This window comes from Streptomyces sp. NPDC048254, from assembly GCF_043201895.1.
GTDB lineage: Bacteria > Actinomycetota > Actinomycetes > Streptomycetales > Streptomycetaceae > Streptomyces.
In genome coordinates this window covers 112591-170261 of sequence record NZ_JBICZJ010000003.1, presented here as the reverse complement: position 1 = coordinate 170261, position 57671 = coordinate 112591, and the positions used below count along the sequence as shown (strand labels likewise).

The following is a 57671-nucleotide window of genomic DNA, read 5'->3' as shown; positions in this document are numbered from 1 at the left end:
CGATCAGCATGCCGATGCCGGAGTTGAAGCCGACCGAGACCAGCTGGGTGCGGAAGGCCTGGGCGAAGGACAGCTCGTCGACGTAGCGGTTCCAGTCGACCCACTTGGACTGGCGGACGGAGGTGCCGTTCACCGTGTCGTTGATGGTGAAGTTGTTCTCCTTCAGGGCGCTGTAGTTGGCCGTGTTGGTGATGAAGCCGGCCACGTCGTCGACGGTCGCGCCCTCACTGGTGGCCGCCTGCTTGAACAGGGTGGCCGACGGTGCGAAGTTGTCGTCCCAGCCGAGCCAGCCGTGGTGGCCGGCGTCGAGGTAGTTGTAGACGTTCGGGATGGCGCCGAGCTTGGCGAGCGCGTAGCCGACGCCCTTCACGTAGTTGCCGTTGGCGAGCATGGTGTTGCAGTTGGCGGTGGCGGTGGCGCGGCTGCCGGTGTTGGTGACCAGGTTGGGCAGCGAGTCGATCTCGATGGTGGTGACGATCCGCAGCGAGGCGTACTTGGGGTCGGCGAGGATCGTCGCGATCGGGTCGATGAACTGCGTCTTGTACTTGTCGATCTCCGTCGGCCCGAGTTCGCCGTTGGAGGCGAGGGCCGCGCAGTCCCGTCCGGGCAGGTCGTAGACGACCAGTTGGACGACCTCTTCGCCGCTGCCCTTCTGGGCGAGGGCGGCGTCCAGGTGGGCGCGCAGACCCATGCCCCCGTTCACGCCCGCGATGGCGGCGATGCGGTCCAGCCAGACGCCGGTGGGCTGGTTGGAGATCCGGCTGCCACCGGTCTCGGCGGCGGCCTTCGCGGACCACTCGGGGTTCACGTAGACCTTGGCACCGGAGTACGGATTGTCGACGCGGGTGCCGGAACCGCCCCCGTTGTCTCCGCCGCCACCGCCGCTGCCGTCGTCGACGTTGCAGGTGACGCCGTCGAGGGTGAAGGCGGTCGGGAGGGCGTTGGTGCCGCTGTAGGACCCGTTGAAGCCGAAGCTGACCGAACCTCCGGTGGCCAGCGTGCCGTTGTAGGTCTCGTTGGCCGCGGTGACGGCGGTGCCGCTCTGGGTGATCTTGCTGTTCCAGTAGCTGGTCACCTTCTGGTTCCCGGCGTACGACCACTTCACCGCCCAACTCGACTTCGCCGCCGAGTTGTTGGTGACGGTGACGGCGGCGGTGAAGCCGGCGCCCCAGTCGTTCTGGATCTTGTAGTCGACGGTGCAGGGGATCGCGGCGATCGCCGCCGCCGAGGACGGGGTCACGGCGACCGCCGGCCCGGACACCCCGGCGACGAGCGCCAGGGCGGCGAGTACCGCTGTTCTGGTACGACTCATGAGTGCGGGTTTCCTTCTTCTTCGGTGGATGGGCTAGGAGTTGATGGCCTGGAGGTGGTCGCGCAGCCCGGCGCCGTACGCCGTCGGCGTACCGCTGTAGTCGGAGATCAGGGACGGGCCCGAGGAGCAGTCCCACGTGTTCCAGGTCCAGCCCAGATAGGACAGGCCGCGGTCGTCGAACCACTTCATGACCTGGTCGACGAAGCCGTGCGAGCAGGTGTTCTCGCCGATCTCCCCGGCGACCAGCGGCACCTGGGCCGCGACCGGGGCGAGGGTGGAGTTCCAGCAGCTCTCACTGGCACAGGTGTTGAAGTTGTAGACGTGGTAGGCGGCGACGAGATTGCCGGCCGGATCGGTGGGCTTGTAGGCCGGCCACTGGCCGAGGTCGTTGGAGTACGCAAGGCCGCCGATCATGATGACGTTCCTGGCCCCGGCGCCGCGGATGCTGTCCACAAGGTCCTGCATGCCGGCGACCTCGTACCCGATCCCCGGGCAGGTGCCGCCGTCCCGCCAGCACTGCCAGGCCTGGGTGGTGGTGGAGGTCGCCCGGTCCGGGTACGGCTCGTTGAACAGGTCGAACACGGCCGCCGGGTCGTCCTTGAAGGTGCCGGCCACCGAGGACCAGAAGGACGGGGTGTACTGCGCGTCCGGCATCGGCTTCTGGCAGGTGGCGTGCACGTCGGAGCAGCCCGCGGAGTTACCGGTGTACTGCCCGTAGGACCAGTGGAGTTCGAGGATCGGCGTCATGCCGAACGACTCGACGCGGGCCACCAGGTCCTTGACCGCGTTGATGTAATTGGCGCCCGCGTACTCGGGCTTGATGTTGGACAGGCCCAGCCAGCACTCCTCGTTGAGCGGGATGCGGACCGCGTCGGCCTTCCAGTCGGCGATCGCCTTGATCGCCGCGTCGTCCACCGGGCCGTCCCAGATCCCGTAGCCCTGCACGCACATGAACTCGCCGCCGGAGCGGTTCACGCCGAGAAGGCGGTGGGCCGTGCCGCCGGCGTCCACGAGCTTGGTGCCGGAGACATGCAGGGCGGGCGCCGTGCCGGTGCCGGGTGGCTCGGTCGGGGTAGGGGTCGGGGTCGGAGTGGGCTCCGAATCGACGTTGCACGTGGTGCCGTTGAGCCTGAACGCCGCCGGCACGGCGTTGCTCCCCGACCAGGAGCCGAGGAACCCGGCGCTGACACTGGCGCCGGTGGCCAGCGGGCCGTTCCAGCTCTCGTTCGCGGCGGTGACCGTCGTACCGGACTGGGACCACTTGGCGCTCCAGCCCTGGGTGACCCTCTGGCCGTTGGCGAAGTCGAAGCCGAGGCTCCAACCGCTCATGGCCGCCATGTTGTTGGTGAGGGTCACGGAGGCCTGGAAGCCGGTGTCCCACTGGCTGGTGACCGTGTACTGCACCGTGCACGCCGGCGTTGCTCCGGACGCCGACACCACCGGCACCAGCGCGGACCCTACAAGGGCGACCGCACCGGCGACGGCTAAAAGAACTGAACGCGGAGGGTGTCGCATGAGCGACTCCTTGCAGCTCGGGCGCGTCCTGACGGACGCGTCGACTGAACGGAATCGCTCCCACTGGTGCGAAGGAAGGTAGCGCCAAGTGACAGCAAAGAACAGGGGAGTTGCTTGACTTTTCCTCAGCGCGTCCGTCGAATCTTTTCGACTCTTCAACGGCCTTGACCGCACCATGCCACGTCTCCACTATGGGAGCGCTCCCACTGGTTCAAGCCTTGACTTCTTTCCGAGCCGCAAGCGCAAGGAGGAACCAGCACATGCATCCCGCACACCCCCCGGGCCCCGGGCGGAGACGCAGAGCCGTACGACGGTTGTGGACGGCCGTCGTCGCCGCCCTCGCCCTGCCGCTGTCCATGCTCGCCACCGGAACGACTCCCGCCCATGCGGCGACGGTCCAGTGCAGCGTCGACTACAGGACCAACGACTGGGGCACCGGCTTCACCGCCGACCTGACCCTCACCAACCGCGGGACCGACGCGATCAACGGCTGGACGCTGACGTACGCGTACACGGGCAACCAGAAGCTGACGAACGGCTGGAACGGCACCTGGTCCCAGTCCGGCACCTCGGTCACCGTGCAGAACGCGTCGTACAACGGCACCGTCGCGGCGGGCGCGGCGGTGTCGACGGGCGCCCAGTTCTCGTACACCGGCAGCAACACGGCGCCGACCGGCTTCGCGGTCAACGGCACGACCTGCGCCGGCGCGCACCAGCCGCCGGTCGCCGTGCTGACCAGCCCGAGCGCGGGCGCGGTCTACACGCAGGGCGACGCGGTACCGCTGGCGGCGACCGCGGCGGCGGCCGACGGCGCGACGATCAGCAAGGTGGAGTTCTACGACGACACCACGCTGCTGGGGACGGACACCTCGTCGCCGTACTCGCTCTCGGCCACCGGTCTGACCGTGGGCGGCCATTCGCTGGTGGCGAAGGCGTACGACAGCCTGGGCGCGTCCGCGTCCTCGACCCCGGTCGGCATCACGGTCGCCTCCGGTCCCGCCGTGGTCGCCTCGCCCACCCAGCTGGGCATCCAGCAGGGCGCGACCGGCACTTTCGGGGTGAGCCTGTCGAAGCAGCCGACCGCCAACGTGACGGTGTCGGTGGCCCGGACGGCCGGGAACACCGGAGTGTCGGTGAGCGCCGGATCGTCGCTGACCTTCACCCCGTCCAACTGGAGCACCGCGCAGAACGTGACCGTCGCCGCGGACTCCGCGGGCACCGGCACGGCGACCTTCACCGCGTCCGCGACCGGCTACGCCGGCGCCACGGTCACCGTGACGGAACTGGCCGCGTCGAAGACGTACGACGCGCGCTTCCTGGACCTCTACGGGAAGATCACCAACCCGGCGAACGGCTACTTCTCCCCCGAGGGCATCCCGTACCACTCGGTCGAGACGCTGATCGTCGAGGCGCCGGACCAGGGTCACGAGACCACGTCGGAGGCCTACAGCTACCTTCTCTGGCTGCAGGCCATGTACGGCAAGGTCACCGGTGACTGGTCCAAGTTCAACGGCGCGTGGGCCCTCATGGAGAAGTACATGATCCCGGCCCACGCCGACCAGCCGACCAACTCCTTCTACAACGCGTCCAAGCCGGCCACGTACGCCCCGGAGCTGGACACGCCGAACGAGTACCCGGCGAAGCTGGACACCTCGGTGCCGGTGGGCTCGGACCCGATCGCGGCCGAACTGAAGACCGCGTACGGCACGGACGACGTGTACGGCATGCACTGGCTGGAGGACGTCGACAACGTCTACGGCTACGGCGACACCCCCGGCGGCGGCTGTGAGGCGGGCCCGACGGCCGACGGGCCGTCGTACATCAACACCTTCCAGCGCGGCGCGCAGGAGTCGGTGTGGGAGACGGTCCCGCAGCCGACCTGCGACGCCTTCAAGTACGGCGGCACGAACGGGTACCTGGACCTGTTCACCGGCGACTCGTCCTACGCCAAGCAGTGGAAGTACACGGACGCCCCGGACGCCGACGCGCGTGCGGTGCAGGCCGCGTACTGGGCGGACGTGTGGGCGAAGGCGCAGGGCAAGGGCGCCGATGTCTCCGCCACCGTCGGCAAGGCGGCGAAGATGGGCGACTATCTGCGCTACGCCATGTACGACAAGTACTTCAAGAAGATCGGCAACTGCGTGGGCCCGTCCACCTGCGCGGCCGGCACCGGCAAGGACGCCTCGGACTATCTGCTGTCCTGGTACTACGCGTGGGGCGGGGCGACCGACACGAGTGCGGGCTGGGCGTGGCGGATCGGGTCCAGCCACGTGCACGGGGGCTATCAGAACCCCTTGGCCGCCTATGCGTTGAGTTCGTACGCCGACCTGAGGCCCAAGTCGGCGACCGGAGCGGCCGATTGGGGTACGTCCCTGACCCGGCAGCTGGAGTTCTACCGCTGGCTGCAGTCCTCCGAGGGCGCCATCGCGGGCGGTGCGACGAACAGCTGGCAGGGCAGGTACGCGAGTCCGCCGGCCGGCACGTCGACCTTCTACGGCATGTACTACGACTGGGAGCCGGTCTACCACGACCCGCCGTCCAACCAGTGGTTCGGCTTCCAGGCCTGGTCGATGGAGCGGGTCGCCGAGTACTACCAGCAGACCGGGAACGCCACGGCCAAGGCGGTCCTCGACAAGTGGGTGGCGTGGGCGCTGTCCAAGACCACGATCAACCCGGACGGCACCTACCAGATCCCCTCGACGCTCCAGTGGTCGGGCCAGCCCGACACCTGGAACGCCTCAAGTCCCGGCTCCAACAGCGGACTTCACGTCACCGTCGCCGACTACACGAACGACGTGGGCGTGGCGGCCGCGTACGCCAAGACGTTGACCTACTACGCCGCCAAGTCCGGTAACACGACGGCGAAGTCGACGGCCAAGGCGCTGCTCGACGGCATGTGGGCCCACTACCAGGACGGCCTGGGGATCGCGGTGCCGGAGACGCGGGCCGACTACAACCGCTTCGACGACAGCGTGTACGTGCCGAGCGGGTGGTCCGGGAAGATGCCGAACGGCGACGCGGTCAACTCGTCGTCGACGTTCGCCTCGCTGCGGTCCTTCTACCAGGACGACCCGGCGTGGTCGAAGATCGAGAGCTATCTGGCGGGCGGGGCCGCGCCGTCGTTCACGTATCACCGGTTCTGGGCCCAGGCGGACATCGCTCTGGCCATGGGGTCGTATGCGGAGCTGCTGGAGTAGCAGTTCGGCTGCGGGTTCCTCGTGGCTGGTCGCGCAGTTCCCCGCGCCCCTTTGGGCGCGACAGCTAGGTCGGCCGGGCGGCCCCCACCCGCACTGGGGGTCGCCCGGCTCTTCTCACAACTGCGGAAGGACACTCATGCGAAGAACCCGCATCCTCACCGCCGTCCTGGCCCTCGCCGCCGGATTGCTCGCGGGCACCCCGCCCGCGCTCGCCGCCCACGAGACCGCGCAGGTCACGCTCACCGCCGACACGTACACCTGGCACAACGCCCGGATCGACGGCGGTGGTTTCGTCCCCGGGATCGTCTTCAACCGCAGCGAGAAGAACCTCGCCTACGCCCGTACCGACATCGGCGGCGCCTACCGCTGGCAGGAGTCGACGAAGACCTGGACGCCGTTGCTGGACTCGGTCGGCTGGGACGAGTGGGGTCACACGGGCGTGGTCAGCCTGGCCTCGGACTCGGTCGATCCGAGCAAGGTGTACGCGGCCGTCGGGACGTACACCAACAGCTGGGACCCGACGAACGGGGCCGTGCTGCGCTCCGCCGACCGGGGCGCCAGCTGGCAGAAGACGGATCTGCCCTTCAAGCTGGGCGGCAACATGCCCGGCCGGGGCATGGGCGAGCGGCTGGCGATCGACCCGAACAAGGACAGCGTGCTGTATCTGGGCGCGCCCAGCGGCAAGGGGCTGTGGCGGTCGACGGACTCCGGGGTGACCTGGGCGCAGGTGACCAGCTTCCCCAACGTCGGTAACTACGTGCAGGATCCGACCGACACCAGCGGCTACGCCTCCGACAACCAGGGCATCACCTGGGTCACCTTCGACGAGTCGACCGGTACGGCCGGCACGGCGACGAAGACGGTCTACGTCGGGGTCGCCGACCTGCAGAACTCGGTGTACCGCTCGACGGACGCGGGCGCCACCTGGACCCGGCTCGCCGGGCAGCCGACGGGGTATCTGGCGCACAAGGGTGTGCTGGACGCCGTCAACGGTTATCTGTATCTCTCCTACAGCGACAAGGGCGGCCCGTACGACGGCGGCAAGGGCCAGTTGTGGCGGTACGCGACCGCGACCGGCACCTGGACGAACGTCAGCCCAGTGGCGGAGGCCGACACGTACTACGGCTTCTCGGGACTGACGGTCGACCGTCAGCACCCCGGCACGGTGATGGCGACGGCGTACAGCTCCTGGTGGCCGGACACCCAGCTCTTCCGCTCCACGGACAGCGGCGCGACCTGGACGAAGGCGTGGGACTACACGTCGTACCCCAACCGCTCGAACCGCTACACGATGGACGTCTCGTCCAGCCCCTGGCTCACCTTCGGCGCGAACCCGTCACCGCCCGAACAGACCCCGAAACTGGGCTGGATGACGGAGGCGCTGGAGATCGACCCGTTCAACTCGAACCGGATGATGTACGGGACGGGAGCGACGCTCTACGGCACCGAGAACCTGGGCACCTGGGACTCCGGCGGCCAGTTCACCATCAAGCCGATGGTGCAGGGCCTGGAGGAGACGGCGGTCGACGACCTGGCCGCGCCCCCGTCCGGCGGGGCCCAGCTCTTCAGCGCGCTGGGTGACATCGGCGGCTTCCGCCACACGGACCTGACCAAGGTCCCCTCGCTGATGTACACGTCCCCCACCTTCACGACCACGACGAGCCTGGACTTCGCGGAGACGAACCCCAACACCGTGGTCAGGGTGGGCAATCTCGACTCCGGCCCGCACATCGCGTTCTCGACGGACAACGGGGCCAACTGGTTCGCCGGGACGGATCCTTCGGGGGTGAGCGGCGGCGGTACGGTCGCCGCGGCCGCCGACGGCGGCCGGTTCGTCTGGAGCCCGGCGGGCATCGGCGTCCAGTACACGACGGGCTTCGGCTCGTCCTGGTCGGCGTCGAGCGGGATCCCGGCCGGGGCGGCCGTCGAGTCGGACCGCGTCGACCCGAAGACCTTCTACGGTTTCAAGTCCGGGAGGTTCTACGTGAGTACGGACGGCGGCGCCACCTTCACTGCATCCGCGGCGACCGGCCTCCCGAGCGGGGACAGCGTGCGTTTCAAGGCGCTGCCCGGGACGGAGGGCGATGTGTGGCTGGCCGGCGGCGCCACGGACGGCGCGTACGGCCTGTGGCACTCCACGGACGGCGGCGCGGGTTTCACCAAGCTCTCCCACGTCGACCAGGCCGACACGATCGGCTTCGGCAAGGCCGCGACCGGCGCCTCGTACCAGACCCTCTACACCAGCGCGAGGATCGGCGGAGTACGCGGCATCTTCCGCTCCACGGACCAGGGCACGACCTGGACGCGTATCAACGACGACGCCCACCAGTGGGGTTGGACGGGCGCGGCCATCTCGGGCGATCCGCGGGTGTACGGCCGGGTGTACGTCTCCACGAACGGCCGGGGTGTGATCTACGGCGACACGGCCGGAGGCGGTGACGACGGCGGAGGCGGCACGGATCCCACTCCGACCGGCACCTGCACGGTCGCCTACAGCATCACCAACCAGTGGACGGGCGGCTTCCAGGCGGACGTCCGGCTCACCAACACCGGCTCGGCGTCCTGGACCAGCTGGTCGCTGGCCTGGTCCTTCCCCAACGGACAGACCGTCGGCCAGCTCTGGAACGCCGACTGGGCCCAGTCCGGCGCGAGCGTGACAGCCAGGAACGTCAGCTGGAACGGCACGGTCGCGGCCGGCTCCTCGGTGTCCTTCGGCTTCACGGGTACGTGGACGGGGACGAACGCGAAACCGTCGTCCTTCAGGCTGGGCGACCAGACCTGCACGGTCGCCTGACCGGCCGAGAGCGCGTGCCGCACCGGGCACGCGCTCTCTGCGACCGCTCGGCGGGTGGGTCAGCGGACGATCAGCCGGTGCGGTCCCGCCGGGACCAGTTCGCCGATGACCGGGGCGCCCGGGACCTCGCCGGCGACGAGGAGGCCGCCGGAGGTCTGGGCGTCGGCGAGGAGGAGCCGGGTCAGGTCGTCGGCGTCGCCGAAGTCGGTGTGCGGGGTGACCCATGCGAGGTTGCGGCGGGTGCCGCCGCTGATGTGCCCGGAGCGGGCGGCCTCCAGGGCGCCGTCGAGGAACGGCACCGCGGCGGAGTCGACGACGGCGGTCACGTCCGACGCTCGGGCGAGCTTGTACAGGTGGCCCAGCAGGCCGAAACCGGTGACGTCGGTGGCGCAGACCGCCCCCGCGGCCACCGCGGCGCGGGCCGCGTCGCGGTTGAGCGCCACCATCGTCTCGATCGCCTGCGGGAAGACCTCGCCGGTCGTCTTGTGCAGGTTGTTGAGGACTCCCAGGCCCAGCGGCTTGGTCAGTGACAGCGGCGTCCCCGGCCGTCCCGCGTCGTTGCGCAGGAGATGGTCCGGATCGACGGTGCCGGTCACCGCCATGCCGTACTTGGGTTCCGGGTCGTCCACGCTGTGGCCGCCCGCCACTACGCAGCCCGCCGCCGCGGCGATGTCCATTCCGCCGCGCAGTACTTCTCGTGCCAGATCGAACGGCAGCACGTCACGGGGCCAGCACAGGAGGTTGACCGCCACGAGCGGGGTGCCGCCCATGGCGTAGACGTCGGAGAGCGCGTTGGCGGCGGCGATGCGGCCCCAGTCGTAGGGATCGTCGACCACCGGTGTGAAGAAGTCCGCCGTGGCGACGGCGGCGGTCGCGCCGACGTCGCCCGGCAGCCGGATGACCGCCGCGTCGTCGCCGGCTTCGAGGCCCACGAGCAGGTCGTCCGTGGCGACGCCGGGCATCCCCGTGGCCGTCAGTCCGGCGACGATCTCCTCGAGTTCGCCGGGGGGAATCTTGCAGGCGCAGCCGCCGCCGTGGGCGTACTGCGTGAGCCGTACGGTCCCCTGCCTTTGTGGCTCGTGGATGCCGGTTCGTGTGCCTGCCATGGCTGCATCAATCCTCGCGGGTGAAGGGGAGCGCCGTGTGGCGCGTTGACTTGCCCGGGAATGCGACGGTTCGATGACCTGCGGGGAGGCGTAAGGGTGCCTGGTGGCCCTCCCGGTCTTCAAAACCGAGGTGTCCGAGCAACTCGGGCAGGCGGGTTCGATTCCCGTCCGTCTCCGCCGGTCAGCCCGTGCCGCCCGCGTCACCGGCCGTCCAGGCCTGTGGCGGGGCAGCGGCGCAGCGCGGTGTCCACCCGTACGGTGTGGCCGTGCCGGTCCAGGTATTCCAGCAGCGGGACGGCGACCCGGCGCGTGGTGTCCAGCGCCCGGCGTGCCTGGCTGGTGGTGAACGGCTGCTCCAGCCGGGCGAGGACGGCCGCGGCCCGTACGTCCGCGTCCGGCAGCAGCACGATCCCCTGGCCGATCCGCAACAGGGTCCCCGCGGCCTCGGCGGCCGCCAGCAGCTTGGGTGTGAGGCCGAGTCGGTGCAGCCGCTCGGCGTCCGGGGCGTGGAACGGCGCACGGGCGAGGTCCGCGCGTACGGCTGCCACCGCGGCCTCGATCGCGGGCGGCAGCGTGGGGCCGCCGTGGCTGCCGTAGAGCCGGCCGTCGCTGTACCGCAGGCCGGGCGACTGGGTCCGGAGCGCGTCGACGAGGCCGCGCTCCGGCAGTCCGAGCGCCTGGCGGGCCGCCTCCAGGGGCATGCCCGGTTCCAGGGGGTTGCGGGCGGCGTGCTCCTCGACCGCCTCGGCCAGGCGCTCGCGCAGCGCCGCCCAGTGCGCCGGGTCCGCCAGCCACTCCCCGGCGACCGGCTCCGCGGGCGGCTCCACACCCATGGCGAGCAGCTCCGAGCGGCGGATCAGACCGCGTCGGCGCAGTTCCCCGGCCCCGTCGGCGCGTCCCGGCGCCGCCGCCAGTTCCCGGGCCCGGGCCGCCGCCGCACCGCGCCGGGTCAGCCGCGGCGGGCGGACGTCGAGCACGGTGATGCCCGCCGGGACGCGGTGCAGCCCGGGGTCGCGCAGCAACGCGCCGTCGCCGACGCGCAACGGCAGCGGTGCGGCCAGCCGCAGGCGCGCGGTGTCCGTGCCGAGCGGGCGGACCGTCACCGGCACCGCCGCGGAGCCCGCGTGCAGGGTGAGGTCGCGCGGCAGATCACGGGCCGCGTCGCCGCGCAGCCGTACGTCCACGGTGTCGGTGGTCAGCCAGCGGTCCGGGGTGAGCAGCGCGTCCCCGCGGCGCAGCTCCCCGGCGCCCGGTCCGGTCACGTTGACCGCCACCCGCGCGACCGCCCCGGCCTCCTGGCACGGCTCCTTGAGGCATTCCAGCCCGCGTACCCGCAGCGTCCGCCCGTCGCGGGCGAGCCGGAGCCGGTCGCCGACGCGCACGGTCCCCGCGCCGAGGGTGCCGGTGACGACCGTGCCGTGGCCGCGCACCGTGAACGCCCGGTCCACCCACAGCCGTACGTCCCCGGCGAGGTCCGGGGCGGGCAGGCCGCCGGTCATCCGGACCAGGGCGGCGCGCAGCGCGTCGAGGCCGGTACCCGTCACCGCGCTGACGGCCACGCCCGGTACGTCGCCGAGGGACGAGCGGGCGATCCGGGCGAGCGCCTCGGCGCGGGCCGCGTCCGGTCCGGCCAGGTCGCAGCGGGTGACGGCGAGGACGCCGTGCCGTACCCCGAGCGCGTCCAGGACGGACAGGTGCTCCTCGGACTGCGGTTGCCAGCCCTGGTCGGCGGCGACGACGAAGAGGACGGCGGGGACCGGGCCGACCCCGGCCAGCATGTTGCCCACGAGGCGTTCGTGCCCCGGCACGTCCACGAAGGCCACGTCGCCCGCGCCGGGCAGCCGCGTCCACACGAAACCCAGGTCCAGTGTCATGCCCCGGCGCCGTTCCTCCGCCCAGCGGTCGGGCTCCATCCCCGTCAGGGCGCGCAGCAGCGCGGACTTGCCGTGGTCGACGTGGCCCGCGGTGGCGACGACGTGCACGGGTCAGCTCCCTGTTCCCGGTCCGGCCGCCCCGGGCGGGACCTCGGCCAGGCGCACCGCCCGCGCCAGCAGGGCGTCGGCCTCCGGCGGCACCGCCCGCAGGTCCAGCAGACAGCGGCCGTCCTCGACGCGGGCCATGACGGCGGGGTCGGTCGCGCGCAGCGGGGCCGCGTAGGCGGCGGGCAGCGAGACGGCGGCGCTCGGCAGCGTCACGCCCGGCGCGCCGCCGCCGCCGACCACCGCCTCGGTGTCGACGGCACGGCTGTCGAAACCGTCCGAGCGCAGGCCCGCGGCGAGGTCCCGGGCGCGTTCGCGCACCCGTACGGGGTCGGCGCGCAGCGCGGTGACGGTCGGCGGGACGGGGCCGCGCACGGTCGCCTCCAGGGCGGCCAGGGTCAGCTTGTCCACGCGCAGGGCACGGGCCAGCGGGTGCCGGGCCAGCCGCCGCACCAGTTCCGCGTCGCCCAGGACGAGTCCGCACTGCGGTCCGCCGAGCAGCTTGTCGCCGCTGGCGGTGACCAGGGACGCCCCGGCCCGCAGCCAGCTCGTCGCGTCGGGCTCCCCGGGCAGTGCGGGCTCCGGGGTGAGCAGGCCCGAGCCGATGTCGGCCACCACGGGCACGCCCAGCGGGGCCAGTTCGGCGACGGACGCCTCCCGGGTGAAGCCGGTGACGCGGAAGTTGGACGGGTGGACCTTCAGGACGAAGCCGGTGTCCGGGCCCACGGCCGCGGCGTAGTCGGCGGGTGTGGTGCGGTTGGTGGTGCCGACCTCGCGCAGCCGGGCGCCGGTGGAGACCAGCAGGTCGGGCAGGCGGAAGCCGTCCCCGATCTCCACCATCTCGCCCCGGCTGACGACGATCTCCCGTCCCTGGGCGAGCGCGGTCGCGGCCAGGACGAGCGCCGCCGCGCCGTTGTTGACCACATGGGCGGCCTCGGCGGCCGGCACGGCGCGCAGCAGGGCGTCGAGCGCGGCCCGCCCCCGCCGGGAACGGGTCCCGGTGGCGAGGTCGAGTTCGACGTCCGTGGTGCCGGACGCGGCCAGCACTGCGTCCCGGGCCGCCTGCGAGAGTGCGGCCCGGCCCAGGTTGGTGTGGAGCAGTACGCCGGTGGCGTTGACGACCGGGCGCAGGGCGCAGGCGGTGGCGGGGAGGGCGGCCACGGCACGGTCGGCGATCTCGTCGGCGGGTACCTCGCCCGCCCGGGCCCGGGCCTGCACTCCCGCGACCACGTCCTTGACCAGCTCCCGTCCCAGCCGCCGCGCCGCCGCGGTCAGCCGGGGATCGGCCAGCAGCACATCGGTGCGCGGCAGCCGCCGCCGCTCGTCGACGGGCGGGCCGGCGTCCGCCGCGCCGGCGTGGTCGCGCGCCATCTCGTGCTCCTCCGCTCCGGCCCTGCCGACGGCAACCCGGCCAGGCTAGGCCGACGGCCGCTCCCGGAGCCCGCGCCGCACCGTGCGAACCCTGACGCCGGGTGTGAACCGTGCCGAGGTCACGTACCGCCCTCGGCCTCGCGCCGGGCGTCGAGGCGTTCGCGCTGCGGCTTCACCACGTACGCCGGGTCCTTCGTGGACGCCACGCCCGCCTCGAAGGTCCCGAACCGCTGGAACCCGCTGCCCGCCAGGAGCGCGAGACCGCCGAGCGCGGCGGCGACCCGGCTGCGGCGGGCGAAGGTGAGGGCGGCGCATGCCCCGCCGATGGTCAGGTACTCCGACGCCTTGCGCATCCGGTGGGCGGCGCCGAGCGTGAACGTCGAGGTCTCGAACTGCGGCTTGCGGTCGATGAGGTGGGCCGCCACGATCTCGGTCGCGGCCCCGAGGACAGCCAGTCGGCGGGCCGGGCCCGCCTCGGCCGGCGGGGCACAGATCATCGCCAGACCGGCGCCGCTCGCCGCGGCGGACCCCGTGAAGACGAACGGCAGCTCCTTGTGGGCCTCGTGCCAGGCCGGCACCGCCGTCTGGGAGAGCAGAACGGCCGTGTACGAGGCGAGCGCGGGGGCGAGCGCGGCAGCGGAGACGCCGCCGAGCCGGGCCGCCCACTGCACGGCGGTGGTGAGCCCGGTCCGGTCCAGCCAGGTCTTCGGCACGAGTTCGGCGATGCCGGCCAGGGAGCAGCCGGGGCCGTACGACATCAGGATCCAGGTGCCCATCGACATCGGGGAACTCGGCTTCGCCACCCGCATCATGTGGTGGAAGCGCAGCGGCCGGCCGAGGTCGCCGATGAGGAGGTAGCTGCTGGCGAGCAGCGCCCCGAAGCCGCCGACGCGGCAGGACCTGCGCATCTCGGGCCGCCCGGTCAGGTCGGCACCGACGGCCAGCAGGGCGGCGCCGGCCGAGAGTCCGCCGGTGAGGAGGTAGGCGGGGACCTTCCACTCCCAGACCGGCGGCTTCAGCACCGGGCGTCCGTAGTAGGACCGGAATTCCGCGCGCGGGACCATCGGCTCCTCGCCACCGCCGCCCCCGCGGTGCTTCCCGCCCCCGCCGCGCCCGGTCATCGACGGCCTCCCCTGGCGAAGACCGCGGCGGACGCGGCCACCATCATCCCGGCCGCAACTGCCGCGTGCTTCCACATGGATCCCAGGTCACGGGTGGTGACGACCGGGTCCGGCGGCAGCCCGTAGACCTCCGGCTCGTCGAGGAGCAGGAAGAACGCGCCGTCGCCGCCGACCCCGTCGTCGGGGTCGCGGCCGTACAGCCGGGCCTCGGGCACGCCCGCGTCGTGGAGCTGTTCCAGGCGGGCGTCGGCGCGCTCGCGCAGTTCGTCGAGGACGCCGAACTGGATGGAGTCGGTCGGGCAGGCCTTGGCGCAGGCCGGTTCCAGACCGCCCTTGAGCCGGTCGTAGCACATGGTGCACTTCCAGGCCCGGCCGTCGTCGGGGCGGCGGTCGATGACGCCGTAGGGGCAGGCGGAGACGCAGTAGCCGCAGCCGTTGCAGATGTCGGGCTGGACGACGACGGTGCCGAACTCGGTGCGGAAGAGCGCCCCGGTGGGGCACACGTCCAGGCATGCGGCATGGGTGCAGTGCTTGCACACGTCCGACGACATCAGCCAGCGGAAGTCGGTGCGGGTCTCCGCGCCGCTCCCGGCGCCGGGCAGGTCGAAGCTGGGGAAGCCCAGGTCGACGGGTTCCGTGCCGAGTTCGGCGCCGGCCCGGTGGCCCGCGTCGTGCAGGGCTTCCTCGACCACCTCGCGGGTGGTCTCCGTCCCGGACGGTCCGGTGGGCAGGCCGACCAGACCGGAGTCCTGGTCACCGAGCCGCAGGTCCTGCTCGATGAAGGCGACGTGCCGCCAGGTGCTCGCGCCGAGCGAGCCGGTGTTGTCGTAGGACATGCCGAGCAGGTCGAAGCCGTCCGCCGGGACGTCGTTCCACTCCTTGCAGGCCACCTCGCAGGCCTTGCAGCCGATGCAGACGGAGGTGTCGGTGAAGAAGCCGACCCGGGGCGGGTGGTCCTCGGGGTGGCCGGCGTCCCCGGCCGGGTCCGCCAGCGGGCCGAAGAAGCTGTTCTCGTGCTCGCTCATCAGGGTTCCTCCGGCCCTTCAGTGGTGGCCGGACGGCCGTCGTCAGGCGGCCCGTCCGTCCGGTGGCCGTGGGCCGTCACCTCGCTGGTGCCGGTCCTCGTGGTGATCCCCGCCCGGCGCCGGTAGTCCTCGACGTAGGCGAGGAGCGCGGGGCCACGCGGGCGCCGCCCGGGCCGGATGTCGCAGGTGAGCACCTTGCTCTCCTGGATCAGCACGTTGGCGTCGGCCACCACGCCGATCAGGTCGTTGACGACGTCGCCGGTGGTGATGCCGCGGCTGCCCCAGTGGTACGGCATCCAGATCTGGTGGACCGTGTGGCCGTCGAGCCGCAGCGGGGCCAGCCGGTCGGTGACGACCACCTTGGCCTCCACCGCGGTCCGGCTGGTGATCACGTGCGCCCAGCCCATGTGGTGCAGTCCGCGCTCGGCGGCGAGTTCCGGTGACACCTCCACCGTCAGTCCGGGCTGGAGCTCCGCGAGATAGGGGAGCTGACGGCTCATCGCGCCGGCCGTGTGGTGCTCGGTGTACCGGGAGGCGGTGAACACGTACGGGAACACGTCGGTGTGGGGCTCGGGAGGCGAGGGGTTGTACGGGTTGTCGGTGCGCGCGTAGGTCAGCCGGGTCGGGTTGGACTGCTGGGTGTAGAGCGGGTTGCGCACCGGGGACTCTTCGGGTTCGTAGTGGGTGGGCAGCGGCCCGTCGACCAGGCCGGTCGGTGCGAACAGCGCCGCCTTCCCGTCGCCCATCATGATGAACGCGTCGTCCCCGGTCAGCGCGTCCGTACCGGTCGCCTCCGGCGGCGGCTGGTAGTGCGGTGGCTTGTGCCGCTGGAAGTCGGGAACGTCGTGGCCGGTCCACTCACCGCGGTCCCCGTCCCACCAGACGAGGGCCTTGCGCGCGCTCCACGGCCGGCCGTCGGGGTCCGCGGACGCCCGGTTGTAGAGGACCCTGCGGTTGAGCGGCCACACGAACCCCCACTGGTTGTCGGTGATCGGGTGCTCGAACCGCGAGGTGCGGCGCCGGGCCTGGTTCGTCTCGTTCGCGAAGACGCCGCTGTAGATCCAGCAGCCGCACGCGGTGGTCCCGTCGTCCTTGAGCTCCTCGTAGGAGTTGACGGTGCGTCCGGTGGTGAGGTCGATGCCGTTGATGTGGCGCAGGACGTCCTCGGCGGACGGTTCGTCCCCCTGTTCCATCGCGTAGTCCCAGGCCAGATCGAGGACCGGCCGGTCGCGTTCGTCCTGCGAGCCCGCCAGCTTCTCCCGGACGATCCGCCCGAGGTGGTAGAAGAACCACAGGTCGGAGCGGCGGTCGCCGATCGGTTCGAGCGCCTGGTCGCGCCACTGGACCATGCGCTGGGTCTGGGTGAACGTGCCGCTCTTCTCGACGTGCGAGGCGGCGGGGAAGAAGAACACCTCGGTCTTGCAGGTCTCGGTGGAGATCTCGCCCGTCTCGATCTCGGGCGCGTCCTTCCACACCGTCGCGCTCTCGATCATCGCGAGGTCGCGGACGACCAGCCACTCCAGGTTGGCGATGCCGAGCCGCTGGAGCCGTCCGTGGGCCGACCCCACCGCCGGGTTCTGCCCGACCAGGAAGAAGCCGTACACCGTGCCGGCGATCATGTCCATCGCGGAGCGGTAGGTGCCGTGGTCGCCGTTGATCCGCGGCAGCCAGTCGTAGCGGAAGTCGTTCTCGGGGGTGGCCGCGTCACCCCAGTACTCCTTGAGCATGGAGACCATGTACGTCCTGGCGTTCGCGAAGTACCCCTTGCGCATCACATGGCGTACGTCGTCCACGAACCTGGTCAGGCTGGTGTGGGTGACGTTGGGCATCGGCAGGTAGCCGGGCAGCAGGTTGTACAGGGTCGGGATGTCCGTGGAGCCCTGGATGCTGGCGTGGCCGCGCAGCGCCAGGATGCTCCCGCCGGGCCGCCCCATGTTGCCCAGGAGGAGCTGGACGATGGCGCCGGCCCGGATGTACTGGGCGCCGACGGAGTGCTGTGTCCAGCCCACGCTGTAGACGAGCGAGGTGGTCCGCTCCCGGCCGGAGTTCTCGGTCCAGGCGCGGCACACGTCGAGGAACTGCCGCCGGGTGATGCCGCAGACCCGCTCCACCATCTCCGGGGTGTACCGGGAGAAGTGCCGCTTGAGGATCTGGAGCACGCAGCGTGGGTGCCGCATCGTCGGGTCCGTCGCGATCCGGCCGGCGGTGCCGGGCAGGGCTTCGTGACCGCCGGCCGACTGCGCGGGGGTGGCGGAGATGAGTGTGCTGCCCTGCCTGCCGTCGCCCTTGCCGCCGACGCACTCGTACGCCCAGCTGCTGCTGTCGTACTTGCCGGTCTCCGGGTTGTAGCCGCTGAACAGGCCGTCCAGGTCCTCGGTGTCCTGGAAGTCCTCGCGCACCAGGAACGTGGCGTTGGTGTAGGCCCGCACGTACTCCTCGAAGTGCAGGTCGTTGGCGAGGATGTAGTTGACGACGCCGCCGAGGAAGGCGATGTCACTGCCCACCCTGATCCGCACGTGCTGGTCGGCGTGCGCGCTGGTGCGGGTGAACCGGGGGTCGATGTGGACCACCCGGGCACCGAGCTTCCTGGCCTCGATGACCCACTGGAAGGCGACCGGATGGGCCTCGGCCATGTTGGAGCCCATGATGATGACGCAGTCGGCGTCCGTCAGGCTCTCCGGGGTGTCCGTGGCACCGCCACGGCCGAACGAGGTTCCCAGACCGGGAACCGTGGCGGAGTGTCAAATGCGCGCCTGGTTCTCGATCTGCAGGGCGCCCAGGGCCGTGAACAGCTTCTTGATGAGGTAGTTCTCCTCGTTGTCCAGCGCCGCGCCGCCCAGGCTGGCGAAGCCCATGGTGCGGCGGAGCGGGTTGCCCTGCTCGTCGGTGTCCTGCCAGCCCCGGCGACGGGCGTCGAGGACCCGGTCGGCCACCATGTCGAGGGCGGTCTCCAGGTCCAGGTCCTGCCATTCGGTGGCGTACGGGGCCCGGTAGCGCACCTTGTCCTCGCGCTGCGGTCCGGTGACCAGCTGCTTGCTGGAGGAGCCCTTGGGGCACAGGCGGCCGCGGGAGACCGGGCTGTCCGGGTTGCCCTCGATCTGGGTGACCTGCTCGTCCCGGACGTAGACGTTCTGGGCGCAGCCGACGGCACAGTAGGGGCACACCGAGTGCACGACCCGGTCGGCGTCCTCGGTGTGGGGCTTGAGGGTCCTCGACCGCTTCGACTGGACCGCCCTGCCCCGGCCCAGCCGGTCGGCTCCGGTGATCTGCCGGTACACCGGCCACAGGTCCGCCCACCGTTTCACGCCCATCCGCCCGCTCCTTCGCGTCAGGGCCCCCGGCCTCGTCTCCACGCTACCCGCGGGGCGGGCCGCGGCAAGTTCAGGGCGCCACGGGCCGGGACCCGGCCTGACCTGCGGTGGCGAGCGAGCGTACGGCGTCGGCCAGCATCCCGGCCGCCCGGTCCACGTCCGCCGCTGTCGTCCAGCGGCCCGGCGACAGCCGTACGGCGGCCAGCGCCCGGGTGTCGTCCAGGCCCATCGCGCGCAGTACCGGCGACGGCGTGTGCGTCCCGCTGTGGCACGCCGAGCCGGTGGAGGCGGCGAGGTACGGCACGGCGGCGAGGAGTTCGTGGCCCGTGGTGCCGTCGACGCTGACGTTCAGGGTGCCCGGCAGGCGACGGGCGCTTCCGTTCAGGCGCACCCGGCCGGGGAGCGCCTCGGTGAGCGCGCGGTGCAGGCGGTCGCGGAGTGCCTCGACGCGCCGGGCACCGCCGTCGGCGAGTTCGGCGGCGGCGAGCTCGGCGGCGGCACCCAGTGCCACGGCGAGGGCGACGTTCTCGGTGCCGGCGCGGAGCCCGCCCTCCTGGCCGCCGCCGTAGACCAGGGGTTCGAGGCGGACGCCGGCCCGTACGCGCAGCGCGGCGACGCCCTTCGGGGCGTACATCTTGTGGCCCACGACGGTCAGCAGGTCGGCGCCGAGCGTGCGTACGTCCACCGGGATCTTGCCGGCGGCCTGGGCGGCGTCGCAGTGGAACAGCGCGCCGTGGTCGTGGGCGAGCCGGGCCAGTTCGGCGACCGGCTGCAGGGTGCCGGTCTCGTTGTTGGCGGCCATGACGGAGACCACCGCGGTGCGCTCGTCCAGCGTCGCGGCCAGGTCGGCGGGGTCGACCAGGCCCTCCCCGTCGACGGGCAGGTACGTCACGTCCACGCCGTGCAGCCGGTGCAGGGCGCGGCAGGTCTCCAGCACGGCCGGGTGCTCGGTGACCTGCGTGATCACTCGCCGTCTGCCGGCGGCGGAGGCGAGGACGGCGCCGCGCAGCGCGAGGTTGTTCGCCTCGGACCCGGAGCCGGTGAGCACCATCTCCCACGGCTCGGCTCCGACGAGTGCGGCGATCTGTCCTCGGGCCCGGGTCAGCGCGGTGCGCGGTGCCTGCGCGTAGGCGTGTGCGCTGGACGGGTTGCCGAAGCCGTCGGCCAGGAAGGGCAGCATCGCCTTCACCACCCGGGGGTCGACGGGGGTGGTGGCGTTGTGGTCCAGGTAGATCGGAGCGTCGTCCTGGCCGTGCGGCTCCGGCGTGTTCTTCATGGTCCTTGCGCCTTCGTTCGACTGAGGCTGTGACGTTCCGTGGGTGTCACATGAAGTTTCGGGTGTGCAGTGCGGACAGTTCCGCCGCCTCGTCGTCGGGGAACCCCAGGCGGGCCAGGCGGTGGCGGCGTCCTTCGCCCATCTCCTTCTGCAGGTGCCGCACCGCCTGCCAGCCGCGGGCGATGTCCCGCGGCGCCCAGGAGCCCGCGGCGAGCAGCACCAGGGAGTCGAAGACGTCCTGGTTGAGTCCCGCGGTGCCGGTCAGCGCGTCGTGCCGCCGCTCCACCGCGGCACGCAGCCGGCCGTGCAGCAGCGGGTCGACCGTGGCCCGGTGCTCCAGATGCCCGACACCGAACGCCACGTGCCGTGCCTCGTCCTGGCGGACCAGGTGGCTGATGCGGCGGGTGACCGGGTCGGGGGCGTGCCGCTCCAGGAAGGACAGGAGGTTGAGGAAACTGCCCTCCCCGAGCACGGACAGCAGGAAGGACGCGATGGAGAAGTCCGGTTCGGTCAGCAGGGTCGCCAGGGACGCCCGGCCGCCCACCGAGGAGGTACCCATCTCGCCGCCGCGCAGCAGCGCCCGCCGGGTGAAGACCTCCACATGTCTGGCCTCGTCGGCCGCCTGCACCGCGAGCAGCTGGAGCACCTCGCGGAAGTGCGGATGGACCTGGACCAGCAGCCGCCCCGGCACCACCAGGGCGGCCTGCTCGTTCTCCACCAGGTAGGTCATCACCTGGACGACGGCGGTCTCGATCTCGTCGGGCAGGGTGAAGTCCTCGTCCCAGTCCACCGCGCGGTAGGGGTCCCACTGCGAGGCGACCGCCTGCCGGTACAGACGGGGCGCGAGGTCGGTCCACGCGACGTCCCTGTCGACGACGGCGAAGGGCACGTCCGGTCCGCCCGCCTCCACCAGCGCTCCGCGCGCGGCGAGGCCCCAGTGCAGGGGCGCCCGGTCCGCGATCCCTCCGGCCGACTCCCCTCCGGCGCGTTCCGCCCCGTGCAGGCGGGCGCCCGCGACGGGGCCCGCCCGCAGCCGCGCGACCACCGGCGCTTCCCGCGGGTCCGCGGCCGCCAGCTCGTGCCCCTCATGGCGGCACCAGACGGCCAGATGGGGCAGGAGCGCCGGGTCCGTCCCGAGCACCTCGACCAGGGTTCCGGGCGGTGCCTGCCGCAGGGCGCGGCTCAGCAGCAGCCGCGCGCCCTGCTCGAAGCCGAGTGTGCCGAGGTCGGCCGAGACCGCGCCGGCGGCTGTCACGGCCGGTAGCCGGCCGCGGTGATCCGGCCGCTCGCGTCGTAGAAGCCGGTGGCGTCGACGGCCGCGGTCAGCTGCCCGAAACCGGTCTCCCGGCCGGGCAGCCACCGGGTGAGCCCTTCCAGGTCCAGGAGTCGGCGCACCTCGGGATCGCTGTACGACATGGAGAGCAGCAGCGCGGTGAACCGGTCGCCGAGCTCCTTGTCCAGGGACGGTCCGGCCGCCAGCACGCAGTGGTCGTAGGGCTCGGTGCGCGACAGCAGCCGGGTGCCACCGGGCGGCAGGGTGCCCTCCTGCCCGAACAGCAGATGGCCGGCGTCGATCATGCAGGCGGCGTCCGCCTTCCCCGCCACCAGCGCGCGGGCCGCCTCCCGTTCGCCGCCGATGTGGTCGCCGTGCAGGCCCACCCCGGTGTCATGGCGGCGCACCTCGAAGTCGGTGCCCGCGACCAGGCCGAGATCGGCCAGGTGGTGCAGCGGGATCAGGGTCGACTGGGGCGAGTCGACCGCGCCGACGGCGACCGTCCGGCCTTTCAGATCGGCCGTCGAGCGGATCTCGCCGTCCGCCCGGACCACCACCACGGAGGTCAGGTCGCGGTCGGTGTCCCGCATCACGAGCGGCGTCACCTCCGCGCCCGCGGCGGCGGCCAGCCGGCGGGTGCGCAGCCAGGCCAGCGGTGAGTGCCAGGCCGCGTCGATCCGCCCGTCGACCAGGTCCTGTGCCTGCCGCTCGTAGTGGGCGTAGAGCACGAAGTCGAAGGGCAGACCCTGCGCGAGGAGCCAGGACCGGAAGCCGGACCAGAGGGTGACGACCTTCGGATCGTAGGCGACGGCGCCGAGGACCAGCTCCGGCATCAGGCCTCCTCGAAGAGCGGGAGGCCCAGTTCCACGCGGCCGCAGAAGTCGTGCAGCGCCTCGGTGGTGGGTGCCATCACCCGGGCCGCGAGGGCGTCCCGGAACCGTCGCTCCACGCCCCTCTCGCGGCGGAAGGCGGCGCCGCCGCACAGGCGCATCGCGCCGTCCGCCACCTCGGCGGCGGTCTCCGCGGCGAGGGCCTTGATCTGCAGGACCCGCAGCGTCGCCTCGGGGCGTCCGGTCTCCGTCGCGGTGAGAGTCTCCTCCAGCAGGGCGCGCAGCGCGTCGGCACGCAGTCGCAGCCCCGCGAACTGGTTGCGGGTCATCGGCTGCTGGGCCAGCGTCCGGTCCAGGTGCGCCAGGCGGGTGTTGCGAAGGTGCTCGGCGGTGAGGCCGAGCAGTGCTTCGGTCACGCCGAGCGAGAAGGCCGCGCTCAGCACGAGGAAGCACGGCAGCACCACTTCGAGAGCGGTGTTCAGCCCCTCTCCGTCGGCGGCCAGCAGCGCGGACCGGGGCACGGACACGGCCGTCGCCGACACGGGGCTGGACGCGTTGCCGCGCAGGCCGAACCCGTCGTAGTCGCCCTGTACTTCGAGTCCGGCGCTGCCCGCGGGCACCAGCCACAGCGACATCGGTCCGTCCGCCCGCAGCGGCCTGCTGGACCAGACGTAGCTGTCGGCCTCGCCGGCCGCGGTGACCCAGGACTTCTGCGCGTCCAGGCGCACCGCGTCGGCGCCCTGGGGCTCGGCGGTGCTCACCGGGGCCCAGAAGTGGCTGCGGGAGCCGCGCTCGGAGAAGGCCAGGGTGGTCAGATGGCGGCCGGCGGCGATCTCGCGCCGGACGTCGTCGGGGGCGTGCCGGTCGAGGACGGTGACGGCCGAGTAGTGCATGAGCAGCACCATGGCCGTCGACCCGCACGCACCCGCGAGCCGTTCGATCACCTGGGCGGCCTCACGCAGTGCCGCGCCCGCTCCGCCGTTCTCCCGCGCGCTGAGCAGCCCCAGCAGCCCGGCCTCGCCCAGCGCCCGGATCCCCTCCCGCGGGAAGCGGCCGGCCCGGTCCACCTCGTCGGCGAGCGGCCCGACGAGGTCACGGACCAACGCGTCGAACGCGTCGGATCGGAGGTTCGGGGATTCGGTCATGATCGTCTGCACGATTTCACACCTTGATGTGGAGTGGTTACTAAATGTCCAATTCCTCGGGCCAGTCAAGCATTCCGTCCGGTGCACGCGACGGAGCGCGCGCCGAGTGACCGACCGCAACCGGTGCGATGCGCCGACACGCACGTCACCGACCGCGGGCGCGTGCCGCCGCCGGCACGCGCCCGCCGCCGCTCAGGGTGTGTAGACCGTCGGGCGAGGTGCCGTTCCCATCCCGTCGCCGATGAAGAAGCTCGGGTGCGGTGGTTGGTTGTAGGCGGTGTTCTGCCAGGCCAGGGCCGTGCGGTACTGGGTGTCGTGGAGGAGGGTGGTGATCTTCGTACTGGTCTCGTACGGGGTGGAGTAGATCCGCAGGGCCGTGTTGTCCGTAGTCGGCCAGACCACCTCCTCGCGCCAGTCGCCGAGGATGTCCCCGGACAGGGCCGGGGTCGCCTTGGTGCTGTTGTCGGAGTGGACGCCGGCGCCGGTCAAAAGGCGGGTGTCGGATGTCGTGCCGTACTTGTCGATGCGGGTGTCGTCCAGGAGTTCGCGGACCGGGTCACCGTCCCACCAGGCCAGGAAGTTGATGCTGGAGGGCTTGCGGCTCGCGACCACCGTGCCCTTCGGGTCGCGCACCCCGTCCGCGCGTGACGACCAGGACTCGGCGCCCGCGCTGCCCGCCCAGATGTCGCCGGAGACACCCCGGCCGTTGTCGCCGTTGGCGGGCGTGGACCAGATGATCTCGCCGGTTCCGGCATCCGCCATCCAGGAGGCGGGCTTGGAGCTGTCCTCGTCGACCTTGAACTCCTCCAGGCCGGGCCGGGACGGGTCGAGGTCGCCGACGTGCAGGGCGTCGCCATGGCCGTTCTTCGTCGTCCACAGGCCGTTGCCGTTGTCGTCGACGGCCATCGAGCCGTAGACGATCTCGTCCCTGCCGTCCCCGTCGACGTCCGCGACGGACAACTGGTGGTTGCCCTGGGCGTCGTAGCCCTTGCCGGTGTTGGCGGAGGAGTTGGTGTCGAAGGTCCAGCGGCGGGTGAAGGCGCCGTTCCGCCAGTCCCAGGCGGCGATCACCGTGCGGGTGTAGTAGCCGCGCGCCATGATCAGGGAGGGGCGGGAGCCGTCCAGGTACGCCGTGCCGGCGAGGAAGCGGTCGACGCGGTTGCCGTAGGAGTCGCCCCACGACGACACGGTGCCGCGGGCCGGGACGTAGTCGACCGTGCTCATCGCCTTGCCGGTCCGGCCGTCGAACATGGTCAGGTACTCGGGGCCGGACAGCACGTAGCCGCTCGAATTGCGGTAGTCCGCAGGCGAGTTGCCGATGACCGTGCCCGTGCCGTCGACCGTGCCGTCCGCCGTCTTCATGGCGATCTCGGCCCTGCCGTCGCCGTCGTAGTCGTACACCTGGAACTGGGTGTAGTGGGCGCCGGAGCGGATGTTGCGGCCGAGGTCGACGCGCCACAGGCGGGTGCCGTCGAGCTTGACGCCGTCGAGGATCGTGTCACCGGTGTAGCCGGACTGGGAGTTGTCCTTGGCGTTCGTCGGCTGCCATTTGAGGACGAAGTCCAGTTGGCCGTCGCCGTCGAGGTCGCCGACGGAGGCGTCGTTCGCCTCGTAGGTGTACGACACCCCGTCGGGGCTGGTGCCGCCCGCGGGCGGGGTGATCGGGACGTCCTTGTAGCCGGTGCGGAACTGGACCGCGTGGACCGAGTCGGCCTGTTCGACGCCGTTCACGATCGCGCGGACCGTGTAGTCGGCCTGGGCCGGGGCGTCGGCGTGGAAGTAGTTCGTGGAGCCGGTGACAGGGGCGGAGTTGACCTTCGTACCGGCGCGGTAGACGTTGAAGGAGACGTTGTCGGGGTCGGTGCCCAGCCAGCGCCAGCTGACCAGGTTGCCGGCGTCGGTGTGGACACTGACCACGCCCCGGTCGAGGGCCTCGACCTGGCGGGCGGTGGCCGCCTGGGCGCTGCCCTCGGTGAGGGCGGTCAGGCCGGCGCCGACCAGGGCGGCCGTGGTGGTGAGCGCCGCCAGGACGGCGGAACGGCGTCTGCGATGCGGGTGCTGCACGGGACATGCCTTCCGGGAGACGGACGGGTTCCTCCGTCAGTCGGCGCCGTCCGCCCCGGAGTTGCCGTGTCTTTCGGCCAGTTCGAGGGCGATGGGCTTCAGCCGCGGGCCGGTTTCCCGAACGCCCGGACGCCGAAGCGGGGGTCGGGGCGGCGGCGGTCCTGGCCGGGCAGGGCCGCCAGTCGCTCGGCGAACTCCTCGGCGCGGGGGTCGCCGGGCGGCAGCACCGTGAACCAGCCGCGCCGCAGGTCGGCGATGGTGGAGCGGGGGGTGCGGCCCTGGCCGTGACCGAGGAAGCCGGCCTGTCCGGCGGGTGCCAGTCCGCTTTCCGAGGCGTGCGCCGTGACGACGGCGGCCGCGTCCGGGGCCGGGCGGCGCGGGCGCGGTGCGAGGATCGCGTCGATGTCGCTGCCGACGTCGTGCGCGGCGGCCTTGTCGACGGTGGTGACGTACACCCCGCCGGGCCGCAGCACCCGTGCGCACTCGGCGACGACGGCGCGGACCTCGGCGGTGTCCGCTATGAGGTGGAGCAGCCAGACCGTGGTCACCGCGTCGAACGTGGCGTCCGGGAAGGGGAGTCGGCGGCTGTCGGCCAGCAGGACCGACCCCGGCAGCCGGGCCGCCGCCAGCCGCGCCATGCCGTGGGCGCGGTCCGCCCCGGTCACCTGGAGCGCGGGACGGGCGGCGGCGAGGCGGCGGGTGACGATGCCGGTGCCGCAGGCGAGGTCCAGGAGACGCCCGGGGCGCCCGGGGCGGTCGGGGATCAGCCCGAGGACGGCGCCGGCGGCCGCCTCGGCGCGCGCTTCGCCGCCGCGCGTCGCGTCGTAGGCCCCGGCTTCCTGGTCGTAGTCGAGCACATGGCTCAGTGTGCGCCGTGGCCTGGGGCGATGTCCTCCACTCTGCGGGCGAGTTCGAAGTCCAGGCCGGTGACGGCACCGCCCACGCTGTGGGTGTTCACGGTGAGGGTGACCGTGTGGTAGCCGAGGGAGAGGTCGGAGTGGTGGTCGAGCTCGTCCTGGATCCGGGCGATGTGCACGACGAGTGCGGCGGCGGCGAAGTGCGAGTCGAGACGGTAGACGCGGGCGAGCCGGTCGCCGTCCACCGCCCAGCCCGGCAGCTCGGCCAGCCGGTCCTCGATCTCCTGCTGCGCCAGCGGTTCGACGGCCATGTTGCGGCTTCCTTCCCTGAGATGCCCGGAGGCGTACGTGGGTTCAGCCTGCCACGACCGGGCCTTCCGGGCGCGTTCGCACCGCGGTGCGCGTCGCCTCGCGGCCGGCGCCCTCGACGGGAGCCGCCGGCCCGGCCCGGCCGGCCGGCCCTCTCTGGATACGGCCACCCGCCCCCTCCTCGGCCACCGTCACCCGTGGGCCTCTCGGCTACGGTCGTCCGCATGACCACTGTCGCCGCCGGCCCCGCCGCCTCCCCGCCCGCCCCCGACGGGAAGGGGGTCGGCCCGCTGCTGCGCGCCTGGCGGGAGCGGCGGCGGGTCAGCCAGCTGGAGCTGGCCCTGCGCGCCGACTCCTCGGCCCGGCACATCAGCTTCGTCGAGACCGGCCGCTCGCGGCCCAGCGAGGAGATGGTGCTGCGGCTGGCCGAGCACCTGGACGTGCCGGTGCGGGAGCGCAACGCGCTGCTGCTGGCGGCCGGTTACGCCCCGCACTACCCGGAGACCCCGCTGGACGACCCGGCGCTGGACGCGCTGCGCGACGGCATGGAGCGGCTCATCCAGGGCTACGAGCCGTATCCGGCGCTGGTCGTGGACGCCACGTACACCGTGGTCGCCGCCAACCGGGGCATCTCGATGCTGCTGGAGGGCGTACCGGAGTCGCTGCTCGCGCCCGCGCCGAACGCGATGCGGCTGACGCTGCATCCGGAGGGACTGGCACCGCGCATCCGCAACCTGCGCGAGTGGCGCGGGCATCTGCTGGAGCAGATGCAACGGCAGATCGCGCTGCACCGCTCGGACGCGCTGCGGGAGTTGTACGAGGAGGTCGCCGGCTATCCGGCCCCGGCGGGCGTGGACGACGGCCAACCCGCCGAACCCGTCGCGTGGTTCGCGCTGCCGATGCGGATCGAGCACCAGGGGCGGGTGCTGTCGTTCGTGTCGTCGATCTCGACGTTCAACACCCCGATGGACGTGACGGTCGCCGAGCTGGCCATCGAGACGTTCCTGCCTGCGGATCCGGCGACGACCAAGTACCTCCACTCATTGGCAAGTTGACGCAAGAGGTTGCTTCGACCAGGTGTGCGGGGCGGCATCGCGTGGCACACTGCTCCCCGTACTTGTGCACGTAGGGGAGGCGTGGCGTGAGTGAGCGGCGTGCTGCGCCCACCGTAGGTCAGGTCGTGCTCGGCAAGCGGTTGCAGGAACTGCGGGAGGCCTCGGGCCTCGGCCGGGACGAGGCGGCCCGGGTGCTGCGGGTGGCACAGGCGACCGTACGGCGGATGGAGATGGCCGAGGTCGCGCTGAAGATCCCGTACGTCCAGGTGCTGCTGGAGACGTACGGGGTGCCCCCGGAGGAGCACGCCGCGTTCGTGCGGCTGGCCGAGGAGGCCAACCAGCCGGGCTGGTGGCAGCGGTTCCACGACGTACTGCCGGACTGGTTCAGCCTGTACGTGAGCCTGGAGGGCGCGGCCCGGGTCATCCGCTCCTACGAACCGCACTTCCTGCCCGGCCTGTTGCAGACCGAGGCGTATGCGCGGGCCGTGCTGGAGGCCGGGACGATAGGCCACAGCGACCCCGCGGCCGTGGAACGGCATGTGTCGCTGCGCCTGACCCGGCAGCGGCTGCTGGAGCAGGACGATCCGCCCCACCTGTGGGTGATCATGGACGAGACGGTGCTGCGGCGCCCGGTCACCACCGACTGCGCGGTGCTGCGCGAGCAGGTCGACAAGCTGCTCGCCTTCGTCGAACGGGACCGGATCACGCTCCAGATCGCCGAGTTCGCGAGCGGCCCGCACCCGGGGACGTACGCGCCGTTCACGCTGTTCCGGTTCGGCGAACCCGAGCTGCCCGACATGGTCTTCACCGAGTATCTGACCGGCGCCCTGTACCTGGACTCCCGCGACGAGGTCGGCGCCCATCTGGAGGTCCTGGACCACATGACGGCCCGGGCCGCCTCGGCGCATCGGACCGAGGAACTGCTGCGGGAGTACCGTGACAACCTCTGAGGAGCAGCGACCGTGACCGCATCCGAGCCCGCACCCACCGCCGTCGACACCAGCCGGCCGCATCCGGCGCGGGTGTACGACTGGTGGCTGGGCGGCAAGGACAACTACCCGGTGGACGAGGAACTCGCCCGGAAGATCCTCGCCGTGGACGGCACGGTGCTGCGCGGGGCGCGCGCCAACCGCCGGTTCATGCAGCGGGCGGTGCGCGTCGTCGCCGAGTCCGGGACCCGCCAGTTCCTGGACATCGGCACCGGCATCCCCACGGAACCGAACCTGCACCAGGTGGCGCAGGGCGTCGCGGCGGAGTCGAGGGTGGTGTACGCGGACAACGACCCGATCGTGCTGCGGCACGCGGAGGCCCTGCTGCGCGGCACGCCCGAGGGCAGCACCGCCTACGTCCACGCCGACGTCCGCGACCCCGACACCCTGCTGGCCCACGCCGCCGAGACCCTGGACTTCGCCGAGCCGATCGCCCTGTCGCTGGTGGCGCTGACCCACTACCTCGACGACGACCCGGACGGCGACGACGTCCACGGCCTGCTGAAGAGGTACGTCGACGCGCTCGCGCCGGGCAGTCATCTGATCCTGTCCCAGGTCACCCCGGACCTCAGCCCCGAGGCCGTGGCACAGGCGGCCGCGCACTTCCGGCGCAGCGGGACGCCCTTCCACCCGCGTCCGCTGACCGGCTTCCACCGCTTCTTCGACGGCCTGGAGCTGCTCGGCCCCGGGGTGATCCCGGTCTCCGGCTGGCGCCCGGACCCCGAGGACGTGGCCCTCCAGCAGGAGGGCATCGTGCCGGTGTACGGAGCTGTGGCCCGCAAGGCCTGAGCCGTTCGGTCGCTCCGGACCGACGACCCGGTCGTTCGGCTCCGCCGGGTGACCCGTTCGGATCGTCTGGACAGGTGCGTTCCCCTGCCCGCCCCTAGCGTCGAAGCGACGGGTGAGCAAGGGAGCTCAGGTGACCGACACGCAGACACCTCCCAGGGAACCCGGTGCGGCGCTGCTCGGTGCCGCCCGGTTCTTCCGCCCCGGCACGCCCGCGCCCGATCTGCACAGCGTGGCCCTGACCGGCGGCCGGGAGGGGGACGCCTACTACCGGGACCGCTGGAGCCACGACAAGGTCGTGCACTCCACGCACGGCGTGAACTGCACCGGCTCCTGCCGCTGGAAGGTATACGTCAAGGACGGGATCATCACCTGGGAGACCCAGGAGACGGACTACCCGTCGGTCGGCCCCGACCGCCCCGAGTACGAGCCGCGCGGCTGCCCGCGCGGTGCCGCGTTCTCCTGGTACACGTACTCGCCGACCCGGGTGCGGTACCCGTACGTCCGGGGCGTGCTGCTGGAGATGTACCGGGAGGCGAAGCGCCGGCTGCGGGATCCGGTGGCCGCCTGGGCGGACATCCAGAACGACCCCGAGCGGCGCCGCCGTTACCAGCGGGCGCGTGGCAAGGGTGGCCTGGTGCGGGCCACTTGGGACGAGGCGGTGGAGATCGTCGCCGCCGCCCAGGTGCACACCATCGCGGCCTACGGCCCGGACCGGATCGCCGGCTTCTCGCCCGTCCCGGCGATGTCGATGGTGTCCCACGCGGCGGGTGCCCGCTACCACTCCCTCATCGGCGCCCCGATGCTGTCGTTCTACGACTGGTACGCCGACCTCCCGGTGGCCTCGCCGCAGGTCTTCGGCGACCAGACGGACGTCCCGGAGTCGGGCGACTGGTGGGACGCGGCCTATCTGATGATGTGGGGCTCGAACGTCCCGGTGACCCGCACCCCGGACGCGCACTGGATGGCGGAGGCCCGCTACCGCGGCCAGAAGGTGGTGGTCGTCGCCCCCGACTACGCGGACAACGCCAAGTTCGCCGACGAGTGGCTGCACCCGCACCCGGGGACGGACGGCGCGCTGGCCCTGGCGATGGGCCACGTCGTCCTGAAGGAGTTCTTCGTCGACCGGGAGACCCCGTTCTTCGCCGACTACGTACGGAAGTTCACCGACCTGCCCTTCCTGGTCACGCTCACCGAACGGGACGGCGCGTACGTGCCCGGCAAGTTCCTGCGCGCCACCGAGGTCGGGCAGCGGGGCGAGGGAGCCGAGTGGAAGACGGTCGTCCTGGACGCGGCTTCCGGCCGCGCGGTCGTCCCGAACGGCTCCCTGGGCTTCCGCTGGACCGACACCGGCAAGGGCCGCTGGAACCTCGAACTCGGTGACATCGAACCGCGGTTGAGCCTGTACGGCACTGAGATCGCGAGCGGGGTCGAGGTGCTGCTCCCGCGCTTCGACACGGACGGCGGCGAACACGGACAGGGCCGCGGAGAGGTGCTGCGGCGCGGGGTGCCGGCAACGCGGCTGGGCGGGACCGACGGCCCGCTCGTGACGACGGTGTTCGACCTGCTGCTGGCGCAGTACGGGGTGTGGCGGCACGGCCTGCCGGGCGCCTGGCCCGCGAGCTACGAGGACGCGGGCACCCCGGGCACCCCCGCCTGGCAGGAGCGGCACACCTCGGTCCCGCCCGCCAAGTGCATCAAGATCGCAAGGGAGTTCGCGCGCACCGCGGAGCGCTCCAAGGGCCGCTGCATGATCCTGATGGGCGCGGGCACCAACCACTGGTTCCACTCGGAGACCATCTACCGCACCTTCCTGGCCCTGCTCCAGCTGACCGGCTGCCAGGGCCGCAACGGCGGCGGCTGGGCGCACTACGTCGGCCAGGAGAAGTGCCGCCCGGTCACCGGCTGGGCCACGCTGGCCTCCGCCGACGACTGGTCCCGGCCGCCGCGCCAGATGATCGGCACGGCCTACTGGTTCCTCAACACCGACCAGTGGCGTTACGACCGTTTCGGCGCCGACGTCCTGGCCTCGCCGCTCGGTGAGGGCAGGTTCGCCGGGATGACCAGCGCGGACTGCCTGGCGCTGTCGGCCCGTTCGGGCTGGATGCCGTCGTACCCGACCTTCGACCGCAACCCCCTGGAACTGGGCGGTGTGTTCGGCGACCCGGTGGCCAAGGCGGTGGCCGAACTCCGGGCGGGGACCCTGAAGTTCGCGTGCGAGGATCCGGACGCCCCGGAGAACTGGCCGCGGGTCCTGACCCTCTGGCGGGCGAACCTGCTGGGCTCGTCGGCGAAGGGCGCCGAGTACTTCACCAAGCACCTGTTGGGCACGCACTCCTCGCTGCGCGCCGAGGAGGCGTCCCCGGACGAGCGGCCCCGTGACGTGACCTGGCGGGAGGAGGCGCCCGAGGGCAAGCTGGACCTGCTGCTCTCGCTGGACTTCCGGCAGACCTCCTCCACCCTGCTGTCGGACGTCGTCCTGCCGGCCGCCACCTGGTACGAGAAGCACGACCTGTCATCCACCGACATGCACCCCTATGTGCACTCGTTCACCCCCGCCGTGGACCCGCCCTGGCAGGCGCGCACCGACTTCGACACCTTCAAGGCACTGGCCGAGCGGCTGAGCCAGCTGGCCGTGCGCCATCTCGGGGTGCGCAGGGACCTGGTGGCCGCGCCGCTCCAGCACGACACCCCGGGCGAGATCGCCCAGCCCGGCGGGGTGGTGCGGGACTGGAAGCGCGGGGAGTGCGAACCGGTGCCCGGGGAGACCATGCCGAACCTGGTCGTGGTCGAACGGGACTACACGGCGATCGGCGGAAGATTCGCGGCACTCGGACCTCTGGTGGAGCAACTCGGCCTGCCCGCCAAGGGCATCGCCCTCAGGCCGGACCAAGAGGTCGCGTATCTACGGGAGTTGAATGGCACTGGCTTCGAAGGCCGCCCCTCCCTCGACACCGCGGTCAAGGCGGCGAACACCATCCTGGCGCTGTCCGGCACCACCAACGGCCGCCTCGCCACCCAGGGCTTCCGCACCCTGGAGCAGCGCACCGGGCAGGAGATGGCCCACCTCGCCGCCGAGCACGAGGGCAAGCGAGTCACGTACGCCGACACCCAGGCGGCGCCGGTCCCGGTGATCACCTCTCCGGAGTGGTCCGGCAGCGAGTCCGGCGGCCGCCGGTACACGGCGTTCACCCTCAACACCGAGCATCTCAAGCCCTGGCACACGCTCACCGGCCGCCAGCACTTCTTCCTCGACCACGACTGGATCCACGAACTGGGCGAGGCGCTCCCGGTCTACCGGCCGCCGCTGGACATGCACCGGCTCTTCGGCGAACCGCGCCTCGGCCCCGACGGGCAGCGGGAAGTGACGGTCCGATTCCTCACCCCGCACAACAAGTGGTCGATCCACTCCGAGTACCAGGACGACCTGTTCATGCTCGCGCTCTCCCGGGGCGGCCAGAACATCTGGATGTCCCCCCAGGACGCGGAGGCGATCGGGGTGTCGGACAACGACTGGATCGAGGCGGTCAACCACAACGGCGTGGTCGTGGCCCGTGCGGTCGTCTCGCACCGGATGCCGCCCGGCACGGTCCACATGCACCACGCGCAGGAGCGCACGGTCGCCGTCCCGAAGACGGAGACCACGGGCAGGCGCGGCGGCATCCACAACACGCTCACCCGGCTGATCCTCAAGCCGTCCCATCTGATCGGCGGTTACGCGCAGCTCTCGTGGGCCTTCAACTACCTGGGCCCCACGGGCAACCAGCGCGACGAGGTGACGGTGATCCGCCGTCGCGGCCAGGAGGTCGAGTACTGATGCCCCGTGACGGAGTCACTATCGGACGCTGCATGGCCCAGATCGCGATGGTCATGAACCTCGACAAGTGCATCGGCTGCCACACCTGCTCGGTCACCTGCAAGCAGGCGTGGACCAACCGGCGGGGCATGGAGTACGCCTGGTTCAACAACGTCGAGACCCGGCCCGGCCAGGGCTATCCACGCCGTTACGAGGACCAGGAGACCTGGCGCGGCGGCTGGGAGCTGAACCGGCGCGGCGCGCTGAAGCTCAAGGCCGGCGGGCGGCTGCACAAGCTCGCCGGGATCTTCTCCAACCCCAGGCTCCCGGAGATCAAGGACTACTACGAGCCCTGGACGTACGACTACAAGAACCTCACCGACGCCCCGCTCGGCGACGACTACCCGGTCTCCCGGCTCGACGGCAAGCCGATGAAGATCGAGTGGTCGTCGAACTGGGACGACAACCTGGCCGGCGCCCCCGCCCACGGCGACCTGGACCCGATGGTCGAGCGGACCCGGCAACAGGCGTCGGACAAGGTGCGGTTCGAGTTCGAGCAGACCTTCATGTTCTATCTGCCGCGCATCTGCGAGCACTGCCTCAACCCGTCCTGCGTGGCCTCCTGCCCGTCCGGGGCGATGTACAAGCGGGCCGAGGACGGCATCGTCCTCGTCGACCAGGACGCCTGCCGGGGCTGGCGGATGTGCGTGACCGGATGCCCGTACAAGAAGGTCTACTTCAACCACGCCACGGGCAAGGCCGAGAAGTGCACCCTGTGCTATCCGCGCCTGGAGGTGGGGCTGCCGACGGTCTGCTCGGAGACCTGCGTGGGCCGGCTGCGCTATCTCGGGGTGATCCTCTACGACGCCGACCGGGTGACCGCGGCGGCCGAGACCAAGGACGAGAAGGCGCTGTACGAGGCCCAGCTGGGCGTCTTCCTGGACCCGGAGGATCCGGCGGTGCGGCAGGCGTGCGAGGAGGCGGGCATCCCGTACGACTGGCTGGAGGCGGCCCGCCGTTCTCCCGTGTACCGGCTGATCCACACCTACCGGGTGGCGCTGCCGCTGCACCCGGAGTACCGCACGATGCCGATGGTCTGGTACATCCCGCCCCTGTCCCCCGTCGTGGAGGCCCTGTCCGAGACGGGCCACGACGGCGAGGACGCCCAGAACCTCTTCGCCGCGATCGACACCCTGCGGATCCCCCTCGCCTACCTGGCCGAACTGTTCACGGCGGGCGACACCGCGCCGGTGCGGGCGTCCCTGGAGAAGCTGGCCGCCATGCGCTCCCACATGCGGGCGCTCAACCTCGGCGAGGAGCCGGACGCGCGGATCTGCGCCGAGGTGGGGATGACCGCGGCGGAGATCGAGGCGATGTACCGGCTGCTGGCGATCGCCAAGTACGAGGACCGGTACGTGATCCCGACCGCGGCGGTCGGCGACGCCCGCCGACTGGAGGAGTCCGCGCTCCCGGACGGCTGCAGCCTCGACTTCGACGGCGGGCCGGGCATGGGCGGCGACGGACCCTTCGGCCAGGACTCGGGCCGGAAACTGCTCCCCCTGGTGTCGGTGGAGAACTTCCACCTGCTGCGCAGACGGCAGACCGCCGACACCCCGGACGAGGCTAAGGAGGCCTGATGTCCACGGACGCGGTGTTCTACCAGGCGGCGGCGCTCTGCCTCACCTACCCGGACGACGACTTCGTCGCCCGGCTGCCGCTGCTGCGCGAAGCAGCCCCGCAGCTGCGGGAGTTCACCGACCACGCGGCGGTGACCCCGCCGCCCGAGCTGGCCGCGCACTACGTGCAGGTCTTCGACTTCAAGAACCGGCACAGCCTCTATCTCAGCTGGTGGCACGACGGCGACACCCGCCGCCGGGGCATGTCCCTGGTCCGCTTCAAGGACGTCTACAAGGCGTACGGCATGGAGTTCACCGGCGAGGAGCTGCCGGACTTCCTGCCGGCGGTCCTGGAGTTCACGGCGCGCACCGGCAACACGGACCTGCTCACCGAGCACCGTGACTGCCTGTCGGAACTCCGGCGCAGGCTCTCCGACTTCGGCACTCCGTACGCGTACGTGCTGGACGCGGTCTGTGCGGCCCTGCCGACCGCACGCACCGGAGCCCGCCGATGAGCATCCTCCTGTGGGGCGCCCTGCCCTACGTCGCGTTCGCGCTGCTCGCCGCCGGCCTGGTCTGGCGGTACCGCTACGACAAGTACGGCTGGACGACCCGCTCCTCCCAGGTCTACGGGTCGAAGCTGCTCGACATCGCCTCGCCCGTCTTCCACTACGGCATCCTGTTCGTCCTGGCCGGCCATCTCATCGGCCTGTTCATCCCGATGTCCTGGACCGACGCGATCGGCGTGAGCGAGCACACGTACCACCTGTTCTCCCTGTACGCCGGTACGTTCGCGGGCGTCCTCGCGGTGGCCGGCCTGGCCCTGCTGGTCTACCGCCGCCGCACCCGGGCGCCGGTCTCCCGCGCCACGACTGCCAACGACAAGGTGATGTACCTGTTTCTGGTGGCCGCGCTCCTGATGGGCATGACCGCCAAACTGAGCCGCACCTCCGGCGACGGCTACCACTACCGCGAGACGATCGCCCCCTGGGCCCGCAGCCTCTTCACCCTCCAGCCGGAGACGGCCCTCATGGCCGGCGTCCCGGTCCTCTACCAGATCCACGCGGTCATCGGCATGACGCTGATCGCCCTGGTCCCCTGCACCCGCCTGGTCCATATGTTCAGCGCCCCGCTCCAGTACCTCTTCCGCCCCTACGTGGTGTACCGAGCCCGAGACCCCCACCAGCTGGGCCCCCGCCCGGAACGCCGAGGCTGGGAGACCACCCGCCACTGACTCCCAGCCGCTCCCGGCGGTGCCTCACCCGGCCGTACCCCTCTCGTCGTCCACGATCTCCGCGTCCATCACTCCCTCTTCGTCGGCCTCGGGCGGGCGCTGTTCTTCGGCCGAACCGCCGGAGGCGGACGCGTACATGGCCTGGCCCATGCGCTGGCTGACGGTCGCCAGTTTCTCCACGCCCTGGCGCAGCTCCGCGGTGTCGGCGTTGTGGTCCAGCAGGGTCTTGAGCTCGGTGATCGCCGATTCCACGTCGGTCTTCGTGTCGGCCGGTACGCGCTCCTCGTTGTCGCGGATGAACTTCTCGGTCTGGTAGACGAGTTGCTCGGCCTGGTTGCGGGTCTCGGCGGCCTCGCGGCGGTTGCGGTCCTCCTCGGCGTACTGCTCGGCCTCCCGCATCATGCGGTCGATGTCGTCCTTGGGGAGGGCGGAGCCGCCGGTCACGGTCATCTTCTGCTCACGCCCGGTCGCCAGGTCCTTCGCCGAGACGTGCATGATCCCGTTCGCGTCGATGTCGAAGGCCACCTCGATCTGCGGTACCCCGCGCGGGGCCGGCGGCAGGCCGGTGAGGTCGAAGACGCCGAGCTTCTTGTTGTAGGCGGCGATCTCCCGTTCACCCTGGTACACCTGGATGCCGACCGAGGGCTGGTTGTCGGTGGCGGTCGTGAAGATCTCCGAACGCCGGGTCGGGATCGTGGTGTTGCGCTCGATCAGCCTGGTCATGATGCCGCCCTTGGTCTCGATGCCCAGGGACAGCGGGGTGACGTCCAGCAGCAGGACGTCCTTGACGTCGCCGCGGATGACGCCCGCCTGGAGGGCGGCGCCGACCGCCACCACCTCGTCCGGGTTGACGCCCTTGTGTGGGTCCTTGCCGGTGAGTTCCTTGACCAGGTCGGTGACGGCGGGCATCCGGGTCGAGCCGCCGACCAGGATCACGTGGTCGATCGCGGACAGCTCCACGCCCGCGTCCTTGACGGCCTGGTGGAACGGCTTCTTGCAGCGGTCCAGCAAGTCCGCGGTCAGCTCCTGGAACTGAGCGCGCGTCAGCCTCTCCTCCAGATGCAGCGGGCCCTCGGCGGATGCCGTGATGTACGGCAGGTTGACCGACGTCTCCGTGGACGAGGACAGCTCGATCTTCGCCTTCTCGGCGCCCTCGCGCAGCCGTTGCAGCGCCATCCTGTCGTTGCCCAGATCGATGCCGTACTGCCCCTTGAAGCGTTTGACCAGGTGCTCGACGACCCGCTGGTCCCAGTCGTCGCCGCCCAGGTGCGTGTCGCCGTTGGTGGCCTTGACCTCGATCACACCGTCGCCGATCTCAAGGAGGGAGACGTCGAAAGTTCCGCCCCCGAGGTCGAAGACGAGGACCGTCTGCTCCTCGCCCCGGTCGAGGCCGTAGGCGAGCGCCGCGGCGGTCGGCTCGTTGATGATCCGCAGCACCTCCAGGCCGGCGATCTCCCCGGCCTCCTTGGTGGCCTGCCGCTGCGAGTCGTCGAAGTACGCGGGTACGGTGATCACCGCGTCGGTGACGTCCTCACCGAGGTACGCCTCGGCGTCCCGCTTCAGCTTCTGCAGCACCCGCGCCGACAGCTCCTGGGCCCGGTACCGCGTGCCGTCGACGCTCCCGCTCTCCGGGAACCGCCAGGCACCGTCGCCCATGTGCCGCTTCACCGAGCGCGCGGTGCGGTCCACGTTGGTCACCGCCTGCCGCTTGGCGACCTCGCCGACCAGCACATCCCCGTTCTTCGCGAAGGCCACCACCGACGGGGTGGTGCGCGCCCCCTCGGCGTTGGTGACGACGGTGGGCTCACCGCCCTCCAGGACGGCCACCACCGAGTTCGTCGTACCGAGGTCGATCCCGACCGCACGTGTCATGTCCGTCCCCTTCCGCCCAGGGCACTTCCCCGACTCCAGCACAAAACTTGAGCGGGCCGTTGTCAATGCCGGGTACCCCGTAAACGACGATGCCGCGCCCCAGGACGGGGACGCGGCATCCGAAGAGGTACGACGGTCAGGCGAGCTTCGCGTCCAGGGTGATGGTGGTGCCGGCCAGGGCCTGGCTGACCGGGCAGTTCTTCTTGGCGTCCTCGGCGGCGGCGGCGAAGCCGGCCTCGTCCAGGCCGGGCACCGTGCCCTCGACGGTCAGGTGGATCCCGGTGATGCCCTCACCCGGCTGGAACTTCACGTCGGCGTTGGTCACCAGCCTGGTGGGCGGGGTGCCGGCCCCGGCCAGGGCGTGCGAGAGGGCCATCGAGAAGCAGCTGGAGTGGGCGCCGGCGATCAGCTCCTCCGGGCTGGTCTTGCCGTTCGCCTCCTGGGAACGCGAGGCCCACGTGACCGGCTGCTGGCCGATACCGGAGGAGTCGAAGGTGATGACACCGTTGCCCTCGAGGAGGTTGCCTTCCCAAACGGTGTGTGCGGTGCGCGTGGTGGCCACGGTTGTTCCTTTCGGCGTACGAAGGCGAATGAACCGGTTTCGCTGCCTCCCATCCGATCACATCCGGGCTCACCGCACGCGGAAGACCGGCCCACGGGGAGTGAACGGCAGGCGACGGCCGTCGGGGACGAGGTAGGCGTGCTCGCGCCGCACCCGCAGGACGTCGCACCAGCCGTCGGTGATCACCAGGAGCGGTGCGGTCGGCGGGAAGTCGTCCGCGCGCTGCAACAGGTCGATCCCGGGCTGCAGGACGGTACCGCCGCGGCCGTGCACCCGGACCCGCCCGGCGATCTCGGTCGTCGGCAGGTACCCGGCGTCGTGCGGGGCGGCGTCGCAGAACACGACACGGGCCGCCGGTACGTCCCGGGCCTCGGCGTAGGAGGCGATCGCGCCGAGGGCCTTGCCCAGCAGGGTGCGGTCCATGGAGCCGGAGGTGTCCAGGACCACGCCGAAGGTGCAGCGGGCCACCTCCTCGGGCGGGAAGTACCGGCCGGCGCGCGGGATGTCCGGGGTGGACGACTGCCGGCGGGAGGGCCGGGCGTACGACCGTACGGCTTCCGGCCGGGGCACGAACGCGTCGAACCAGCGGGCCAGTTGGGCGTCCCAGGGCAGCGGCGGATGGCTGAGCGCGCGGATCTCCTCGACCAGTCCGCCGGGCAGGAACCCGCGGTCCTGCGTCTGGTGCAGGTCGAGTCCCTGGCCGAGGCCCCGGCGGTAGAACTCGTCGAGGTCGACACAGGCGCCGGGCGGCCCGAGCGGCGCGCCCAGGACATCGCCGCGCCCCTTGCCGCGCAGGGTGGCCAGGCGCCGCATCCGGCGCAGGTCGACGGCGATCCGGTCGTACACCTCCTCCGCCGACAGGTCCTTCAGCTCCGGGTCGTGCAGCAGCCCTTCGGGCATGGTGCCGACGCGCATCTCGACCAGCCAGCCGTTGATCACGTAGTCGCAGGCGACGTTGAAGAGGTAGGGGTCGCGGCCGCCGAGGCGGTCGCCGTGGCGCAGGGCGGCGTGCAGCATCTCGTGGGCGAGGACGAACCGCCACTCCTCGTCGTCCAGGGTGCGCAGCGGGTTGACGTAGATCTCGCCGGCCTCGGGGTTGACGGCGGCGATCGCGATGTCGTGGGCGCGGGCCAGTTCGGCGTCGGCGACCAGCTTGATGCCGGCCGCGATCCCGCCGAGCAGCGGATAGGAGGAGACGAACCAGCTCAGCGCCTGTTCCCAGGGGCGCAGCGGGGTCGGCGGCCCGGTCATGGAGGCGCGGCGGCCGCCGGCCAGGTCCATCGCCCGGGACATGGTCCGGGTCAGCGCGTGCGCGAACGCGACCTGCCAGTCGGGGACCTGGCCGGCCCACTTGTCCCAGGAGAGGAGCAGCTGGTCGGGTTCGCCGCCGCTGGTGCCGCCGCGCTCGTAGGCGGCCGGGACGCTGCCGGCTCGGCGCCAGCCGGCGGCGAGCCGGTCCTCGTCGCCCTCCGGATAGGACGCGGGCAGGTGGTCCGGTGCCTCGCCGACCGGGAAGGTCGCCAGGAAACGGTTGACGACGGTGCAGCGGGCGGCGAGGTCGTAGCGGTCGGGCTGGGTGCGCTGCCCGGTGGCGGCCGGCAGGTGGCCGAAGCCGAGATGGATCGTGCCGTGGGCCAACGCCCAGGCCCACTCGGCCGGTTCGGCGCGCCGGGTGGCGTGGGCGTGCAGGACGCCGTCGGAGTCGGCCCGTACCAGCCCTTCGTGGGGCGCCAGTTCGCACTTCTCGTGCCGGCAGAGGGTGAACTCGACGGCGCGCAGGGCCGGGTTGGCGCGCAGCAGCTCGACCCCGGCCGCGAAGTTCTCCGCGGCCGGGTCCTTCTTCTGTTCCTTACGGCCGCCGCGGCTCATCGCCGGGCCTCCACCAGCCGGGGCATGTCCCGGGCGGCCTCGATCAGGAACCAGGCGGGCAGCACCGGGTTGCCCTCGGCGTCGGAGGCGATGACGGTCTGGGCGACCTCGACGGAGATCTCGGCGAGCTGCACGAGCAGCGACTTGGCGCGGTACGCGGTCTGCCGGCCGTTCGCCGACATGTGCTCCTTGTCGACGGGCAGCTCCTTGACCAGCCGCCCGCGGAACGACTCGGCGAGGTAGTACAGCAGGTCGCGGTCCTCGATCCGGTGCGGCCAGCCGGCGTCGCCCCTGAGGATCGCCTCGATGCCGAACCGGCTGCGCACGATCTTGACGTATCCGCAGAAGGCGGTCGCGTGGGCCGGGGTGAGCGTGCCGTGCGCGAGGACCTTGAGGGTCTCCTCGTCGAGGTCGCGCCCGAAGGAGTGCAGGGCGTCGGAGAGCATGTGCCAGGAGCGCGGGGTGGAGAACGGCTCCTCGGTCTTGGGCGGCTTGGACCACAGATGGTCGGGGCGGTCGGTGAGGTGGTCCAGGATCCACGGGTGGATGCCGTTGCCCGCGGCCCAGGCGAGCCAGTCGTGCGCGGAGGCCGCCAGGTGGACGTGGGCCAGCCGGTTGACGAGCGCGGAGGCGATGGGTCGGGCGAGGGCGTTGTCGGTGGCCCGGTTGCCGGCGCCGATGACGATCGACCCCTTCGGCAGCTCGTAACTGCCGATCCGGCGGTCGAGAATCAGCGAGTAGAACGCTTTCTGCACATCCGGGGTGGCCGCGTTCAGCTCGTCGAGGAAAAGGCAGTACGGCTCGTCGCGGGCGATCGCCTCAGGCGGGCAGAACACCGACCGCCCGTCACGGATCTGCGGAACGCCGATCAGGTCCTCGGGCGCGAGCTGGGTACCGAGCAGACTCACACACTCCAGCCCCAGCGACTCGGCGAACGCCCGCACCAGCGAGGACTTCCCGATCCCGGGCGCCCCCCAGATGAACACGGGCCGCACGGTGGCAAGGCCAAGAAGAAGCTCGGGGAGACGGGCGGGGGTGACGGTTACGGCTGCCTGCAAAGGGAGGGCTCCTGAGGAGTGTTCGAGGGACTTGCGACTCGAATCAGTGTGTGCCGGGAGCGAGAGGAACGCAGCTGATTTATCCGGGCTGGACTGGAGCGCCCCGTCAGGGGCGCGGGGCTGTGTCAATTTGCGGCTCCGCCGCGCGGGCGCGACCAGCCCCCACCTGCCCGCGCTGAACGAACTACGCGGCCGTCTCCTCGCCGGCAGGCACCGGCACCTGCGGCCCGTCCGCCTCCCCAAGCCACCGCCGCAACACCCCGTGCACCGCCTCCGCCCCCACCAGCTCCTCGCCCTCCTCCACCGGCGCGGAGACGCAGACCGGCGACAACAGGAACGGCCTCCCCTGCGCGCCCCCCAGCCCCCCGTGCGACCCGATCTGCTCCTCGAACGCGAGGACGTCGCCGCCCTCCGGGTCGTACGACGAGTTCACCATGATGTCGGCGGTGTGCGGGAACGAGTGCGTTCGCCGGACGGCGTCCGCCGCGCCCGCCCCGAAGACGGCCAGCGGCCCCGGATGCGCGTCGAGCCGGTCCAGGGGAATCTCCGCGCCGTACGCCCCAAGCACCACCCCGTCGTGCTCCTCGCTGCGCACCAGCAGGAACCCGATGCCGGGGTGGTTGGCGAGGGTGGTGAGCAGGGCCGGGTACCGGGCGTCTATCTCCTCCGTGGTCATGCGGTGCGGCACGTCCGGGAAGGAGACCAGGCCGAGGTTGCCGGAGGCGAGCACGACCGGTTCCGAGTACCGGGTCGGCCGGTGCTTCTCGCCGCCTTCCTCGACCGGCCTGCGCAGGGCCGCGCGGACGGCGGCCCGGGCCTCGGCGCCGCTGTGTGTCCGCTCGGCGCGGCGCGGCACGTGCAGCCCGCAGCCGGCCCGGACCAGGTCGCCGAGGGTGAGGCCGTACCGGGAGTGGAAGGTCTCGCCGGGGCTCTGCCCGTGGTCGGAGAGGACGACGATCCGGTACTGCCGCGGCGCGTGCTCGGCGACCTTCCCGATCAGCGCGAGGGCCCGGTCCAGGCGTTGCAGCACCTTCTCGGCGTCGCGGCTGTGCGGCCCCGAGTGGTGGGCGACCTCGTCGTAGGCGACGAGGTCGGCGTAGACGGCGGTGCGGCCGGCGAGCAGGTCGCCCATGACCGCGGCGACGACGACATCGCGTTCGACGACGGTGGCGAAGGCGCGGACGAAGGGGTAGAGGCCGCCGCGTTTCACGCGGGGCCGCTGCTTGCGCATCCGGGCCGTGACCGACTGGCCGAGCTCGCGGCCGACCTCGGCGAAGAAGGAGAGCGCGGTGCGGACGGAGTTGGCCGGGTCGGAGAAGTAGGCGAAGTAGCCGGCGCGGGAACGGTTCTCCCGGCCCCGGCGCCGGGTGGCTATGGACAGCACGAGCGCCTGTTCGTCGGCGCCGCCGCTGAAGAGGTTGCCGCGGCTGGCGCCGTCCAGGGTGAGCAGTCCCCCGTCGGCGGTGCGCTCGACGGCACGGCGCTGGAGTTCGGCGGCGCTGGTCGGCCGGTTGCAGACCATCACCTCCCGGCTGTCCTTCTCGTACCAGCGGAAGGCCGGGACGTCGAAGGTGGAGCCGTGCAGGATGCCCAGCTGGCTGGCGCCGGTCTGGCTGGACCAGTCGGTGCGCCAGGCGGTGAGCCGGTGGGTGCCGTCCAGCCAGGCGGCGACCGTCGGCATCAGGCCCTTGGCGACGGCGGCGGTGAGGACGTCGTGGCCGACGCCGTCGAACTGGAGGAAGACGGTGCCGGGGGTGGCCGGGCAGGGCGGCCGGGAACTGCGGCGGCGGGTGGCGAGGCGGGAGAGCCGGCGCCGGTAGGCGTCGTCGTCACGGACGGCGAGGGCACCGCCGGTGGCGGAGGCGACGGCGGACATCACGGCGGCCACGATCACGGCGGTCTCCGGGGCGGCCTCGCTCTGTCCGGAGGGGTTGATGCGCAGGGCGACGAGGAGGAGGGAGCCGTTGAGGAAGAAGACCAGCAGGCCGAGGACGAGGGCCGGCACCAACAGCAGCAGTCGTACGAGAAGGGGCCAAACGACGGCCGACAGGACACCGAAGGCACCGGCACCGAGGGCCGCGGTCACGGCGATACGGGTGGCGCTGTCACCGTCGGCGGACTGAAGCTGGAAGTCGGGCAGGATCCCGGCGAGGACCAGCATGGTCACGGTGGACACCGCCCACACCACGACGCTCCGCCCGATCTGACTGACGAACCGCCGCCACCGCACGCCCCACCGACCTCACGTCCGCGACCCGCGTCCGCCGCGGGTCTGCTGCCGCCAACACTGTCACACGGCCGTGGACGCGAGCGGGCTCACCTCCCGTCGTACCCCGCCGTCGGCATCGACAGCCTCCGGTGCACCCGCGCCTTCATCTGGGCGTCGTAGCAGGGCTCGGCCCGCCCCACCGTCTCCACCCGCACCCCGCGTCTCGCGCACTCCGCCGTGAAGTCCTCGACCGACGACAGCGCGCTCTCCAGTACCCGTCTGCTCGGTGCCACGAAGACGTCCAGGCCGGGCCGGACACCTGCCCACAGGGCGCTGTGGTCGTGGCGCAGCCCGCGGACCAGGAGTTCCCGGGCGATGACGTACCCGTGCTCCAGTGCCCAGCGCGCGCACATCGCGTGCTGGCTGCGGGAGTCGACCAGGAAGGGGTCGATCTCCAGTTCCTCCAGGGGCGTCAGACTCGCGATGGCGGTCACCCGCACCGGCGCGAGCCCGCGGTAGGCACCCCGCACCTGTCCCATGGCGTCCCCCCTCACCTCCGGGTTTCGCCGCCGACCCTACTCCTGCACGTAGGCTTCGGGGAGTCGCGCGAAGGAGGCAAAGAGGTGCCGGTGGAGATCACCTGGTGGGGTCACGCCACCTGCACGATCGAGGATTCGGGCGTACGACTGCTGACCGATCCTCTGTTCGCGCGCAGGCTCGCGCACCTGCGCCGCCGCCGGGGCGCCCCGCCGCCGCCCGAGGCCCGTCGTGCGGACCTCGCGCTCGTCTCCCACCTGCACGCCGACCATCTGCACGTCCCCTCGCTGGCCGGGCTCGCCCCGGGCACGCGCCTGCTTGTGCCCCGGGGCGCACCACGGGCGGTGCCCACGCTCCGTCGGCTCCGGCAGCTGCGGATCACCGAGGTCGGTGTCGGGGACGAGATATCCGTCGGCCCACTCGTCGTACGAGTCGTACCCGCACGTCACGACGGGCGCCGGCTGCCGGTCGGCCCGCACCGCTCCCCCGCCCTCGGATATGTCGTCGAGGGTGCGGCACGGACGTACTTCGCCGGGGACACCGGGCTGTTCGACGAGATGGCCGAGGCGGTCGGACCGGTGGACGTGGCCCTTCTGCCGGTCGGCGGGTGGGGGCCCTACCTCGGAGAGGGGCACCTCGACGCCGGGCGGGCGGCACGGGCGCTGGCCCGGCTGGCGCCGCGCAGCGCGGTGCCGGTGCACTACGGGACGTACTGGCCGATCGGCATGGACGGAGTGCGCCCCCACGAGTTCCATGCGCCGGGCGAGGAGTTCGTGCGCCTGGCGGCGGAGTACGCGCCGCGGGTGGCGGTGCACAGGCTCGGTCACGGGGAGAGTGTGCGGCTGGAGGTCGCACGGTGAGACTGCTGGCGGTGATGGCGGCCGCCGGCGCCACGGCGGCCACCTCGTCGACCTCGTCGACCGAGTCCACCCAGCAGGCGATCGGCTATCCGACGCTGTTTCTGCTGGTGCTGGTCGGGGCGCTGGTGCCGGTGGTGCCGACGGGGGCGCTGGTGAGTTCGGCGGCGGTGGTGGCCTTTCACCAGACGGCGCCGTTCGCGCTGGCGCTGGTGCTGGTGACGGCGTCGCTGGCCGCCTTCCTGGGGGACGCGGCGCTGTACTGGCTGGGGCGGCGCGGGATGCGGTCGAAGAACGGGTCGCGGTGGCTGGCGGCGATCCGGGCGCGGGCGCCGGAGGACCGGCTGGAGCAGGCGCAGGCGAGGTTGGCCGAGCACGGGGTCGCCGTACTGGTGTTGTCACGGCTGGTGCCGGCCGGGCGTATCCCGGTGATGCTGGCCTGTCTGCTGGCCGACTGGCCGTTGCGGCGGTTCGCACGGGGGAACGCACCGGCCTGCGTGGCGTGGGCCGTGACCTATCAGTTGATCGGGATTCTGGGCGGGTCGTTGTTCCCGGAGCCGTGGGAGGGGGTTGTGCTGGCGGTCGCGCTGACCGTGGTGATCAGCGCGATGCCAAGTGTGGTGCGGCGAGTTCGGGGTGGTGCGGTGCGCGGCTGACTGCGGGTGCCACGCCCTATGAGGCGCTGAACTCCAACACCTTTGACCCCCCGACCGGCAGATCCCACAGGTTCTCCCGGTCCAGCCCCGCCTTCTTCCAGGCCGCCCGTACCCGCCGCAGCGGCTCCAGCACCGGCTCTGCCGAGAGGATGAAGGTGCCCCAGTGCATGGGGGCCATCCGCCTCGCCCCCAGGTCCTCCGTCGCCCGGACCGCCTCCTCCGGGTCGAGGTGGACATCGCTCAGCCACCACCGGGGGTCGTAGGCGCCGATGGGCATCAGGGCGAGGTCGATACCCGGGTAGCGGCCGCCGATGCGGGAGAACCAGTGGCCGTAACCCGTGTCGCCGGCGAAGTAGACGCGCTGCCCGTCGGCGGCGGTGAGGACCCAGCCGCCCCAGAGGCTGTGACAGGTGTCGGTGAGGGTGCGCTTGGACCAGTGGTGGGCGGGGACGAAGTCGAAACGGACGCCGGGCAGTTCCGCCGCCTCCCACCAGTCCAGCTCGGTGACGGTGGTGAAGCGTCGGCGCCGGAACCAGCGGCCGAGGCCGGCCGGTGCGAACACCGGGGTGTCGCGCGGGAGGCGGCGCAGGGTGGGGGCGTCCAGGTGGTCGTAGTGGTTGTGGCTGATGACGACCGCGTCGACGCGCGGCAGTGTCTCCCAGTCGACGCCGACCGGGGTGACCCGGGCCGGGGTGCCGATGATGCGGCGGGACCAGACGGGGTCGGTGAGGACGGTCAGGCCGCCGATCCGGACGACCCAACTGGCGTGCCCCGCCCAGGTGACGGCGACCGTGTCGGTGTCGACGCGGGGCAGCGGACCCGGTTCGTAGGGCAGCCGGAGGATGTCTGCGAGGCCCTCACGCCCGGGGCGGACGGAACCTTCGCGGGCGAAGCGGGCCATGGCCTTGAGGCCGGGCAGGGGTGCGGTCAGACGGTCGTGGAAGGTCCGCGGCCAGACCCGGAGTTCACCCAGCGGGCGGGGTTCGGCGAGCGGCGGGAAGGGCGGCGTGTAGGGAGTCGGGGTGGTGGGGGTGGTGGTGGCGTCCCGGGCCGTCGTGGCAGTCGGGTCGGCAGTCGTCGCAGTCGTCGTGGCGGACCCTGACTCATGCGTCTGCTGCGTCTGCTGCGTCATCGAGGAGGCTCCCATCGCTGAGCGTCGTCGCGGAGATCGTCGAGTACCGACCTCAAGGACATCAACGCGCGTTGCACGTGTGGCAGTTCCAACGGTGCGGGGGACGTGAGGCATTCCAGGCGTTCCTCGTCGGTGCCGCCCAGCAGTGGCCCGGTGGCCAGCCGGACGCGCAGCGCCTGGAGGTCGTCGCCGAAGCGGTGGCCGCCGGGCGCGGGCATGCCGAGCCGGGCGGTGAGGAAGTCCTCCAACTCCTGTGCGTCGCCGACCCCCTGGGCGCCGAGCGCGGCGCGCAGCGGTTCCAGGTCGGCATACAGATGACGGCCGGCCTGCGGGGGCCGGGCCACGCCGCCGCCGGCGACCACCGCTGCGTGCACGGCGGCGGCCACGCGCGCGTGCAGGCGTACGGCGTCCGCCCGGCGGGCGGTGACGGGCTCGGGCTCGTCGAGCGCGTGGGCGGCGGCGACCGCGACCGGTCCGGCGAGGCGGGCGCCGAGCGCGGTGAGGACGTCGAGCACGCGCGCGTGCAGGGCCGAAGCGGTGTCGCCCTCGGGGAACCGGGCGACGGCGGCGGGCCAGCCGGCCGGCAGCAGGGCGCCGGCCAGGTCGCTGACGACGGTGACCCGGTCCGGGAGCATCTCGGCGGGGCTGAGCAGCACGGTGGCGTGCGGCGCGTGCAGGGTGTCGCGCCAGGTCTCGTCGCTGACCAGGTGGAGTCCCTCGCCGGTGGCCGCCTCGACGGTCGCGTGCAGCAGCTCGGGCGGGGCGACGGTGGCGGTCGGGTCGTCGGCGACGGAGAGCACCAGCAGCCGGGGGTCACCGCCCTCGTCCCGGACCCGGCGCACGGTCTCCAGCAGCGCGTAGGGGTCGGGTACGCCCCCGGACTCGGCCGGGGTGGCCACGTGGAAGACGGGCCGGCCGAGGAGTCGGGCGTACGGCGCCCACCAGGCGGCGCAGGGGCGCGGCACCAGGACGTCGCCGCCGAGCGCGGCGGTGAGCGCCAGCAGGAGGGCGGGGGCGCCGGGGCCCGCGGTCACCCGGCCGGGCGTGGCGGGCAGCCCGCGGCGCTCCCAGTAGCCGCGGGCCGCGTCGAGCAGCGCCGGACCGCCTCCGACGGGTTCCTCCCCGCCCCGGCTCGCGGCGGCGGCCAGCGCGGCGGAGAGTTCGGGCAGGACGGGCAGCCCGTCGTCGGGCAGGTGCGGCCCGTACCGGACGGGTCCGTGGCCCCGCGCGGGCGTGTCCCGGAGCGGCCCCTGATCCTCGGGATCCGTCCGCCGCATGTCCGCCTCCGCGCAGTCCGTGGTGCCGTGTGCCGTCCGGTCCGGGCCGTGCGCTTCGTCGGGTGGTGATGCGTACGGTGCCGGGGTCGTCGCCCCTCGGGTTTCCCGGTGGCGGCCGTCTCATCCGTCCGCGCGGGACCTCCCGCCGGCCAGCCGGTACACCGCGCCGCCGCACGCGGCCGCGATCAGCATGCCGCCCGCGACCAGTGCGGGAACCGAGTCCGTGAAGGCGCCGCCTGCCCCGGCCTCCACGCCGTGCTCGACGGTCGGTGGAGCGCAGTCCGTGTCACCGCCGGAACCGGAGGAGCCGAAGGAATGAGCGGAACCGGAGGGGGCACACTCGTGTCCGCCCTCGCCGCACGACTTCTGCCCCGCGGCACAGGGCCGCTCGCCATTGCCCCCGGTCGCCGTACCGCCCCCGACGTCGCCCCGAGAACCCGTGGCATCGTCACCCCGGCCACCTGTGCCTGCGTCACCCCGAGCAGCCGTCCCGTCGTCGTCACCCCAAGCACCCGTGCCGGTGTCACCCCGCGCGCCCGTACCGGTGTCACCCCGAGCGCCCGTGCCGCCGTCGCCCCAGGGAGCCGTGCCGTCATCCCCGTGAGGCACCCCGCCGTCCCCGCCCGGGACCGCACTGTCCCCGCCCGGGACCGTGGCACCGTCGGCCGGGGGCACGGCGCTCCCCTCATTCCGGAGGGCGCTCCCCTCACTCCCCTCACTGCCTGCGACCGTCAAGGGTGTGCTCCGGGGCGGCCCCTGCACCCTGCCCTCCGCCGGGCAGGTCCCGTCGGTCGTCGCGCAGGTCACAGAGACGGTGGCGGCGGGGCCGGCCACGGCGGCCGTACCGGCGGCGCCGAACGCGGCACCTGCCAGGACGGCGACGGACAGGGCGCGAGCGGTACGGCGCATGGGGTGACTCCTCGGAACGTACGACTCCGGGGACACGCGGCTGGTGCCCCCGCAGCCATCACAGCCCGCCCCACGCCGTGCCGCGCGCGGCCGACCCCCATTCGCGGGACACGCCGGTCCTTTCGGGTGACGTCACGGGCCGGTTCCGGCGTGTCGGCCCCTTGTCACCGGGTACGCGTCCCGCACCCCCGAAGCACCTGGAGGGAGACATGCAGCGAGGCAGTGACCGGCTGAGCGTTCACCGGGACGACGAGATGAAACACGAGCTGCGCGGACTGCTCAGGTCCGGGCATCCGACGCGCACCGAGGACTGGAACGACCCCGAGCCGCCCGCCGAGGACGACCCGGAGGTGTACCGCGCCCCGATGCAGCCGTGGACCAGTGACCGGCCGTCACCGGCGACCGTACGGCTGGAGCTGGCCCGGTCCCTGACCCGGCACGACTTCCCGGCGCAGCCGAGCGAACTGGTGCGGGTGCTCCGCCGTGGCCACGCCTCCGACGCACTCGTCCAGCGGGTCTCCCGGTTGCCGCGTTCGACGCGCTATCGCAACCTGCTGGCGTTGGCGGATGCGGTGGCCGGCGGAGAGTGAGCCGGACACCGGCGATGCAGCCGAGGAAGTCGAGGCAGTCGAGAAGCAAGGAGTGAACATCATGCGTATCGCGTTTCTGACCGCGCCCGAGGGCGTCGAGCAGGTGGAACTGACCGAGCCGTGGAAGGCGGTCTCCGACGCCGGGCACGAGCCGGTGCTGGTGTCGACGAAGCCGGGGCGGGCCCAGGGCTTCGACCATCTCGACAAGGCGGACACGTTCCCCGTGGACGAGGTGGTCGGCGACGCCTCGGCGGACTCGTTCGGGGCGCTGGTGCTGCCCGGCGGGGTCGCCAATCCGGACATTCTGCGGACGGACGAGCGGGCCGTGGCGTTCGTGAAGGGCTTCTTCGAGGCGGGCCGGCCGGTCGCGGCGATCTGTCACGCGCCCTGGACGCTGATCGAGGCCGATGTCGTGCGTGGCCGGACCCTGACGTCGTGGCCGAGCCTGCGGACCGACATCCGCAACGCCGGCGGCACCTGGGTCGACGAGCAGGTCCAGGTGTGCGGGGCCGGTCCAAACACGCTGGTCACCAGCCGTAAGCCGGACGACCTCAAGGCCTTCTGCGAGGCCTTCCTCGACGCGCTCCGCGAGGCCTGAGCCCGAGAAGGGCGCCGGTCTCAGCTCGCGGGGGCGCGCGGTGTCGCCGTCTCCGCGCAGCTGCGCTCCCGGGCGCCCTCCCGGGTGCGGCCGGCGGCGACGATGCGGCGCGGGTTGCGGCGCAGGTACTCGCCCTCCAGCTGGGCCATGCGCTCGTTGTGGGCGCGCAGCGCGTCGTTGGAGGCGTACAGCAGGGTGTCGTGGCGCGTCCGGTGGATGGTCTCCAGCTCCTTCATGAGCTGCTGGTCGTCCAGCCGGCTGGGGTCGACTCCGGTCATGGTGGTACCCCGCTCGTCGTGTCCGTCCCGGCGGTCCGGATTCCTGCATCCACTGTACGAAGGTCCGGGCCGCCGGGCCTGTCTAGCGGGCCCGCTCCACCCGGCGCTCGTCCCACACCGGCTCCGGGGTCTCGCGGACCCGGCCGTCGGTGCCGAAGACCAGGTAGCGGTCGAAGGCACGGGCGAACCAGCGGTCGTGGGTAACGGCCAGCACCGTGCCGTCGAAGGCCTCCAGACCCTCCTGGAGGGCTTCGGCGGACTCCAGGTCGAGGTTGTCGGTCGGCTCGTCGAGCAGCAGCGCCGTTACACCCTGTAGCTCCAGCAAGAGGATCTGGAACCGGGCCTGCTGACCACCGGAGAGCCGCTCGAAGGTCTGTTCGGCCTGGTTCGTCAGCTCGTAACGGCGCAGCCGGGACATCGCGGCGCCCCGGTCCTGGGAGTGTTCCGTCCACAGGATGTCCAGGAGGGTACGGCCCTGGAGCTCGGGGTGGGCGTGGGTCTGGGCGAAGTGCCCGGGCACCACCCGCGCGCCCAGCTTCCACTGCCCCGTGTGCGCCACCTCCTCCCCGGCCAGCAGCCGCAGGAAGTGCGACTTGCCGGAGCCGTTGGAGCCGAGGACGGCGACCCGTTCGCCGTAGAAGACCTCCAGGTCGAAGGGTTTCATCAGGCCGGTGAGTTCGAGTCCCGCGCAGGTGACGGCACGCACGCCGGTCCGGCCGCCGCGCAGCCGCATCCTGATGTCCTGGTCGCGCGGCGGCTCCGGGGGCGGCCCGGCCTCCTCGAACTTGCGCAGCCGGGTCTGCGCGGCCGCGTACCGGGAGGCCATCTCGTGGGAGACGGCGGCGGCCTGGCGGAGGTTCAGCACCAGCTTCTTCAGCTGGGCGTGCTTCTCGTCCCAGCGGCGGCGCAGTTCCTCGAAGCGGGCGAAGCGTTCGCGCCGGGCGTCGTGGTAGGTGGCGAAGCCGCTGCCGTGCACCCAGGCGTCGGCGCCGGTCGGCGAGAGTTCCACGGAGACGATCTTCTCGGCGGCGCGGGCGAGGAGTTCCCGGTCGTGGGAGACGAACAGGACCGTCTTACGGGTCTCCCCCAGCTGCGCCTCCAGCCAGCGCTTGCCGGGGACGTCGAGGTAGTTGTCCGGCTCGTCGAGCAGCAGCACCTCGTCGGTGCCCCGGAACAGGGCCTCCAGCACCAGCCGCTTCTGCTCACCGCCGGAGAGGGTGCGCACCTGCCGCCACTGGGCCTTGTCGTACGGCACGCCGAGCGCGGCCATCGTGCACATGTCCCAGAGCGTCTCGTGTTCGTAGCCGCGCACCTCGGCCCAGTCGGCGAGTGCCTGCGCGTAGCGGAGCTGGGCGGCTTCGTCGTCGACGGTCATGATGCCGTGCTCGGCCCGGTCCACGGCCTGCGCGGCCTCCCGGATCCCGGGCGGCGCCACCGACACCAGCAGATCACGCACGGTTGTCTCGTCCCGTACGGAGCCCACGAACTGGCGCATCACGCCGAGGCCGCCGCTCACGGTCACGGTGCCGCCGTGCGGCTTCAGCTCGCCGGAGATCAGCCGCAGCAGGGTGGTCTTGCCGGCGCCGTTGGGGCCGACCAGCGCGACGGCGGCCCCCTCACCGACCCGGAACGACACATCGCCGAGCAGGGCCCTCCCGTCGGGGAGGTAGTACTCGAGATGCGCGGCTTCCAGGTGTCCCATGGTCAGGGATTCTGCGTGGCACGTCCGAGATAGGGCAAACCGTTATCGGCCAGCCACCTTCGGCCGCGGGGCCGGAGGGGGCTGGTCGCGCAGTTCCCCGCGCCCCTGAAGGGGCGCGGGGAACTGCGCGAGCAACCACGACGCACCCGCACCCGAACACGTCGGCACCCCCGTGACGCACTCACTCCGCGGCGGACTCCAGCGGCTCCCCCGCCGGCCCGCTCTCCCCCGCCGGCTCCACCACCGCACCCTCCCAGGACACCGCCTTCCAGCCGTCGGCCGGAGAGCCCTCCAGGACGACCACGCCGGTGTTGTCGAGGGGGCGGGCGGTGGCGAAGGGGACGTCGACGTTGTCGGCGCGGGCCGCCGTCCACAGGCGGATCGCGGCGCCGTGACTGATCACGGCGACCGTCCCGGCGTCGCTCGCCGCGGCCTCGGCGATCACCGCGTCGTAGCGGGCCAGGGCCTCGTCCCCGGTCTCCCCGCCGGGCATGCGCAGCCCGGTGTCGCCGGCCGCCCAGGCGAACACGGTCCGCATGTACTCCTGGCCCCGCTCGGAATGGCCGGGCAGCAGCTCCAGGTCGCCGGCCGAGACCTCGCGGATGCCGTCGCGGACCACCGGGACCAGGCCGCGGGCGGCGGCCAGCGGCGCGGCGGTGAGCTGGGTGCGGGTCAGCGTGGAGACGTAGAGCACCTCGATGTCCTCGTCGGCGAGGGCCTCGGGCAGGGCCGCCGCCTGCTGCTCGCCGAGCGCGGTCAGACCGGGGCCCGGTACGCCGGTGTCGAGAAGGAAGTCGACGTTGGTCGGGGTCTGCCCATGACGTATGAGGAGCAGGCGCATCCGGGGGGTTCCTCTCACTCGACCGCACCGCGGGCAGGCAGGAAACAGCCACTTCAGGGTAACCGGACTCGCATGAGTCCCGATGTTGACCTGACGGTCCTGAAACCCGGTCGGCACGCGCTGCGCGACCGGCTGCTCGCTCTCGACCTGAGGCTGTTCGAGGTGGCGGCCGAGCGGAACTGGCCGTTCGCCGAGCCGGTGCTGCCCCGGCTGAGCCGCAGCGCCAACCACGGCGTGCTGTGGTTCGCGGCGGCCGCCGCGGTGGCCGCGTCCCGCACCCCCCGGGCCCGCCGGGCCGCCGCCCGCGGTCTGGCCTCGCTCAGCCTGGCCTCCCTGACCATCAACACCCTCGGCAAGCGTTCGGTGCGCCGGCCCCGGCCGGTCCTGGACCCGGTGCCGGCGGTACGGCATCTGAAGCGGCAGCCGATCACCACCTCGTTCCCCTCCGGCCATGCCGCGTCGGCGGCGGCGTTCGCGGCGGGGGTCGCCCTGGAGTCCCCGGGGTGGGGCGCGGTGGTGGCACCGGTGGCGTTCTCCGTCGCGATGTCCCGGGTCTACACGGGCGTGCACTTCCCGAGCGATGTGCTCGCGGGTGCGGCCCTGGGCGTGGGCGCCGCGTTCGCGATACGCCGACTGGTGCCGACCCGGAGCCAGCTGGGCCCGTCGCCCCGACCTCGTGCCCAGGCCCCGGCGCTGCCCGACGGGGAGGGGCTGGTGGTGGTGGCCAACCAGGCCTCGGGCAGCTCCGACCGGGTCCGGGCGCTGCACGACGAGCTGCCGAAGGCCGAGCTGGTGGAGTGCGAACCGGCCGATGTACAGGCCGAGTTGGAGAAGGCGGCGCTGCGGGCGCGGGCGCTCGGGGTGTGCGGCGGCGACGGCACCGTGAACGCGGCCGCCCGGATCGCGCTGCGGCACGGCCTGCCGCTCGCGGTGCTGCCCGGTGGCACCCTCAACCACTTCGCCTACGACCTGACCGTGGAGGGCGGCCGCGGCCTGGGCCGCGCGGTGCGTGACGGCGAGGCGGTCCGGGTGGACGTCGGCCGCTTCGCCAGTGACGGCCAGGAGGGCATCTTCCTCAACACGCTGAGCCTCGGTGTGTATCCGGAGCTGGTGCGCGAGCGGGAGCGCTGGGCGCACCGCATCGGCGGCCGGCCCGCCGAGGTGCTGGCGGCACTGCGCGTGCTGCGCACGGACCAGCATCCACTGGAGGTCGAACTCGGCGGCTCGGCGCACCCGTTGTGGCTGTTGTTCGTCGGCAACTGCGTCTACCACCGGATGGGCCTGACACCGGGCCGGCGGACCGACCTGGCGGACGGCCAGCTGGACGTGCGGGTGGTGCACGGCGGCCGGCATCCCGCGCTGCGCCTGCTCACCGCCGCACTCGCGGGCCCGCTGAGCCGCTCCCCCGCACACGCGGAGGTGCGGGTGAGCCGGCTGCGTCTCACCGGCCTCAAGACCGGTACCCCGCTTGCGTACGACGGTGAAGTCACCGACGTGAAGGGCGTGGTGTCGGTGGACAAGCTGCCGGAGGCGCTGACCGTCTACCGACCGCACTGACAGAGTGTCAGTCCACATCGTAAAACACGGGTCTCATCATTCGGCATGCGGGCGTAGCGTTGCGGATACCGCGGGACGGGGTCGTCCGGCCCCGTCCGCCTGGTGTGAAGCGAAGGGGCTGAGCCATGTCGAAACCGCAGGAGACCGCCGTCTACACGCACGGGCACCACGAGTCGGTGCTGCGGTCCCACACCTGGCGCACCGCCGCCAACTCCGCGGCCTATCTCCTCGGTTCACTGAAGCCCCACATGCGGATCCTGGACATCGGCTGCGGCCCCGGCACCATCACCGCCGACCTGGCGGAACTGGTCCCCGACGGCCGGGTCACCGGCGCCGACCACGCGCCGGGCATCCTGGAGCAGGCCCGGGAGACCGCCGCCGGACGCGGGCTGACGAACGTGGACTTCACGGTCGCCGACGTGCACGCGCTGGACTACCCGGACGACACCTTCTGCGTGGTCCACGCCCACCAGGTGCTCCAGCACGTGGGTGACCCGGTGCAGGCGCTGCGCGAGATGCGCCGGGTCACCAAGCCCGGCGGTTTCATCGCCGTACGGGACTCGGACTACGCGGCGATGACCTGGTACCCGGCGGTGCCGGGCCTGGACGACTGGCTGGCGCTGTACCGGCGGGTGGCCAGGGCCAACGGGGGCGAGCCGGACGCCGGGCGGCGGCTGAAGTCGTGGGCGCTGGCCGCGGGACTGACCGACATCACCGCCACCTCCGGCACCTGGACGTACAGCACGGCCGAGGAGCGGGCGTGGTGGGGCGGGCTGTGGGCGGACCGTACGGTCGCCTCGTCGTACGCCGAGCGGGCCACGGAGGGTGGTCACGCGACCACCGCGGAACTGCGGGCGATCGCGGCGGCCTGGCGGGAATGGGCGGCATCGGACGACGGCTGGTTCGCCGTCCTGCACGGAGAAATTCTCTGCCGTAAGCAAGTCTGATCCGCGCTGTTCGGGAAACCCGGATCGCAGGAGGTCAGACTATGGTTCCCATTCTGCTGGTACTGCTTCTGGTGCTGATACTTTTCGGTGCCGGATTCGCGGTGAAACTGCTCTGGTGGATCGCGCTCGTCGTGCTCGTGCTGTGGCTTCTCGGATTCCTGGTACGCGGCACGACCGGCACCGGTGGCAGGGGCCGCTGGTACAGGTGGTAGAGCCGCCTCCGGCGGCCGGTTCACTCGCGCGGCAACAGCGGCCCCAGCGGCCCGAGGCCCGGATTCAGGCCCTCGGGCCGCTGCCCGTCGCCGTCCCGGAGTCAGGCCGCGTGCAGAGGTCCAGCAGATCGGGATGCTCCTGCAGGGCGATCTCCTCGGTGAACGAGTAGGCCGCCCACGGGCCGGCGAGTTCCACCCGTATTCCCGGCGTCTCGCCCTTCGTACGGTCCACCAGTTCCACGAATTCCTCGCAATTCGCGCGCGCCACCAGATAGGCGGCGCAGAACAGATTCCGTTCCGGCGCTCCGGTACGCGACGCTTTCGGTGGCGGGTGCATCCGGGAATCCTCGGCGTACCGGGAAAGCCGCTCGTGCAGGGTGCGGGCGAATTCCCCGGCGCGCGCCGGCTCCTTCTCGGACGGGTCGGCGTACAGCATGACGCCCCACTCGACCCGGCCGTCGAGCCGGTCGAGGGTGTGCAGGAAGTCGGCCTCGCGGGCCTCCATCATGGTCCGTACGCCGCTGTCGTCCCGGAAGACCGTGGCCACCCCCAGCGGCAGCGGGGTGGTGACCGTGGTGAGCGCGTCGACCACGCCCTGATGGGCGCGGGCGGTCGCGGCCAGCCAGTCCGGGTCCGCCAGATGTTCCCGCAGGGGCGCCGCCGCGAAGTCACCCTCCGGGACCGTGCTGACGACGGCGACCAGCCCGTGGTGCCTGAGCAGCCCGGGCGGGACACCGGCCACGCCGGTGAGCTGGGCCTGCAGGGCCGCCTCGAAGGGGCGGCAGACTGCGTACACATACCGGAGTCCGGCCTGTCCGCTCATGGGTCCTCCTCCTGCCACGGTCCGCGTCGTCCGGCCGCCAGGGCCACCACCGGCTCCGCGCCCGGTCGCCGCTCATCGCACGACCACCTCGTCACCGTCGCCGCCGCTCATCGCACGATCGCTTCCTCGACCAGCAGGCGGCCGGCCGCCGCGATCGCCTCGGCGTCGATGCCCGCCGCGTGCAGCTGCTGGTCGGGCGCGGCCGAGCCCGGCATGGTCCGTACGGCGAGCCGCACCAGGCGCGGTACCGGCCGGCCGTCGGCGAACGCCTCGGCGACCGCGTCGCCGAGCCCGCCCTCCTCGTGATGGTCCTCGACGGTGACCAGGCAGCCGGTCTCCTCGGCGGCCCGGCGCAGGGTCACCTGGTCGACGGGCTTGACGGAGTACAGGTCGACCACCCGGATCCGGATGCCGTCCTCGGCGAGCGCGTCGGCGGCCTTCAGCGCCTCGTGCAGGGTGACGCCGGCGGCGACCACGGTCAGCCGGTCCGCGTCGGAGGAGCGCAGCACCTTGCTGCCGCCCACCGGGAACTCCTCGTCCGGCCCGTAGATCACCGGGCTCGCACCGCGCGAGGTGCGCAGATAGCGGATGCCGTCCAGCCCGGCCATGGCCGCGACGAGCTTGGCGGTCTGGTTGGCGTCGCAGGGGTACAGCACGGTCGAGCCGTACAGGGAGCGGAACATCGCCAGGTCCTCCAGGCCCATCTGGGAGGGCCCGTCCTGCCCGATCGCGACACCGGCGTGCGAGCCGACCAGGTTGATCCCGCTGCCGCTGATCGAGGCCATGCGGACGAAGTCGTGGGCCCGGCTGAGGAAGGCGGCGAAGGTGACGGCGTACGGCACCCAGCCGCGCGTGGCCATCCCGACTGCACCCGCGACGAGTTGCTGTTCCGCGATGTAGAACTCGAAGTAGCGGTCGGGGTGTTCCTTGCCGAAGAGCTCGGTACGGGTGGAGTCGCCGACCTCGCCGTCCAGCGCGACGATGTCGGCGCGGGCGGTGCCGAGCGCGACCAGCGCCTTGCCGAAGGCGTCACGGGTGGGGACCTCGTCCCCCTTGTCGTAGCGCGGGAGTTCGAGCGCGCCGGTGGGCACGGAGTGCAGGGCACGGGCCGCCGGAGGCTCCTTCACATGGACGCGGACGTCCCGGACGCCGCCCAGTTCGGCGACGGCCTCCTCGGGGTCCGGCAGCGGCTTGCCGTGCATGCCCTCGCGGTCCTCGACGGCG

At 72.2% G+C, this 57671-nt stretch carries 45 protein-coding genes and 1 tRNA gene (2 of these 46 only partly in view); 17 read left to right on the top strand and 29 right to left on the bottom strand.

What is annotated here, in order from left to right; all coding sequences use genetic code 11:
• Positions 1-1312: the 5' portion of a glycoside hydrolase family 6 protein gene (locus ACGFZQ_RS10575; RefSeq protein ID WP_393839996.1), read on the bottom strand. 407 nt of this gene lie to the left of the window's left edge; the window shows 1312 of its 1719 coding nt (coding positions 1-1312); its start codon is at positions 1310-1312; the stop codon falls past the left edge of the window.
• 33 nt (positions 1313-1345) lie between these two features.
• Complete coding sequence (locus ACGFZQ_RS10570; RefSeq protein ID WP_393839995.1) at positions 1346-2827, bottom strand: cellulose binding domain-containing protein; 1482 nt, start codon at positions 2825-2827, stop codon at positions 1346-1348.
• 260 nt (positions 2828-3087) lie between these two features.
• On the opposite strand from ACGFZQ_RS10570, the gene ACGFZQ_RS10565 reads away from it, so the two are divergent.
• The gene (locus ACGFZQ_RS10565; protein WP_393839994.1) at positions 3088-6024 is read left to right on the top strand and encodes a glycoside hydrolase family 48 protein; all 2937 of its coding nucleotides are present in this window, start codon (positions 3088-3090) and stop codon (positions 6022-6024) included.
• A gap of 136 nt (positions 6025-6160) precedes the next feature.
• Positions 6161-8818, top strand: a complete 2658-nt coding sequence (locus ACGFZQ_RS10560) for a cellulose binding domain-containing protein (RefSeq protein WP_393839993.1) — start codon at positions 6161-6163, stop codon at positions 8816-8818.
• A 59-nt stretch (positions 8819-8877) separates the two neighbouring features.
• On the opposite strand, the gene selD is transcribed toward ACGFZQ_RS10560, so the two are convergent.
• Entirely contained in the window at positions 8878-9924 is a 1047-nt protein-coding gene (gene selD, locus ACGFZQ_RS10555) for a selenide, water dikinase SelD (protein WP_393839992.1), read from the bottom strand.
• 84 nt (positions 9925-10008) lie between these two features.
• On the opposite strand from selD, the gene ACGFZQ_RS10550 reads away from it, so the two are divergent.
• Positions 10009-10101, top strand: a tRNA-Sec gene (locus tag ACGFZQ_RS10550).
• A 23-nt stretch (positions 10102-10124) separates the two neighbouring features.
• Here ACGFZQ_RS10550 and selB read toward each other — a convergent pair.
• From selB to ACGFZQ_RS10490, 12 genes are all read right to left on the bottom strand, one after another.
• On the bottom strand, positions 10125-11906 hold the full coding sequence (gene selB, locus ACGFZQ_RS10545) for a selenocysteine-specific translation elongation factor (protein WP_393839991.1): 1782 nt from the start codon (positions 11904-11906) through the stop codon (positions 10125-10127).
• Between the two features lie 3 nt (positions 11907-11909).
• Entirely contained in the window at positions 11910-13274 is a 1365-nt protein-coding gene (gene selA / locus ACGFZQ_RS10540; RefSeq protein WP_393839990.1) for an L-seryl-tRNA(Sec) selenium transferase, read from the bottom strand.
• 119 nt (positions 13275-13393) lie between these two features.
• A complete protein-coding gene (nrfD, locus tag ACGFZQ_RS10535; protein WP_393839989.1) occupies positions 13394-14395 on the bottom strand; it encodes an NrfD/PsrC family molybdoenzyme membrane anchor subunit in 1002 nt (333 codons plus the stop codon).
• Positions 14392-15420 carry a 4Fe-4S dicluster domain-containing protein gene (locus tag ACGFZQ_RS10530; protein ID WP_393839988.1) on the bottom strand — a complete coding sequence of 343 codons (1029 nt, stop codon included), beginning with the start codon at positions 15418-15420 and terminating at the stop codon, positions 14392-14394. The genes nrfD and ACGFZQ_RS10530 overlap by 4 nt, the downstream gene beginning before the upstream one ends.
• On the bottom strand, positions 15420-18731 hold the full coding sequence (fdh, locus tag ACGFZQ_RS10525) for a formate dehydrogenase (protein ID WP_393839987.1): 3312 nt from the start codon (positions 18729-18731) through the stop codon (positions 15420-15422). The genes ACGFZQ_RS10530 and fdh overlap by 1 nt, the downstream gene beginning before the upstream one ends.
• 70 nt (positions 18732-18801) lie before the next feature.
• The gene (locus tag ACGFZQ_RS10520; RefSeq protein ID WP_393839986.1) at positions 18802-20007 is read right to left on the bottom strand and encodes a cysteine desulfurase family protein; all 1206 of its coding nucleotides are present in this window, start codon (positions 20005-20007) and stop codon (positions 18802-18804) included.
• Between the two features lie 46 nt (positions 20008-20053).
• On the bottom strand, positions 20054-21262 hold the full coding sequence (locus tag ACGFZQ_RS10515; protein ID WP_393839985.1) for a ferritin-like domain-containing protein: 1209 nt from the start codon (positions 21260-21262) through the stop codon (positions 20054-20056).
• A complete protein-coding gene (locus tag ACGFZQ_RS10510; RefSeq protein WP_393839984.1) occupies positions 21259-22113 on the bottom strand; it encodes a phosphate/phosphite/phosphonate ABC transporter substrate-binding protein in 855 nt (284 codons plus the stop codon). The genes ACGFZQ_RS10515 and ACGFZQ_RS10510 overlap by 4 nt, the downstream gene beginning before the upstream one ends.
• The gene (locus tag ACGFZQ_RS10505; protein ID WP_393839983.1) at positions 22113-23267 is read right to left on the bottom strand and encodes an acyl-CoA dehydrogenase family protein; all 1155 of its coding nucleotides are present in this window, start codon (positions 23265-23267) and stop codon (positions 22113-22115) included. Before ACGFZQ_RS10505 ends, ACGFZQ_RS10510 begins: the two co-directional genes overlap by 1 nt.
• Positions 23268-23447: 180 nt before the next feature.
• Positions 23448-25319, bottom strand: coding sequence for a rhamnogalacturonan lyase (locus ACGFZQ_RS10500; RefSeq protein ID WP_393839982.1), 1872 nt, complete (start codon positions 25317-25319; stop codon positions 23448-23450).
• A gap of 98 nt (positions 25320-25417) precedes the next feature.
• On the bottom strand, positions 25418-26176 hold the full coding sequence (locus ACGFZQ_RS10495) for a class I SAM-dependent methyltransferase (RefSeq protein ID WP_393839981.1): 759 nt from the start codon (positions 26174-26176) through the stop codon (positions 25418-25420).
• 5 nt (positions 26177-26181) lie between these two features.
• Positions 26182-26487, bottom strand: coding sequence for a 4a-hydroxytetrahydrobiopterin dehydratase (locus tag ACGFZQ_RS10490; protein WP_393839980.1), 306 nt, complete (start codon positions 26485-26487; stop codon positions 26182-26184).
• A 222-nt stretch (positions 26488-26709) separates the two neighbouring features.
• On the opposite strand from ACGFZQ_RS10490, the gene ACGFZQ_RS10485 reads away from it, so the two are divergent.
• From ACGFZQ_RS10485 to narI, 7 genes are all read left to right on the top strand, one after another.
• Positions 26710-27540, top strand: coding sequence for a helix-turn-helix domain-containing protein (locus ACGFZQ_RS10485; protein WP_393839979.1), 831 nt, complete (start codon positions 26710-26712; stop codon positions 27538-27540).
• Between the two features lie 86 nt (positions 27541-27626).
• Positions 27627-28490 (top strand): helix-turn-helix domain-containing protein, encoded by an 864-nt coding sequence (locus ACGFZQ_RS10480; protein WP_382534158.1) that lies wholly within the window; start codon positions 27627-27629, stop codon positions 28488-28490.
• A gap of 12 nt (positions 28491-28502) precedes the next feature.
• Positions 28503-29318: an SAM-dependent methyltransferase gene (locus ACGFZQ_RS10475; protein WP_393839978.1), complete on the top strand. Its 816-nt coding sequence runs from the start codon at positions 28503-28505 to the stop codon at positions 29316-29318.
• A 130-nt stretch (positions 29319-29448) separates the two neighbouring features.
• Complete coding sequence (locus ACGFZQ_RS10470; protein ID WP_393839977.1) at positions 29449-33132, top strand: nitrate reductase subunit alpha; 3684 nt, start codon at positions 29449-29451, stop codon at positions 33130-33132.
• A 32-nt stretch (positions 33133-33164) separates the two neighbouring features.
• A complete protein-coding gene (gene narH / locus ACGFZQ_RS10465; protein ID WP_393839976.1) occupies positions 33165-34748 on the top strand; it encodes a nitrate reductase subunit beta in 1584 nt (527 codons plus the stop codon).
• Positions 34748-35242 (top strand): nitrate reductase molybdenum cofactor assembly chaperone, encoded by a 495-nt coding sequence (gene narJ / locus ACGFZQ_RS10460; RefSeq protein WP_393839975.1) that lies wholly within the window; start codon positions 34748-34750, stop codon positions 35240-35242. Before narH ends, narJ begins: the two co-directional genes overlap by 1 nt.
• Complete coding sequence (narI, locus tag ACGFZQ_RS10455; RefSeq protein WP_393839974.1) at positions 35239-35961, top strand: respiratory nitrate reductase subunit gamma; 723 nt, start codon at positions 35239-35241, stop codon at positions 35959-35961. Before narJ ends, narI begins: the two co-directional genes overlap by 4 nt.
• A gap of 24 nt (positions 35962-35985) precedes the next feature.
• Here the strand turns inward: narI and dnaK are convergent, their stop codons facing one another.
• The 6 genes from dnaK to ACGFZQ_RS10425 all read right to left on the bottom strand — a co-directional run bounded on the left by dnaK (position 35986) and on the right by ACGFZQ_RS10425 (position 44070).
• The gene (gene dnaK / locus ACGFZQ_RS10450) at positions 35986-37833 is read right to left on the bottom strand and encodes a molecular chaperone DnaK (protein WP_393839973.1); all 1848 of its coding nucleotides are present in this window, start codon (positions 37831-37833) and stop codon (positions 35986-35988) included.
• A 136-nt stretch (positions 37834-37969) separates the two neighbouring features.
• Positions 37970-38395 (bottom strand): OsmC family peroxiredoxin, encoded by a 426-nt coding sequence (locus ACGFZQ_RS10445; protein WP_351730346.1) that lies wholly within the window; start codon positions 38393-38395, stop codon positions 37970-37972.
• Between the two features lie 69 nt (positions 38396-38464).
• A complete protein-coding gene (locus ACGFZQ_RS10440; protein ID WP_393839972.1) occupies positions 38465-40264 on the bottom strand; it encodes a hypothetical protein in 1800 nt (599 codons plus the stop codon).
• Positions 40261-41322 carry a MoxR family ATPase gene (locus tag ACGFZQ_RS10435; RefSeq protein WP_351730339.1) on the bottom strand — a complete coding sequence of 354 codons (1062 nt, stop codon included), beginning with the start codon at positions 41320-41322 and terminating at the stop codon, positions 40261-40263. The genes ACGFZQ_RS10440 and ACGFZQ_RS10435 overlap by 4 nt, the downstream gene beginning before the upstream one ends.
• 184 nt (positions 41323-41506) lie before the next feature.
• Positions 41507-43507 carry an alkaline phosphatase family protein gene (locus ACGFZQ_RS10430; protein WP_393840370.1) on the bottom strand — a complete coding sequence of 667 codons (2001 nt, stop codon included), beginning with the start codon at positions 43505-43507 and terminating at the stop codon, positions 41507-41509.
• Positions 43508-43638: 131 nt separating this feature from the next.
• Positions 43639-44070 (bottom strand): hypothetical protein, encoded by a 432-nt coding sequence (locus ACGFZQ_RS10425; RefSeq protein WP_351730337.1) that lies wholly within the window; start codon positions 44068-44070, stop codon positions 43639-43641.
• A gap of 84 nt (positions 44071-44154) precedes the next feature.
• Here ACGFZQ_RS10425 and ACGFZQ_RS10420 point away from each other — a divergent pair, with 84 nt between their 5' ends.
• Positions 44155-44928 carry an MBL fold metallo-hydrolase gene (locus ACGFZQ_RS10420; RefSeq protein ID WP_393839971.1) on the top strand — a complete coding sequence of 258 codons (774 nt, stop codon included), beginning with the start codon at positions 44155-44157 and terminating at the stop codon, positions 44926-44928.
• Between the two features lie 14 nt (positions 44929-44942).
• Positions 44943-45581, top strand: coding sequence for a VTT domain-containing protein (locus ACGFZQ_RS10415; protein WP_351730955.1), 639 nt, complete (start codon positions 44943-44945; stop codon positions 45579-45581).
• A gap of 16 nt (positions 45582-45597) precedes the next feature.
• Here the strand turns inward: ACGFZQ_RS10415 and ACGFZQ_RS10410 are convergent, their stop codons facing one another.
• The 3 genes from ACGFZQ_RS10410 to ACGFZQ_RS10400 all read right to left on the bottom strand — a co-directional run bounded on the left by ACGFZQ_RS10410 (position 45598) and on the right by ACGFZQ_RS10400 (position 48242).
• Entirely contained in the window at positions 45598-46713 is a 1116-nt protein-coding gene (locus ACGFZQ_RS10410; RefSeq protein WP_393839970.1) for an MBL fold metallo-hydrolase, read from the bottom strand.
• Positions 46710-47990: an aminotransferase class I/II-fold pyridoxal phosphate-dependent enzyme gene (locus ACGFZQ_RS10405; protein ID WP_393839969.1), complete on the bottom strand. Its 1281-nt coding sequence runs from the start codon at positions 47988-47990 to the stop codon at positions 46710-46712. Before ACGFZQ_RS10405 ends, ACGFZQ_RS10410 begins: the two co-directional genes overlap by 4 nt.
• Positions 47991-48110: 120 nt before the next feature.
• On the bottom strand, positions 48111-48242 hold the full coding sequence (locus tag ACGFZQ_RS10400; RefSeq protein ID WP_351730327.1) for a hypothetical protein: 132 nt from the start codon (positions 48240-48242) through the stop codon (positions 48111-48113).
• Positions 48243-49108: 866 nt separating this feature from the next.
• Here ACGFZQ_RS10400 and ACGFZQ_RS10395 point away from each other — a divergent pair.
• Positions 49109-49489 (top strand): DUF2795 domain-containing protein, encoded by a 381-nt coding sequence (locus ACGFZQ_RS10395; protein WP_351730324.1) that lies wholly within the window; start codon positions 49109-49111, stop codon positions 49487-49489.
• A gap of 61 nt (positions 49490-49550) precedes the next feature.
• Positions 49551-50087 (top strand): type 1 glutamine amidotransferase domain-containing protein, encoded by a 537-nt coding sequence (locus tag ACGFZQ_RS10390; RefSeq protein WP_351730322.1) that lies wholly within the window; start codon positions 49551-49553, stop codon positions 50085-50087.
• A gap of 20 nt (positions 50088-50107) precedes the next feature.
• Here ACGFZQ_RS10390 and ACGFZQ_RS10385 read toward each other — a convergent pair whose 3' ends face one another.
• The 3 genes from ACGFZQ_RS10385 to ACGFZQ_RS10375 all read right to left on the bottom strand — a co-directional run bounded on the left by ACGFZQ_RS10385 (position 50108) and on the right by ACGFZQ_RS10375 (position 52908).
• Positions 50108-50365, bottom strand: a complete 258-nt coding sequence (locus ACGFZQ_RS10385; RefSeq protein WP_351730319.1) for a DUF6158 family protein — start codon at positions 50363-50365, stop codon at positions 50108-50110.
• A gap of 82 nt (positions 50366-50447) precedes the next feature.
• On the bottom strand, positions 50448-52067 hold the full coding sequence (locus ACGFZQ_RS10380) for an ABC-F family ATP-binding cassette domain-containing protein (RefSeq protein WP_393839968.1): 1620 nt from the start codon (positions 52065-52067) through the stop codon (positions 50448-50450).
• 181 nt (positions 52068-52248) lie between these two features.
• A complete protein-coding gene (locus tag ACGFZQ_RS10375; protein WP_393839967.1) occupies positions 52249-52908 on the bottom strand; it encodes a histidine phosphatase family protein in 660 nt (219 codons plus the stop codon).
• Positions 52909-52980: 72 nt separating this feature from the next.
• Between ACGFZQ_RS10375 and ACGFZQ_RS10370 the strand changes: the two genes are divergently transcribed.
• From ACGFZQ_RS10370 to ACGFZQ_RS10360, 3 genes are all read left to right on the top strand, one after another.
• Positions 52981-54465: a bifunctional phosphatase PAP2/diacylglycerol kinase family protein gene (locus tag ACGFZQ_RS10370; RefSeq protein ID WP_393839966.1), complete on the top strand. Its 1485-nt coding sequence runs from the start codon at positions 52981-52983 to the stop codon at positions 54463-54465.
• Positions 54466-54590: 125 nt separating this feature from the next.
• Entirely contained in the window at positions 54591-55412 is an 822-nt protein-coding gene (locus ACGFZQ_RS10365; protein ID WP_351730307.1) for a methyltransferase domain-containing protein, read from the top strand.
• 41 nt (positions 55413-55453) lie between these two features.
• The gene (locus tag ACGFZQ_RS10360; protein ID WP_351730305.1) at positions 55454-55624 is read left to right on the top strand and encodes a hydrophobic protein; all 171 of its coding nucleotides are present in this window, start codon (positions 55454-55456) and stop codon (positions 55622-55624) included.
• 64 nt (positions 55625-55688) lie between these two features.
• On the opposite strand, the gene ACGFZQ_RS10355 is transcribed toward ACGFZQ_RS10360, so the two are convergent.
• Together ACGFZQ_RS10355 and ACGFZQ_RS10350 are read right to left on the bottom strand one after the other, a co-directional pair.
• A complete protein-coding gene (locus ACGFZQ_RS10355) occupies positions 55689-56447 on the bottom strand; it encodes a GvpL/GvpF family gas vesicle protein (RefSeq protein ID WP_393839965.1) in 759 nt (252 codons plus the stop codon).
• 107 nt (positions 56448-56554) lie between these two features.
• Positions 56555-57671, bottom strand: the 3' portion of a protein-coding gene (locus tag ACGFZQ_RS10350; RefSeq protein WP_393839964.1) for a transketolase. It continues 731 nt past the right edge of the window; only the last 1117 of its 1848 coding nucleotides appear in the window; the start codon falls outside the window, past its right edge; its stop codon occupies positions 56555-56557.

Bases quoted from the DNA above. Each gene is read 5' to 3' on its own strand.
- ACGFZQ_RS10570 (WP_393839995.1), bottom strand. From the start codon at position 2,827: ATGCGACACCCTCCGCGTTCAGTTCTTTTAGCCGTCGCCGGTGCGGTC.
- ACGFZQ_RS10565 (WP_393839994.1), top strand. From the start codon at position 3,088: ATGCATCCCGCACACCCCCCGGGCCCCGGGCGGAGACGCAGAGCCGTA.
- ACGFZQ_RS10560 (WP_393839993.1), top strand. From the start codon at position 6,161: ATGCGAAGAACCCGCATCCTCACCGCCGTCCTGGCCCTCGCCGCCGGA.
- selD (WP_393839992.1), bottom strand. From the start codon at position 9,924: ATGGCAGGCACACGAACCGGCATCCACGAGCCACAAAGGCAGGGGACC.
- selA (WP_393839990.1), bottom strand. From the start codon at position 13,274: ATGGCGCGCGACCACGCCGGCGCGGCGGACGCCGGCCCGCCCGTCGAC.
- nrfD (WP_393839989.1), bottom strand. From the start codon at position 14,395: ATGACCGGGCGCGGCGGGGGCGGGAAGCACCGCGGGGGCGGCGGTGGC.
- ACGFZQ_RS10530 (WP_393839988.1), bottom strand. From the start codon at position 15,420: ATGAGCGAGCACGAGAACAGCTTCTTCGGCCCGCTGGCGGACCCGGCC.
- ACGFZQ_RS10520 (WP_393839986.1), bottom strand. From the start codon at position 20,007: ATGAAGAACACGCCGGAGCCGCACGGCCAGGACGACGCTCCGATCTAC.
- ACGFZQ_RS10510 (WP_393839984.1), bottom strand. From the start codon at position 22,113: ATGCCGGAGCTGGTCCTCGGCGCCGTCGCCTACGATCCGAAGGTCGTC.
- ACGFZQ_RS10490 (WP_393839980.1), bottom strand. From the start codon at position 26,487: ATGGCCGTCGAACCGCTGGCGCAGCAGGAGATCGAGGACCGGCTGGCC.
- ACGFZQ_RS10485 (WP_393839979.1), top strand. From the start codon at position 26,710: ATGACCACTGTCGCCGCCGGCCCCGCCGCCTCCCCGCCCGCCCCCGAC.
- narH (WP_393839976.1), top strand. From the start codon at position 33,165: ATGGCCCAGATCGCGATGGTCATGAACCTCGACAAGTGCATCGGCTGC.
- narJ (WP_393839975.1), top strand. From the start codon at position 34,748: ATGTCCACGGACGCGGTGTTCTACCAGGCGGCGGCGCTCTGCCTCACC.
- narI (WP_393839974.1), top strand. From the start codon at position 35,239: ATGAGCATCCTCCTGTGGGGCGCCCTGCCCTACGTCGCGTTCGCGCTG.
- dnaK (WP_393839973.1), bottom strand. From the start codon at position 37,833: ATGACACGTGCGGTCGGGATCGACCTCGGTACGACGAACTCGGTGGTG.
- ACGFZQ_RS10440 (WP_393839972.1), bottom strand. From the start codon at position 40,264: ATGAGCCGCGGCGGCCGTAAGGAACAGAAGAAGGACCCGGCCGCGGAG.
- ACGFZQ_RS10425 (WP_351730337.1), bottom strand. From the start codon at position 44,070: ATGGGACAGGTGCGGGGTGCCTACCGCGGGCTCGCGCCGGTGCGGGTG.
- ACGFZQ_RS10415 (WP_351730955.1), top strand. From the start codon at position 44,943: ATGGCGGCCGCCGGCGCCACGGCGGCCACCTCGTCGACCTCGTCGACC.
- ACGFZQ_RS10410 (WP_393839970.1), bottom strand. From the start codon at position 46,713: ATGACGCAGCAGACGCAGCAGACGCATGAGTCAGGGTCCGCCACGACG.
- ACGFZQ_RS10405 (WP_393839969.1), bottom strand. From the start codon at position 47,990: ATGCGGCGGACGGATCCCGAGGATCAGGGGCCGCTCCGGGACACGCCC.
- ACGFZQ_RS10395 (WP_351730324.1), top strand. From the start codon at position 49,109: ATGCAGCGAGGCAGTGACCGGCTGAGCGTTCACCGGGACGACGAGATG.
- ACGFZQ_RS10390 (WP_351730322.1), top strand. From the start codon at position 49,551: ATGCGTATCGCGTTTCTGACCGCGCCCGAGGGCGTCGAGCAGGTGGAA.
- ACGFZQ_RS10385 (WP_351730319.1), bottom strand. From the start codon at position 50,365: ATGACCGGAGTCGACCCCAGCCGGCTGGACGACCAGCAGCTCATGAAG.
- ACGFZQ_RS10380 (WP_393839968.1), bottom strand. From the start codon at position 52,067: ATGGGACACCTGGAAGCCGCGCATCTCGAGTACTACCTCCCCGACGGG.
- ACGFZQ_RS10375 (WP_393839967.1), bottom strand. From the start codon at position 52,908: ATGCGCCTGCTCCTCATACGTCATGGGCAGACCCCGACCAACGTCGAC.
- ACGFZQ_RS10370 (WP_393839966.1), top strand. From the start codon at position 52,981: ATGAGTCCCGATGTTGACCTGACGGTCCTGAAACCCGGTCGGCACGCG.
- ACGFZQ_RS10365 (WP_351730307.1), top strand. From the start codon at position 54,591: ATGTCGAAACCGCAGGAGACCGCCGTCTACACGCACGGGCACCACGAG.
- ACGFZQ_RS10360 (WP_351730305.1), top strand. From the start codon at position 55,454: ATGGTTCCCATTCTGCTGGTACTGCTTCTGGTGCTGATACTTTTCGGT.
- ACGFZQ_RS10355 (WP_393839965.1), bottom strand. From the start codon at position 56,447: ATGAGCGGACAGGCCGGACTCCGGTATGTGTACGCAGTCTGCCGCCCC.